The organism is Gilvimarinus sp. 1_MG-2023, assembly GCF_030548285.1.
Genome location: NZ_JAUOSC010000016.1, coordinates 1 through 53,044, shown reverse-complemented (window position 1 = coordinate 53,044; position 53,044 = coordinate 1). Strand labels below are relative to the sequence as shown.

The following is a 53,044-nucleotide window of genomic DNA, read 5'->3' as shown; positions in this document are numbered from 1 at the left end:
CGGAATGCGGAATGCGGAATGCGGAATGCGGAATGCGGAATGCGGAATGCGGAATGCGGAATGCGGAACAATATTGTGCTGTGCTAGCCCGTAGCGAAGTCAACCACTATTCACTGTTTTAGCACCTTACAATACGCATTCTGCGTTCTACGTTTTGCCTTTTGCGTTCTGCGTTCCGCCTTCTACGTTCCGCCCCTTCAATTTATGCTAAGCTCGCTGCACTCTAAATATGACGATTGAAGCGCGACTATGCACATTCATATTCTCGGTATTTGCGGCACCTTTATGGGTAGCCTGGCGAGCCTTGCCAAAGAGCTGGGCCACCGGGTAACCGGTTCCGACCAAAACGTTTACCCGCCCATGAGCACGCAACTGGAGCAGCTCGGCATTGAGCTGATCAGCGGTTACGACCCGGCCCAACTCGACCCGGCCCCCGATTTAGTTATCATCGGCAATGCGCTCAGTCGCGGCAACCCGGCGGTTGAGGTAGTGTTAGAGCGCGGCCTGCCCTACACCTCGGGCCCCGAGTGGTTGCGCCAGCATGTATTGCCCGGCAAATGGGTACTGGCCGTGTCCGGCACTCACGGCAAAACCACCACCGCCAGCTTGCTGGCCTGGATGTTGGAATACGCCCACATGGCCCCGGGCTTTTTAATTGGCGGGGTTACGCAAAACTTCCCCGTTTCGGCCCGTCTGGGCGACACGCCTTTTTTTGTGATTGAGGCCGACGAGTACGACAGCGCCTTTTTCGACAAGCGCTCCAAATTTGTTCACTACCAACCGCGCACGCTGATCATCAACAATATGGAGTTTGATCACGCCGATATTTTCGACTCTTTAGCCGATATCCAGCGCCAGTTTCACCACCTGATTCGCACGGTACCCGGCAGCGGGCAAATTATTCACCCGACTGGAATTGACGCCATTGATGAAACTCTAAACAAAGGCTGCTGGAGCAATACTCTTAGCACAGGTGCCAACGGCCAGTGGCACTGCCGCTTGTTACAAGACGATGGCAGCCACTTTCAGGTATTGGAAGGCGCTCAGGTACAGGCTGAAGTGCGCTGGGACTTAACCGGCCAGCACAATGTGGACAACGCTTTGGCCGCCCTGCTGGCGGCGCGCCATGTGGGCGTAACACCGGAGGTGGCCGCCGCCGCGCTGGCCGAGTTTAAAGGGGTCAAACGCCGCATGGAGTGCATCGCCGATCTACACTCGATCAAGGTCTACGACGACTTTGCCCACCACCCCACCGCCATTAAAACCACGCTGGCCGGGCTGCGGGCCAAAGTGGGCCGCGACAAAATCATCGCCGTGATTGAACCGCGCTCCAACACCATGCGTATGGGGGTTCACAAAGACAACTTGGCAAACGCCTGCAGCGATGCCGACGAGGTACTCTGGTACCAGCCCCCGGCATCCGACTGGGATCTGGCCGATGTGATTAACCACTCGCCGGTGCCCGCCAAACTCTACCGCGAGCTGGACGGATTAATTCACGACGCCCTGGCGCTGGCCGAGGCCAACTGCCATATTGTGATTATGAGCAATGGCGGCTTTGGCGGTTTGCACGGTCGTTTAGTGTCGCAACTGAATAAACACGCCCTATGACGGAGGCCGCCATGAACGAACAACGCACCGTAACCCTCGCCATGACCGGCGCCTCGGGCGCACAGTACGGGCTGCGTTTGCTGCAGTGTTTGCTGGCAGCCGACTGCCGGGTGTATCTGTTATTGTCTTCCGCCGCCGAGGTCGTGATTCGCACCGAAACCGAGTTGGATTTACCGACCGATTTAGACGAACAGCAAATCTTTTTAAGTCAGCGCTACGGCGCGGCGGACGATCAACTGATACTGTTCGGGCGCGACGATTGGTTCTCACCGGTGGCCTCAGGCTCCAGCTCACCGGCATCTATGGTAATTTGCCCGGCCAGCGGCGGTACTTTATCCAGCATCGCCACCGGGGCCAGCAACAACCTAATTGAACGCGCCGCCGATGTCGCCCTAAAAGAGCGCCGCCAACTGATTGTCGTGCCGCGCGAGACGCCCTACTCCGCTGTGCACTTAGAAAACATGCTCAAGCTCACTCAGCTCGGCGCGGTGGTGCTACCGGCCAGCCCCGGCTTTTACCTGCAGCCCGATAGCGTCGAAGCCCTGGTGGACTTTGTGGTGGCCCGCATTCTCGACCAACTGAATATCGAACAAGATCTGATGCCGCGCTGGGGCGAAGAGTAGTGCTGCCCAGCAAGGTTACCTTAGTAGAGGTAGGCCCGCGCGACGGCCTGCAAAACGAGCCGGGCACCATCGCCTGCGCCGATAAAATCGCCTTAATCCACGCCCTGGCCGAGGCCGGTCTTACCCGCATTGAGGCCGGCGCCTTTGTAAACCCCAAGTGGGTGCCACAAATGGCCGACAGCGAAGCCGTGTTCGCCGGTATTGAGCGCCGCTCGGGGGTAAGCTACAGCGCCCTCACCCCCAACCTGAAAGGTTTTGAGCGGGCCCGGGCGGCGCGGGCATCCGAGGTCGCCATTTTTGCCGCCGCCTCCGAAGCCTTTAGCCGAAAAAACCTTAACTGCAGCATTGATGACAGCCTGGCCCGCTTTAGCGACGTCACCCGCGCCGCCCGCGCAGCCAATATTCCCGTGCGCGGCTATATTTCTTGCGTGCTGGGTTGCCCTTACAGCGGCGCGGTGGACCCGGCGCTGTGCGTCGAAATTGCTCAGGCACTACTCGCTATGGGCTGTTTTGAAGTCTCGCTGGGCGACACCATCGGCGTCGGTACCGTCGCCAGCACCCGCGCATTGCTGGAGCCCATGCTCAAGGCGATTGGGCCCGAGCAGCTCGCGGTGCATATGCACGACACCTACGGTCAGGCACTGGCCAATGTTTACCAATCACTGCAAATGGGTATTTCGGTGGTGGATGCTTCGGTCGCAGGTTTAGGTGGCTGCCCCTACGCCCAAGGTGCCTCGGGCAACCTGGCCACCGAAGACGTGCTATACCTATTAAACGGGCTAGGCATTGAACACGGCGTAGCGCTGGATAAAATCGTACAGGCCGGCGACCAAATTTGCCGCACACTGGGCATTGCCAACCACAGCCGCGTCGCTCAGGCACTGCTCGCTAACTTTAAAAAATAAAACAACTATGACAGAAGACAACGAACTACTTAAAGCCAAAGCCAACCTGGAAACCGCGCAAATCCCCTGGCGCGAACTGCAACGATTTTTTGCCTCGGGCAAAGCCATCTTCGTCGCCCCCGAGCTCGACCTGACTCAGGTCGCCGCCGAAATGGCCTGCGACAATGCCGCGCAAATACAGCACTGGATGCAAGCCGAACAAGTCGGCCCCGTCAGCGACGAAAGCGCACAACAGTGGTTTGAAAATGACACCCTACTCTGGGCCGTGGTGGTCAAACCCTGGGTGTTGGTTCAGCAGAAAAGTCTGAGGTCTGAGGTCTGAGGTCTGAGGTCTGAGGTCTGAGGTCTGAGGTCTGGATTTTTTGTGCAAGCCACTCAACTGTCAAACCCGTGCTGATCTTTAGCGTTTAGCATCAGACGTCCGACGTCAGACATCGAGCCTTCCCCTACCCCAACACCCCTCGCACCAGTGCCGCTACACCGGTAAAGGCTGCGATGGTGAGAATAATCGGGCGCAGGGCGGCAAAGGGTAAGCGGTTGACTAAAAAGCCAGACAGCCAAAAACCCAATACCACACCGGGGCAGGTCAGTAGCAGCGCCTTGAGTTCGGCAACGCCAATATAACCCGAGGCGGTTAGGGCGATAACACCGGTAATGCACGAAAACAAAAAGAAGGCCGATAAATTCGCTCGCACCAGGGGCCCGGTCTCATTTTGGTAGACCAGCGCAATCGGCGGGCCGCCCACGGCGGTAATCGTCCCCATATAGCCCGAGGCGGCACCGGCCAATAAATTATTGCGCGCATTCAATCGGGGCTTTATACCCACCACACTGAGCAGTACGGCCAGCAATATTAAACCACCAAAGGCAAACTCAAAGCCTTTAACCGACAGTGCCATCAGCGTCAGCGCACCCAGGCCGGTGCCTACCACGTTGCCGCCGATGGCGTAACGCACCGGTCGAAACTGGATTCCACCATGGTTACGCACCATCATCAGTACGGTCAGCACTAACGCATTGAGCATAGCCACACCGGGCACAAGGGCCGGATTGACCAAAAACAACAAAGGCACCGACAAAGTACCAATACCGTAACCGGCCACGCCCTGAAGGCATGCGCCCGCCAATAAAGCCAAATTGGCTAATATCAGCTGTAAAACAGACAGATCAGTTAGCAAGGGAATCTCAACACGTTGGATAAAACATAGGGATTGCGGCAACCGCCGCTAAGCTTTTTAAGCCGGCAGCATCATAGCCCCGCGCGCACAGTTTTACGAGCCCATTTGCAATTCTTTGACCTGCAAGGCTGCGGCGCTTTTCATTAACATTCCATTACCGAAGGTGTTGCGTATCGGATTTGGTTTCTACTCTCACCTCGCTTAATATTGTCAGCATTCATTGCCATCACGCAATACACAGAATAGGAAAAAAGCATGCAATACAGCCCTCTCGGCCACAGCGGCCTGCAGGTATCCCGCGTCTGTCTCGGCACCATGACTTGGGGCAAGCAAAACACTCAAAACGACGCCAACGCCCAAATTGAGTACGCCCTGGCCCAGGGGGTGAATTTTATCGACACCGCCGAAATGTACGCCGTGCCGCCCACGGCCGACACCTACGGCACCACCGAGACTATTATTGGCAACTGGCTGGCCGACAACCCCGCCCGGCGTGAAGAATTTATTCTCGCCAGTAAAATTGCCGGCAACGGGCTCAAGTACATTCGCGGCGGTGGCGACATCACCGGCGAAAGCGTGATCAGCGCCGTTAATGACTCCCTCGCCCGCCTGCAAACCGACTATATCGACCTCTACCAGCTGCACTGGCCCAACCGCACCTCGCCACACTTTGGTAAACACGCCCCCGGCCGTATCAGTTTTAGCGATGTGGATGCCCAGGCACACTCGGCGCAAATGCTGGAAATTCTGCAAGCGCTAGATGAATGCGTAAAAAGCGGCAAAATTCGCCACTTTGGCCTGTCTAACGATACGCCTTGGGGCATCAACGAGTACGTGCGCCTCAGTGAAAAACACAACCTCACTCGGGTTACCGCCATACAAAACGAATTCAGCCTGCTGCAAACCCGCGACTGGCCGTTTTTAATTGAAAACTGCGTACATCAGCAAGTGGCTTACCTGCCCTGGTCACCTCTGGCCACCGGTGCACTGACCGGTAAATACATCGGCGGTGCACGCCCCGAAGGCGCGCGCTGGAACTTGGTACAACGCAATGGCCTGTTCCGCGATACCGAGCAAAGCAGCGCCGCCGTGGCCGCTTATAGCGAGCTTGCCCAAAAACATCAGCTGACCCCGGCACAACTGGCCTTAGCCTGGTGCAACCAGGTAGACGGCGTAACCTCCACCATCATCGGCGCAACCAGTTTGGAGCAGCTCAACGAAAATATCAGCGCCTTTGAGCTCACCCTCAGCGATCAGGTGCTCAGTGATATTGCCGATATACACCGGCAGTACCCGGTGCCGTTTTAGAGTTTGGATGTCGGATGTCGGATGTCGGATGTTAAAAGTCGCGCTTAATGGCCAAGATACAAAAGCTCCACCCCTTGCCAGGCTGGATTTGAGGAGCGATACCGATTATCGTACGCGTCTCAATGAACCCCATAGAAAGAGAGACAATTATGCCTCAAGCAGCAGCACGTCACATTCTGGTCGACAACGAAGCCACCTGTAACGAACTCAAAGCCAAAATCGAAGCCGGTGAAGACTTCGCCAAGCTGGCGCAAGATCACTCCAGCTGCCCTTCAGGCCGCAACGGCGGCGACCTGGGCACCTTTGGCCCCGGCCAAATGGTTGCCGAGTTCGACAAAGTGGTATTCAGCGCGCCTGTTAACGAAGTACAGGGGCCGGTGAAAACCCAGTTTGGTTACCACCTGCTGGAAGTCACTGAGCGTCAGGACTAACTGATGTTTAGCCCCGCGTCCGACTTAGATTCGAATCGGTCGTGGGGCATCGAGCTCAGTCACCCGTTTCCCATAAAATAGCCACCCAAACACTGGGGCTAGGCTAGACTGACACTCCCTCCAACCCAGCTGTGGGCTCAGCCGGCTCGCTTGGCTTCGGGCAGATTAAAACTAAAACTGGCGCCTTCACCTTCTGTGGATACCACAGATATACGGCATTGATGCAAATCTAAAATACGCTTCACAATAGCCAGGCCCAGTCCGGTACCCTTTTCAGAGCCCACTAAGGTATGGCGACTGCGAAAGTAGCGGTCAAATATTCTGGGAATATCACAAGAGGGCAGACCCACGCCATTGTCGGCCACCTCAACTTTCACACCATCGGGGCTATCGCCTATTGCAATATCGACTCGCCCCCCTGATGGGGTATAGTTTAAAGCGTTGTCGATTAGATTTTCTAACACACGCTCGATCAACCCAATGTCTGCATTGACCACATTGGCTTGGTTGGGAAGTTGGGCGCGCAAACTGATTTGTTTTTTTTCGGCTTTAAGTTCGTACTTTTGAATAATATCCTGCAACAATTCGGTCAGTGAAAAATCCTCTTTCACAATCTCAGTTTTTCCTGCATCCAACTTCCCGAGTTCAAACAAATCTTGCACTAAACGGGTTAACCGTTTGCTATGGCTAAAGGCTACCTTTAGGTATTTCTCACGATCTTGCTCAGACAATGTATTCTTGCGCACAATCAAGGTTTCCAGATAACCCTGCATAGAAGCCAAAGGAGTGCGTAAATCATGTGACACATTCGACACCAGTTCACGACGGAGGTTATCGGTTTTAGACAAGGCTTCTATTTGCTCGATAATGCGCTGCTGCATTTGAGAAAAAGACTGTTGAATTACCCAAATTTCGTTTCCAGACTGAGAGCCCTTATCGATATCATCTTGCAGGATTTCGCGCTGAAATTTTTTCATGTCGCGGGCTAATCGTCTTAATGGTTTGGTCATAAAAGAGAAGAATATTATCGCTGTTATCAAAGCAAATAGACTTATCGCCAACAGCCCTGCCGCACTCAACCGGTAGACATAACTATCTCCCAGAGAATCCCGCATTTTTTGATATTTTTCTCCACCTAAAACCACATATAAATAACCTGCTTTCTGGCCGTTATCGTCGACGGGCCACGCGGAGAACACCACATCCCGCTTTCCGCTTCTCGGGTTTGTACCAAACACGGCGGCGGGATTATTCGTGTTTAACCACGCATCTATAGGCGCCACATCGACAATTTTATGGTTTACTTCAGACTCTTCCACCGCGTGCGAGATAATCTGCCCATCCCGATCCAGCAAGTACACTTCAACAATAGGATTCACCACCATAACTAAATCAGCAAGCTCGTTCATGGCTTTACGATTGACGGCTCCATCGACAATAAGCGGGCTTCTCCCGGCAATATACATTCCCAAGCTTTTGTTGAGATTTTGTGTGACTTCTTGGTAGTAGCGGTTTGTGCTCCAATTGACTAGGGCCAGATAACCGACACAAATCACCAAAAACAAAAGTAGAAGAACAAACGATAGGCGAGCATTGAGCGATGTAAATGTTATCTTCACGATAGATTGTCCAGTTCGTCGGCCGAGCAAAATTTGTAACCCACACCCCACACTGTTTTAATAAACACGTAATCCGGATCTACTTTTTCCAGTTTGCTGCGCAACCGGTTTATATGACTGTTCACAGTATGCTCGTAACCTTCGTGACCGTACCCCCATACATGATCCAGCAATTCAGTGCGCCGGAAAACACGGCCTGGATTTTCAGCAAAGTACCAAAGCAAATCAAACTCTTTAGCCGTAAGGTCAAGCGCCTTACCGCCAATCGATACTTCGCGGGAGATTTTGTCGAGCGTTAAATTGCGTATTTCTAAATATTGACCTGCGCCATCGTCTACAACCAACTCTGAGCGGCGCAGCAATGCTTTAACTCTTGCCATCAATTCCAGCGTACTGAACGGCTTGGTTAGGTAGTCATCAGCCCCTAACTCTAAACCGAGAACTCGATCCAATTCCGTCGAACGAGAGGTAAGCATAAGCACGGGGACATTGTTACCATCGGCTCGGATCGAGCGACAAATATCTAACCCATCCACACCAGGCAGCATTAAATCCAGAACCACAACATCCCAGGTTTGACCTGCAATCAACGTCAGTGCTTCATCGCCACGACCACAAATTTCGACTTCAGCATCAAGCTCTTTTAAATGCAGTCGAATTAACTCGGCTAAATCCTGCTCATCTTCCACGACCAAAAAGCGTCTTTTTTTGCGGTGTTTTGGGAGGGCGTGGTTCACGTGGGCCAAATGAATGCGATTTGACATTAAAACTCCGGGTGTCGGCCCGGCACACAGTGCCGAGCCTATAAGTTATATCAGTGTTACTCAATACGAGACACTTTAACGAGCATAACCGGATTATCCCAGCGGTGCTCTGCCTGTAACACTGACGTTTCCAACCCGTCAGCGGCAGTAATCACACCACTGTGCATCAGAACCTGATTTACAAAGTCGTCGCGCACTTCGCTGAAGCCCTCTTGCATTCCTCCGGCCGCAGCGGGACCAGGGATATGATCGGCGTGCTCCGTATTAGCCTCCGTCCCTGCATCATAGCTCAAACCTGTGAATGTTACGCTCTCGCCCACGTTTAAGCTCGCAATAGACTGACCATTGATCGCGGTGACAGCATCGTTGGTATTAACTAGCATGCTCACTACAGACACTTGCATGTCGAGTTCATCATCGCTGTCTGGACGCTCAAACTCCAGCGTAACACTCTCAGTGGTACCCGGGGTGAGAACACCTTCACCGCTCATAGTCGCAAGGGTCGTCTGATGCGCTGCAGCCATAGCCAACAGTTGAGAATTGTCTCCACCTTCGGCAAGAACCTCAAGCTCGGTCGAGGCAGTACTACCCACCATCAGCAGCTCAAGCTCCGGGCCGTGAGACATCACCGCAACCGGCGATAGTGGTTGTGCCGCCGTCATATTGGTGACATCCACTTGAAAAGTATAGTGAGTCAGTGTCGCTTCGGGCTGCGAATCATCATCGCTACCACAGGCCGATAACAAAACCGCCACGGCCATAAGTTGTGCTTTAAATATAAAGGATTTCATGACGCCCCCTACTGAACCGTAATGGTGAGGTGAGCAACAGGGTTTAACCAGCGATGCACACCAGCGTCAAGATCACTTGATCCGCCTTCGGCATTTGTATCCCCTAATACCCCACGGTGGATGTGAACGAACCCCTCTGCATTAGCCTCCACACCGGTTGCGTTATGACCAACCATTTCTTCCAATGGCGGTGGTACCGGCAAGCCCGGCTCCCCTGGCGCACCACTGCCACGCAATTCATCATTCGCCTCGGTGCCCGCGTCATACGCGTTGAGCGTATAATGATAAACGCCTGTTTCAGTCGGCAACATTAGTGAATTCAAACCAACAAAACCGTCGTTAGACGGTACAATCATCCCCGCTAATGACAAATAAGTATTAGCGGTAGAGTCGGTATTCAGCACCACCTCCACACTATCACCCGCCATTAAAAGCCCTTCAGCCGGATTGTTAGAAATAGTCGCGCCCACCGACTCTAATGAAGTCACCAAACCACTAATGTCTCCACCTTCGGCCATAGCCTGCACAGCGGTAGAGGCCGACTCCCCGACCATAAACAAAGAGTCACTACCAGAATGAGCAGCCACCACCAAAGGTGCGAAAACTGAACCGCGGGTAAGGTTTTGAATGTCGATAGTATATTCGGCTGCCTGAGCACCGCTAGCGCTCAACAAAGCACCTGTAATAATTGAAGTTAACACTTTCATTAGGACTCTCCCTTAGCATCGTTAGATAAACGACTGAATCAACGAGTCACCATTGTGTCCTGTAGCCATTGGGGGATTCCTCACGAAAGTATCACAAGAAGTTCATTTTTTAAGTCAAATTGAAATTGGGGAATTGGTGTCGGGAAATTGGGGTCAGATGAGAATGGCACTTACTTAAGCTTTTTGGGGTGGCCATTCTTCCTGACCCCATTTAATTGCAATAAAACGGGCCCGCAACCACGGCGGGCCCTGCAAGTCTAAGGAGTCATGAAAACTGGCGCACCCATAACAGTGCCATGATGGTTGCCCAGAGCGTCGCGGCCATCTTCATTGAGTGGCCAAACGGCTATAAGCCCTTCTTGAGGTTCGGTTATGGCAAGATCCCAGGCGGCGGCTATCTGCACCTCTGAACGGACCAGCCCCCACAAACGAATCTCAGATAACGCAATAAACCCAACGTTACCCCCAAAATCTACATCGCTGCCAATCCGCAACGCAAGGTCATTGGCTATCAAGTCCCCCGGGGCTTCAACTTCATCCATCAGCGCACCATTGAGATAGAAACGTACAATACTATTGTCCGACGTTACCGCCCAGTGAGTCCACTTATCCAGCTCAAAACCAAACGAGGCATCAACGTTGATTGCATCGCCAGGATAAAAGCGAAATTTGGTACAAACACCTAGCCAGTAGCTCGAGGTCCATTGTTTTCCGATAATGTTGGCGCAACTTACGTCAAAGGAATCTACCCTGATCCAACCTTCGATCGTAATGCCTTCGGTGGGGTTCAGATCGGCATGATGAGGGATCTCAATGTAATCATCGTTAACGCCCTCCAGCAGCATAAAGCCATCAGCTACAGGGGCGGGAACAGTTTCTGCAGAACTTGAACTTGAACTTGAACTTGAACTTGAACTTGAACTTGAACTTGAACTTGAACTTGAACTTGAACTTGAACTGGAACTAACGCTAGACTCAGAAGATGCTTCGCTGCTAGAGCTAGAATCTGATGAGGTTACACTGGACGACGAAGCTGACGAATTTGATCCGCCACCACAGCCGCTTATTAATACACTAAACAACAGCACAAACATGAGTAAGGTGGTATTTTTCATGGCCTATTCTCCCTAATATATTTCCCAAAATATTCCGATTCCAGATAACACCCTAATACAGTGCAAACCGGGGACAGTAGGCGAAAACTATGAAACCACCCAGCTTTATGTTATTCGCAATCCCCGTTAAACGCTAGTTTTTATCCAACATAGCATTTAGGCGCCAAACACAAGCGACCTGTTGTGATTGAACTCTATTTTTCGGCTTGGCAAGGAGCGACTCCAGTGTATTGTACGTGAGCAATTTTGAGCGCGTATGTGGAAGTGTTATTTAGAGCCACAATTAATTTGTCATCATCTAGATTCCGAGCTGACCGATAAAATCCGACACTCAGTGAATAAAGGATTGATACTAGGCAATGATCGCTTTAAAGACGAAATCGAACAACTGACAGGCCGAAGAGCGCGCCCTGCAAAACAGGGGCGACCGGCGATAGAATCATGATCCCTGCGCCAAAAGTTTCATCTGACCCCATTTAATTCTTAGCTGCCTGTGCGGCAGTGAAGCGGTAACCGATAAGTCAGCGGCGGTGTGGCAATGCTAAATGCATCGCCTGACGCTGCATGGGAGTTATTTCAACCTATCACTCCAGTCCCCCGTGCCTATACAGAACTACGGAATCTCTCTCGCATAAAGGTGGCCATGCCCATTTGGACAACCAAGCGGTCCGGAAAAATCATGGAGCCACTCTGCATGACACCTGACACACTGGTATCGCTGTAACTCTATAGGCCTGTCCGCATCTACCAAGCGACCTGACACACCGGGTGAGTCTTCCGCTATGCCACTGATCTCCCGTCTAGGAGTAACAGGACTGGAGCAAGTATGAATCCTTCGAGCCTCTTCCAGAATAGGATCAACCCTTGGGTGGAACCGCCAAAATTTTGTGCCTTCGCGCAGCACAAAATCCAAAACAGCGTCTGAGAAGCGACGATTTCGGTCTCTTTTCAAAGAGGAAACCGAAAAACTGCCACAATCCAAAACTAGTAGCGCTGTCTTTCTCTCTCGGAGTCTATCCTCATCAGCTAGGACGGGCACACGACCTTGGTAGCGCAACTCCACCAAAAACTCATACCCTCCCACTTTCAGCGATAAATCAACGTGATGGTCTGCAACTTTTACGTCAGACTTGACGCCCTCAATGGCATTGGACGCTCCTTGCGTGATTCGAACATTTTCTGACTGACCGCAACACGAGTAGCGCACCGTCTCTGTAAGTGCTGGTGTTTCCAGAGTACAGCCAACCAGCTTTACCCCCAGCTCCCGCACCATCATCGCAACGGCTAGCGCGGAGTCAAAAGGACACTCGGTTTCCGGCTTGGCGCCCGCTAGGCGCGAATCGTGGGCGAAGTGATACCGATTGACTTTGGGGTGCCGAGACAACAATGGGGCTTTACAACCAGGGCATAGACAGTTACAGGCGCGCCCGCTGGGCGCGTCTTCAGGCTCTATAATTTCTCCCGTCTCCAAGTGAATCCCAAAAGGGATCAAAAGCTCGTTCATGGAACACTCCCTTTGCTCCAATTTAGATCACGACTGACGCCAACTTCTGCACGTAGGCTTCGTCTTCCTCCCGAAAAAGAATATTCCAGCTTTCCATCAGCGCCTTTGTGACAGGCTGCCCTGAATCATCTTTCCATTGGCTAACAAGCTGGGATGAGTGCGTTTCGGAGATAAGAAAGGCATGAAGCTCCACTGAACTGTTGGCCGAATACTGCTTGATAAGGTCAGCCTCAATGTCTTTAATCGTACGATGGAACCTAACTTTTGGGTCGTCTGGCTTATGGTGACGCAAGCCTTTGGGATCCACGAAGATAACTTTCTGCTTGTCACCCTTGACCAACCATAAGATAAAATCCGGGTAAAAGCCGCCGTCTATAAATACACCTACCGAGCCCTGACCTGTTTGGTTGCGTAGCAAATATACTTCATAGCCCTCAAACACATCCGCCTTTACCGCTTTGTGAATGTCCCGTACAAACTGGGCCTCGCCTGTATTGAGCGAAGTGGGGGTTACCTGGTAATCAAGTCCCTGGGTAGCGGCCAGCAGGGGCTGGTAGAAATGCCGCTCGCACCAGATGAACTCAAGCCCCTCTTTGATTTGACCATCCCAGGCTTCTACATCGTTGGAAGCGACTTTTTCTCGCAGCCCTTCCAGTTGCTTAATCAGCGACTTGTGGCGCTCCCGATCCAACGTAATCAGGTAGCTACCCTCTGGCGTGCTTTCACTCACCCCCGGCAGATGCTGTTTTTTCTCTGTCACAGCGCGGTATTCAAGCTTATCGCCCTCCCACTGTTTGCGGCGCAGACCGTAAAACAGCTCGCAGTACTTGCGCAGCAAGGCGATGGCCATATCGTGCCAGAGGCTAAGGCGCTCCAACTGGCCGGGTTTCATGGCGTCGTCCGGCGCGTAGAGGCGGTACCAACCCGTGTCTTGCAGCAGCTCATCCACCACATCCTGAGTGATGGTCAAGTTGGACCAGCGCCTGTCGCGCTTAAAGGCGAGCAGCTCAAAGTAGAGCTTGCGGCTATCCAGCAGGACCAACTGGGTACTTTTAAGCCATTGCTGCTGTGCACCCACAGCTCGGGAACCTTGCCGGTCGGTGGAGAAGGCACCCACTTGGGGGTAGAAGTCTAGGTTGACACGAGGTGGACTGCAAAAGTAGTCCACCTCGGATGAGGTTAGTGCTTTGGGTGCCTTCAGGACCACCTGCTCGGCCAATTCCATAAAGGCACTGCCGGAGCCACCGATGGCCTTGTTGGCCACGCTGTCTTTTACCCGGAGCACGTTCAGGTTGTCCGGCAGGTGGTTCATGGGGTTAAGCGGCAGAACAAACTCTTCCAGCCCTTCGTTGACGGGAATATCTTCGTCTTCCAGCTCTTTTTTGAACTGGGCAATGTAATCGGCCTTGACGCCGAATATATTCAGTGTTTCCAGTAGGCCGATATGGCGCGGTCGCTCAATGCCGGCGGTTTTCAGTTGGGTGGTCAACTCGGCGGAGCGTTTAAGCGTGGTGTTCCAGCCCTGCAGGCGCACGCCGCGACCAAATAGCTGAATAATCTGGGCACCCTCGTTTTTGCCCACATTCAGCAGTGTCATATTGGACACCCGCCAGCTGCTCCAGCCTTCGGTGAATTTTTTGGCGCCCAAGAGCAGGTTAACGTTCGAGTCCTCGCGGTTGATGCCGCGAAACAGGGATTCGCTAAACCGGGCGTCCTGCACGAGCAAATCGTGTTTGTCGCAGAGCTTCACCAGCTTGGTGTCGTCACCCACATTGATCACGCCAAAGGGCGTATCCGAGGTGCCGCCACGCAGGGCAACTTCACCGGCGACTCCGGTGATGTTTTCAATATGCAGGCGGCCACCCCCGCAATGGAATACCCGCTCCAGCAGGTCGAGGTAAAGCTGTTCGGCGCTTTCCCCCAGCTCTTTGAGGTAATTAAAGCGGCCATGTAAACGGTCTACGCCGCCTTTGCCCACCATGCCCTGGTTAAGCAGCGTATCAATGGCGGCGACACTATCGGCCTTCTTACTCAGCACGACATCCAAGAACTGAAGCACCTGAACCATATCGTTGGCTTCTTTGGTATTAAAGCCTTGGGTAACTTTGGAGGTAACAAAAACCCACAACGGCATTTGCAGGTTAAAAGGCGCAAACGCTTTACGGTTCTCGGAGAACAGCCGCAACTGTTGGTAAAAACTCAGCAACGAGGCCATCTGGTAACGGAACTGGTCGTCTTTGGTAGCCGCCTCGATATTGAGAATCTGTGACTGCTTGCCGTAGCCATCGCCGTAAAAGTGGCGGTAGGAGTAGTCGAACAGTATGGCCTTGGTGTAGGTCTGCCGGAGGTTGTCGTGTTTAATGCTGGATTGAGCAAAAGTCGCCGAATACTCAAAGGAGAAACCCAGGGAACACAGCTTTTGGCGGTACTCGTACCAGCTGCCGCCGCCGCTAGCGGTGCCCCGGTGGCCTTCGTCCACCAACAGCAGGTTGCGCGATCCAAAGGAGTCCACCGCCACGGTTTTTTGTTTTTCGCTGTCGCGCAGTTTGTTGATGTCGATCACAATGACATCCTGCGCGAACAAGTCTCCGCCCTTGGCGGAGAATTCGCTGGCGCGAATACCGGATTTTTCCAAATCCACCAGATGCTGGTGGGTCAGCCCTTCATTGGGCGTGAGCAGAATAATCTTGTTGATGTCCCCCGCTTTGCCGTAACGCTGCAGGTAGTAGCGGTACTGCAAAATGTTGGCATGCATAATCAAGGTTTTACCGGAACCGGTGGCACTCCAATAGGCCACCATATTCAGCTGCGGCCAGAGATCGTCTTCCGGGTTGAGAGCCTTCAACTTGTTGTGATTAAAATCCTGCTCTGCCACCCAGTGGTTGTTCCAGCGTTCTATCTGCTGGTTTAAACCCTCCAACAATTCTTCGGGTTTGGTAAACAGGTAATCCAGGTAGATTTCGGTGAACAGCAGCATCAGGTACTGAAAGTACTTCCACTCGATGGGTGCCTCGTTGGCCGTTAAGCGGGCGCTGTTGATGGTGTCGGTCAACGCCTTAATGCGCCGGTCGTACTCCAGCAGCTGCTCGTCGCTCAGCAGCGCGTCGTCGGTCAGGTTTTCACGGATGCGCTGTACCAACAAGTGTTCGCCCTCGGCATTGCGGCCGCTGGTTTCGCCAATTAACTGAAAACGGTCGCGAAAGGCCTCCAGTGTCGGCGCTTCGCGCTTACCCACGTCGTAGTTGCCGTTTAGGGAGTCAAAACCAAACAGGGAGAACAGCCACTGGTTGAGCACCAGGTGGTGGCGAAACTGCAGGGTCTTTTTGGCTTTTGGGGTCGCTTTTCTTGCTGCCATAGCCGCCTATACCCCCTGCTCGGTATCGGCAAACATCAACCGGTGAAAGGCCTCTTCAATTAGCTGTATACGCGCCTGCTCCATGGGCTCGCCTTTGCGGTTGCGGGGGATGGCGATGTTGTGGTCGCCGTTGACATAAAGCACGTCCACTTCGTCATCCCGGCTTTCGGTCAGGCGAATGGCCAGTTTTTCAATCAACACCGCGTCCAGCACAGCGTTATCCAGCTTGATGCCTTCTTCGGTGCCGTCAATCACGCTGGGCAGGTTGCGCCACACCACCAGCACCTGCTGGCCGGCGCGGTTGGTGCCGTAGACGGTACGGAACCACCATTTGCCAGACTCGCTACGCTTGACCTTGGCCTGCCATCGGCCGTATTCGCCCTGGCTTAACTCAGCGTCAAAATGGATTGGCGCGGCAATGTGCTCCACCGTCAGCCCCAACAGGTAGTTAAAGGTTTCCAACAGATCCACATTGACCGGGCGGGTTTCATCGCCGCTGGCGGAACGTACATTGAGTTTGTATTGAGTAGGATCGATAAATTGGCGGGTATTTAACAGCGACTGGGAGTCGCGGGTTTCGACTTCCAGCATGTAGTTCATGATGTAGGCTTGGCGCGCGCTATCGAATGGCGAACCTTTTCTCTCCTGTAGCAACTGCTCCTGTTTTGCAATCCGACTTAACAAGAGGTTATTAATAGAGTCCTCGTAACTTTCAAGTCTCAGATAGCGAAACATCTGGCTAACGCCAGCGTAATCGCTCTCTCCTGTCGAAACCGGCTCGCCTTCTGCCCACTGGTCAGCGTAGACGGCTTTCGTGAGACGCGATTTGAGTGCCTTATCGAAATAATCACCCATTTCCACCAAACAATATTTACAGTCTCCTATGCCGTCCCTTCTCATATTGATGACAGCATTGCCTGTCGTTCCCGAACCGGCAAAAAAGTCCGCCACTAAATCTCCTGCTACCGTAGTCTGGTTTACGAACCTTTCAATCAGCTTTGGCGGCTTTGGGTTGGGAACAACCCCCTTTTCACCCAGCATACTCGCTAGCCGAGGCTCGCCATCGGCGTATTGCCTTACCACTGAAGTCGGCACTGAGCTTTCCACTTCACGAAGAAAGTACTTTTGCTGAGGCGTCACATCTGCCCCACCGAACCAAATCCTTTTATCACTAACATACTTATCAAATGATGGCCTTGAACCTATGGTTCGGTATGGAAAAGACCAACCACGCTTCGGCGGCCTATAGGTTATTCCGTCAACCGTAGGTTTGTAGTAGCGGTAGTTTTCCGATTTCGGATCCTTCGTCGAAGGGGATTGCTTTCCCGAAGGCATGGATGGCTCAACTTTTCTCCACACCCAAGGCTTGGCCTGTCTATCTTTCGCCTCTGAGAAGTCGACATACCCTCCTGAGTCATCACGGTATTCAACGAACGCGTAAGGATACAAACCTTTCCAAGGGTCTGTTTTGACAGCCTCGGACTTATCTATACCCCTATCCACCTCTCCGGAAATATGTTGCGACTTGTGATCTTTATATAGGTTTTTGATCTCTCTTTCGATTACATCGATAGGCGCGAACTGGCGGCCAAGCTCAGCAACCAACTCGCTCACTTCTAGATATCCCGCACGAACCTCCTTGAACATTCCCTCAGTGCTCTCAGCAGCTGCGCGATCCTTCGCAAAGACTTCAACATATTCATGATTTGTTGAGTAGGCGGGCGAATTGTTGCTAACCGTATCTTGAACCCAAATAATTTCTTCTACTCGATTCTGTTCACCAAACACGTCACCACAAAGAGCGGAAAGCTCATCCCTCTGTATCTCGTTGATGCTTGAAAAAAGAACCCCGTTCGTCGCCATCATCTCTCTCGCTAGCGACAGACGATCGTTCATCATCGACATCCACGTGGAGCTTTTATAGGCATCTCGATATACAAAGCCATCATTTCCGGTATTGTATGGAGGATCGATATATACACATTTCACTTGGTTTCTGTATCGTGCTTGAAGGAAACTTAATGCTTGAAAATTTTCAGAATGCACCAGCAAGCCATCGCACAGCTGGTCAAGATTATCAATCTCGGCTAAAACTCGCTCTTTATAGGCACCCTCAAAATTACCTGTATCCACCATCATGTAGCGATACTTGGGCTTAGCCAGCAGCTCCGCCCAACTCAGCGTCTTCCTATGTTTTGCCAACTGTTCGAGATCAATCTTGTAAAGCCACTCCCAATCTTTGAGCTGCTTCTCATTATCAAAGGCCTCGGCCAACAGCTCGGGGGTATTTTCCAGTCGGTCAAGCGTAATACAGTAGTTGGTCTCGGTAACAAATTTCTTTTTTAACCACAGCTTTTTCTGGAAATTTTCCAGCTGCGCCAGAAAGGCGATGATCTTTTCGCCCAGAGAGCGAATCACTTCGATTTTGCTGAGCAACGGGCCCAAGCGAACCGGGTCATTTTTCAGGGAGGCAATATCCGCCCAGTCGAGCAGTTCGTTTTTGATATAGAAATCCAGCTCGCGGGTTAAAAAGCCGCCCAGATCTTTGTGAATAAAATAATCGAACGTGTTCTTTTTGGTGTAGTTGTTGAGCTGCCCGGCCAGCATAGAGTAGTCCGCCAGTTCGCCGTCGGCTTTGCGGTAGGCTTGGGCAAGTGCGGTTTTCCAGGGCTCCGGCAGGGCGGCCTCGTCGCCCAGCAGGCGCTCTTCGGCGATGGTGCGCAGGGCATCCTGGGCGGGTGGTTTTTTACTGGCTGCGTCGGTGGCTTTGGCTTTGGCTTTTTCCGTCCAATCGGCCTCGGTGGCGGGGCGGAAGTAAAAGCGGCATTGTAGCTCTTTATAAATTTCACCCTTTTCCAGCGGTTCGCCGTCAATCAGCTCAAACGGCTGTTCGGCGTCCAGCACAAAAACGCGTTTATTATCGGCGGCTTCCTTGTTGTTGTCCTTGGCGCCGGCGTCGGCATCCACCAGTTTGAAGTGCACACGCATGGGGTCTTCGCCCGGCCCAGCATTGGGGTTTAGGCGGAAGCTGTAGTCGCGCAGGGTTTCGCTGCTTTTGATGTAATACTGGTCTTTGTTGGCCCAGTGCAGTACCACCTCTTCGCCTTGGTAGGGAATGGCGTAGGTGCCGTCTTTGTAGACGCGGCGAGAGAGAAAGTCCCCTTCGCTGTAGTAGCGGTTAAAAAAGGTGACCAGGGCATCGTAGACTTCGCCCTCTTCCCGGGCCAGATCGAAGCCGTCTTTGAGGTGCGCTTGCAGCTCTTTGACTTTAGGGGAGTCTTCCGCGCTAAAACCGGCATCCTCGGCGGCCTTGCGAGCTTTATCTAGCTCGGCCTCCAGTTGGGTTTTGTCCTGGCTGGCAAACTGGCTAAACGCCTTTTGGGTAATATTGGGCAAGTCTTTTTCGATAAAGCGGTTAATGTCGTCCTTGCGGGCGTGCATGATGCGGTAGAGGCCGAAATCCAGCTCCGGCTGGTTGAGCTGGAACATTTCGCGCAGAAGCTCGGCAAACTTTTCCCGGCGCTGTTTAGCTTTGAGCTGTTGAGTGGCGTTACTCATGGTGATTCCTGTTGTGACTGATTCGCTTGTTCCGAATAGGGGGTAAAAGTGTTGGTTTCCTGGGTCAGCAACCGCAGCAACTTGGGGTGGACAAAGAGCTTGTCTCGCCCCATTTGTTGCTCGCGCAATACGCCAATGGCGTGAAGTTCCTTTAGGTACACCGAGGCGGTCTGCCGCTTGGCAATACCCGCGTCCACCAGGTTGGCAATGCGGCAGTAGGGCTGGGTAAAGGTCAGCTCTACCAGTTCGCGACTGTAAATAGTGGGCAAGTTGTCTCGTACATAATCAATGGTGTGTTCCTGTAGCTGGCGGATGGCCATGATTTTGTCCCGCGTCCAGTGAGCGGTGCTGCGCACGGCCTCCAGCATGTAGAGCACCCAGGGCTCCCAGGCCTGGGCTTCGGTGACCTCGCGCAGCAAGCGGTAGTAGTCGGCTTTGTGCTGAATAATGTGGTGACTCAGGTAGAGCACCGGAATGCTCAGCAGCTGTTGCTCGAGCAAATAAAGCAGGTTGATAATGCGCCCGGTGCGGCCATTGCCGTCGGTAAAGGGGTGGATGGCCTCGAACTGGTAGTGGGCCACGGCCATGCGGATCAGGGGGTCAATATCCTCAGCGCGGTGCAAGAACTTCTCCCAGTTAGCCAGCTTGTCTCGCAGGAGGTCTTCTCCCTCGGGGGGTGTATAGATGGTTTCGCCCGTTGCGGGGTTGCTTAGCGTGGTGCCCGGCACCCGGCGGATATCCATGGCGGCGCCCTTCATGGTGGCACAGATAGTCACGGCGGTACTGGTGCTTAAGGGGCGTTCACTGAGGGATTGAAACCCCTGCCAGAGGGCGGTGCGGTAGCGCAGGGCCTCTTTGGTGGCGGGGTCGGCCCGGCTTTCGTCGGCCTGGGCGTATTCGAACAGCTTGTCGGTGGTGGTGACAATATTCTCGATTTCCGAGCTGTCTTTGGCCTCCAGCAGCGGGATGGTGTTGATCAGCATAGCCTGGTTGGGAATCAGCTCCCCTGCCTGCTTAAGCTCGGCCAGGGCGGTGCGCGCTTCGATGCAGGCCTTGAGGCAGGCTTTGGTCTCCAGCTCGGTCGCAGGTGGTAGCGGCGGTAAGTCGTTATAAGGCCTGTTGGCGTCAAATGGCGTCATTGTGAGCTCTTCGGGATATTCAAGGCCACCCCTGCTGGCACTATTTTGATTAGTCTGCGGGCGCTTGGAGTGGCAATAAAAGCATTTAAAGGGGCCATCGTCGCATGCATATGTCGATTAAATCAAGATAAATCGACATATTATCGAGACATGTCGACACAATCGACACGGCCGAAAAACCTGTCGATAATTTGCAAATTAATCGACAGGTTATACAAGTTTCCAGCGCACCCTGAATAGGTGGTGGGTGCTACTACGCTGATGCATTTGCTTTTCCAGCGCCTCAATTAGATCATCCCGCTTGCGCTCTATTTCGTCTTCCACATCGAAAATGTTTTGACGATTGTGGCGCTGGGTACGCTCCAACTTTTTAATGTCTTCTTGGGCCTGTTTTTGATCTTGGGGCGTTTGCGCGGTCCGGGACAGGCGCTTGGCCTCTTTGAGCTTGGCGCGAGTATCTTCCAGCTTTTGCTCGGCGCTTTTTACGTTGTCTTCGGCCCAGGCCTCAAGTTTATTGCGCTCTCGCTCAAAAAACTGATTATTTTCATCCAGCGCTTCGCTTAAACGGGCATCCAGCTGGCGTGCCACGGTGGCCTGCAGCTTTTCCGCGAGCGCGGCCGGTACGGGCTCTGCCGGTGCAAGTTTAGCTGCCAGGCGGAACATTAGCTCGGCGCGTTCTTTATCTAGCAGTTCACCCTCAGCGGTTAGCGCGGTAAACACCAAGTGCTCTTCTTTTTGAAAGCTGTCTAGTTCTAGCTGGTTTAGCTCTAACCAGCCGGATTGACCCACCAGAGGCTCTAGCGCGGAGTATTTGACGGGGTGATTGGTAAGCTCAAAATTAAGCTGAGCCGCAGGCGTGTCCAACCGGCGGGCGGTGTCGAGTACCCACTCACCCAAGGGGTGGCTTAATCGATACAGGTGAGTGTGGGCAGGTGGGTTATGGCCTTTGCGAATTAAGGCGTAATCGCCGGCTGGAACGGTAGAGACCGGCGACTCCATGAGCCCGAAGCCGAGCTCAACATCGTTAAAGTCGGCTTGGCCCTTCAGCTGGTGTTTGGTGAGCTGCCAAAATAAGCGACTGATTAAATCTAACTGCTGCTCCGCCGCGCGGTATTGGTTTTTAAGAAGGTCGTGAATTTGCGCATCAAAATGCTCCAGGAGCTTTTCCTGGGTTTCCTGCATTTTTTCGTTGATGCTTTCTTCTAAGTCTTTTTGCAGCTTGTTAAACGCAGTTTCTATTTCATCGGTGGTGCGGCAGGTGTTGTAGATGTCGGCAATGCGCTTTTCAAAATCGAGGCCAGACTCTATGCGGCCTAATACTTCATCGGAGGCACCAAATAAACCATCGAACAATTGAAATTTGTCGCGCAATAGCTCTAGCACACGGCGGTCAGCGTCGTTTTTCCGGTTGAGGAAATTTATCACGACCACATCAAACTTTTGACCGTAGCGATGACAACGGCCTATGCGCTGTTCAACACGCTGCGGATTCCAGGGTAAATCGTAGTTAATGACGAGGCTGCAAAACTGTAAATTTACACCTTCGGCGGCAGCCTCTGTGGCGATTAAAATTTCGGCGCTATTGCGAAAGTGGTCGATCAACGCAGTGCGCCGATCGACGGCGGCACTGCCTGTGATTTGATCCGAACCCTGGTTGTCAGCCAACCAGCGCTGGTAAATGGCTTGTGTGGTCGCAGAGTTATTAGTACCGCTAAAGGTTGCGATTTTACCGGCAAAGCCGTGGCGCTCTAGAAACTGCAATAAATAGTCTTGCGTGCGGCGGCTCTCGGTGAATATAACGGCTTTGCGCTCGGCGTTCATGCTGGCCATGTTCTCAAAGCCTTGCTGTAAAGCCGATAGCAGCGCCTCCGATTTAGCGTCTTGCTGAATTCGGTTGGCTAAATCGAGGTATTGTTCCAGTTCGGCAATTTCACCGCGCAATTGGCTTAGGTTGACGGCATCGTCATCACCGATGGGCTGTACATTAAACTCCGATGGAGCTTCGGTAACTTCTAGCAGCTCATCTTCTAGCTCATCAGAGTCAATTAAGTTTTCTAGCCAGTTGTCGTCATCTTGCTGTGTTTGTTCGAGCTTTTTTAAGCGTCGAATCATACTGTGCAATGTATTTACAATGGCCGATGTGGACGAGGCCAAGAGCTTGCGCACCACCAAAGTCACTAAGTGACGCTGGCGATGCGGTACTCCGTAGGTATTTTCACGCTGTAAGTAAGCAGACACTAAATGGTACAAGCGCTGCTCATCCTCAGATGGCACAAAGGGAATGGTTATGGGTTTGCGTTCAGTGTAGCGAATATATTCGAGCACCTGCTTGCGCAGGGTACGCTTGGCAAACTCTGCCAAGCGCTCTCGCAGGCCTTCTAAATCCTCGCCGCCACGCAGATATTGCCGGCGAAAACTGGTGGCATCGCCAAACAGGTGTTCGTCAATAACGGTAGATAAGCCGTAGAGCTCAATTAGCGAGTTTTGCAAGGGCGTCGCGGTTAGCAGAAGCTTTTTACAACCAATAAAAGCCTCCTTAATTGCCTGCCCGGTGCGATGACTCTCGCGGTGAGCGTTGCGAAGTCTGTGCGCCTCATCAAAAATCGCTAAATCCCACGGTATACGCTTTAGCTCTTTAACCATTCGCGCCGCAAAATTATAGGAGATAACGGTTACTGAAGCCTGATTAAACGGCTCGGAGACTCCTTGGGCGCGTTGCTGTTTGTAAGTTTTGGCATCTAAAACCTGAGACGGCAAATGAAACTTTTGCGCCAACTCATTGGCCCACTGCTTACGAAGCGCAGCAGGGCAAATAACGATAAGCCGACGCCGGTGTTCTGCCCAGTACTGCGCCAACACTAAAGCCGCTTCAATGGTTTTGCCTAGGCCCACCTCGTCTGCCAGCACAACACCCTTGACCAAAGGGTTTTGTAGCGCAAACAAAGCGGCGTCGATTTGGTGGGGGTTTAAGTCAACCGAGGCGTCGAATAGTGACTGAGTAATCCGGTCTACCTGACTGCCACGGCGACGGCGAGTGAGCTCGTAGGCGTAGTATTTGGCGTGGTAGTCGGTAATTTCCATAATCATCCCGATATTGGCTGCCACATTAATTTTGGCATTTTATTCAACCCTCAATATGCCATATTTAGCTTAGCGATGTAAAACCGGCCGTTAAGTGATTGAGAATCCAGTGGCTGGACGAACAGTCTTCTCAAGGTCAGCTAAATATAACACCCATTGCGAATAGAGGCTTTGTAAGCAAGAATTTAGTATCCGCTAAAGATTCAACCGCCAGCCTCCTATAGTCAATAGGGATATTCCGGCGCGCCCATTTGTTTAGCGGTTAGTTGGCTAACACCTGCATGCCCGTTCCAGTTTTTTCAAGCTCAAAGTTCACATGTGGTATCTGCTCTTCAGAACAGGCGTTAATGATCTTGTTATAGAATGTCGGACTTACTTTGCCAATATCATGTGTAGCTGCCGCAAATGCCGCGCCCTCCGGAAACAAATCTGACACTGGCGAGCGCCGTATCACCTCCTTGGCGACCTCACCGACAATTTGACAATGGCTCTCAACAGACCTGCCAACTATTATATTTCCGTTATTGTTAAAGGATTTTGCCGGACAATCTCTATAACTTATTGTCTTTAAAATGGCTTTAGCTTTCTTTTTCGGCCTAATCATCACCCGTCTCCTTACAGCCCACCTAGCGAGCCTACATCACCTTATAAAAACTCAAAAAGAAACACTCACCTGCATTACACTCCCTGTAGCCTGCGCCTGTACCTACCGGAAATGCCAAGCCCGTTATAGTGCTCCCATCGTCGGTAGTAGTGCCCCAAAATTGGTAGCCTCGGGTATTATCCGGTGTAGAAAACTGGTTTAAAATGTACGGGGCCGCCGCTGAATGACTCACCGACAAATCAAACCCACTGCTTGTCATCACGCGTATGACATTGTCATCTCGTGGCACGCAGACACCTTCTAAACAATCCATTACCACTTTTTCCGACCGCACTAAGGCCTGCTTATCAAGCGTTTTACTGGTGTCTACATCGTAACGGTAGCCTTCGTAAACACCTTCAATAACTGGAATAAAAGCATCACCCCCGTCATCGCAAGCATCAATTTTCTGACCTGCTATCGCTTTAAAACTGCCCGTAAAAAGCACATCTGTCGTTACAACGCCCGAGTAGTCTCCTGTGGGTGTTACCGCGCGAAACTCTCGCCCAAACGCAGTGGTTGTAAGCATTGCATCACCGGTAACGTAAGTGCAGGTTGAATAATCGTTAAAACATGCTCCGTGCTGGCTGATGTCACTGGCATCATTTTGCAGCCCAGCGATGGATATTGGGCTTTCTGTGCGGCACTCGGATGCTATATCTCTCTCGCTATTCGCCCCCGATATTGTCAGGCTATTTACCTTGTAGTTACCTTCCATACTGTTGTGAAGATTTACAATTTTGTCTAGCCCGCGGGGCTCATCCGGGCGACCATCAGAACCCGGGCCAAGATCGTCACCACCATCGCTACTGCCACCCCCACAGGCAGATAAAATTGTTGATATCAGCAAAACTGTCAGAATACGGAACATACAAATCACCTATGGAAAGTCGTCAACTACGGTTGATCCAATGTGGATCGCGTTTTGTTGACACCACTGTAACGATTCGAACCTTGTCCGCAATACTGTAAATTTAACCCGCAATAACATCTGACAACCCTCTTTAACGACACCCAGTTTCATCAGAACAACCACTGTTTTATGTCATTTAAATTGACAAGGATGATTTGCTGGGCCTCAGGCACGGCGTCTAGCACTTTGGTGTTAACTCGCATTTCTTGCAGTAGGTATTGAACAAGGCAGGCGCGGGTTTTTATGCGCAGTTGGCCATTGTGCATTTGGTAGTCGTGCTCTATAACGCTGCGTTTATCGAGGGTTAAGCGCAAATCGGGCTCGAAGATGAGCTCTACTTCGGTGTTCCAGGCGGTATCTTGCCCGGCGCTGTGGGTGGCGGGACCGGATAAGGTGACATCGCCGCGAAAGCGGCTGAGCACAAAGTCGCGGAATTGTTTTTTATGCTCACACCAGGCGCGCAGGTGCCAGCGCAGGCCGGTTTGCACCAGCGAGTGCGGGGCGATTACCCGCCCTCGGCGGTTGGGGTTGGTGAGGGAGACGTAATCAACCTCTAGCCGTTGGTGGTGGCGAATCGCCTGTGCAATCGCGCGCATCAGTGCAGGCTCCAGGCCGCGACTGGGCAGGCTTAGCGAGTGAATGGGCAGTGTTTGCAGGGGTAAAGGTTGCGACAGCCAAGCGAGGTACTGCTCTGCCTCACCGGTAATAAACAATGGTTTAAAATTTGAGCTGGGCTGGTGGCACTTGCGGCTATTGCAGTAGTTAAGGTTGCCGGGCATGAGGGCGGTGTAGCGCTTTATGTCTTGGCTGGCCTGCTGGCGCGACAAACCAAAGTGCTTAACCAGAAGGCTGCTATTGGCCGCTCCCTCCCAGTAAACAACTAGCTCGAAGATGTGTAACCGCGCTTTCTGCGCATCGCTGATGTCCATTGCAGCGTGTCCTTGTTGTAGTGTGGCATTAATTCAACTGCTTATAGTGCCACACTAACTCCGAGCATGTAATACCCGCCATCTTGTCATTGGCGTTATCGCTTACGCAAGCCTTGCAAGAGGTGAAGAATCGCCGGCAGCATTAGCGCTACACCCACTACGATAAAAACCAGGCCGTCTTTTTCAAAGCGCAGCGATTCGGGCAGTAGATCAATATTGGCAAAGTGCATGGCCATGCCCAAGCCAATGAGTATGCAGCCGATAAAATCCAGCACGAGTAGGTGTATGGGTAACTTCATAATTTTTCCTTTTGTTATTTGCGGCGGGAATGTTTTTCCCAGTTTTCCTGACGTTTTTGTTCGCTTTTTTTCAATAGTACGTAGGTGGCGCCGCTGGCGCCGTGGTGTTTTTGCGCTGAGTGGAAGGCGAGTACGTCGTCGAACATGGGCAGCCAATTGGCTACGCAGCTTTTGAGCAGTGCCGGCTGTTTGCGACCCTCGCCCTTGCCGTGGGTGATCAGCGCGCAGCGGATATCGTGCGCCATGCAGTCGCGCACAAATTGGTAGAGTGCGCGGCGGGCTTCGTCTACAGTCATGCGGTGCAGGTCGAGCCGGGCGTCGATACTGTATTTGCCCAAGCGCAGATTTTTATACACACCGTGCTGCACGCCGTCGCGTTTGAACTCGAGAATATCCAGCGGTTGCACCGGGTCGATGTGCTCGCCGCTTAAAAAGTTAGTGTCTTTGACTGTGGTGGCGGTGGCCGCCGCCCGGCGCTCGGCCAGCAGTTGCTCACTGGGTTTGTCTTTTTCCAGCACGACCTTTTTTTCCGCTTTTATGCGGCGAACGTCGCTCATCTCACGGGTAAAGAGATCGTCATCTTGATCTGTCATAAGAGGAATCCTAAGCCGTTACATCTTGGGCTTTCAACGCCACTGATGGCCTATTATGCCCAAATTCGGGCACAACAACCACGGCCGTGCGCCCTGCTCTGCTATAGACTAAGCTCAGAAGGGGTAAGCTCAAGCAAGGAATGTGTGGCTATGTCGCAGCAAGATTTAAACAACAGCACTCTGGCTATGTTCTCGATACTGGTTATGTTGGCGCTGGCTTTTACTTGGTCGGGGCTAGGCATGATGACCGGGGTGATTGAGCCTGTGGCCAATATTGTTTGGGCTGAGCTGATCAGCGATATTCTCGCGACCCTCGCTACCTTCGCACTTTTGGCTATTTCGGCTTTTTTGCCTATCCGCCGTCATTTGGCGGTTGCGATGGTGTGCGCCAGCAGCCTACTGTTTTTAGGCGCCTGGCACGGGCTGACCCTGTCGCTGGTGAGCCACTTGCCCAGGGCCATGACGATTATCGGGGCGCTGACCTACCCGGCGGGAATGATTATTTTGGCCGCCAGTGTGTTTCATTTTGGCCGGGCCTACCGTCTGAGTCGGTTACTGTTGGGCAGCTATCGCAAAATTGAATACAGTTTGGCCACGCAAGATCAGCTAACCCAGCTGTTTAACCGCCGTTACTTTTACACCAGCGGGCCCGAGTTATTGCAGTCTTGCCAAAAGCACCAGCAACCTTGCGTGCTGATTATAATGACGATTCAGAACCTACCCGATATTAATCAAGCCCACGGGGTTAGTGCCGGGGATGCGGTGCTCAGCGAAATGGGTAACCTGTTGTACCAAAGCACGCGCCGCGTGGATTTGGCGGCGCGCTTAAGCGGGCGGCGCATTGCTATTTTTTTACCCGATACTCCACAGGCGAATGCCGACGACATTGCCGGGCGCGTACTTGGCTTGTGCCAAAAGCTCACCATCACCAAGGGCAATGGTGAGCGTATTGAGGTGGCGTTAACAATAGACCAGTGCGTCGTGCTGGCCGGCGATCATGAAGCCTGGGAGGATTTGGTCGAGCGCTGTTTAAGCTAGGGCACCTCTGGACAAGAGTGAAGTACCTCTGGCTTACAGCGCAACTCGCAATCTAGGCGCTACTTAGAAGGAATGTCTAGACCTTCCGAACAATAGCAACGACGAGTGCGGATTGCGCTTGAGGTCTCGCAGAGGCATTCCTCTTATTCAGAGGTGCCATAGGGCCACCTCAGAGCGGCCCTAGCCTTGCGCTAACGGTTGACGCGGCCGTCGATAAGTTCATCCACCACCGACGGGTCAGCCAGAGTGGAGGTGTCGCCCAGGGTATCGATCTCGTTGGCGGCAATCTTACGCAGAATACGGCGCATAATCTTACCTGAACGGGTTTTCGGCAAACTGGGTGCCCACTGGATAATATCCGGTTTGGCGATGGCACCAATCTCTTGCACGCACAGTTGAATAAGTGCTTTTTTCAGTTCGTCATCGGGCTCCACACCATCCATCGGGGTAACGTAGGCGTAAATACCCTGGCCTTTAATATCGTGCGGGTAACCGACAACCGCCGCTTCGGCAATATTGTCGTGCAACACCAGTGCGCTCTCAACTTCGGCGGTGCCCATGCGGTGGCCAGACACGTTGAGTACATCATCGACCCGGCCGGTAATCCAGAAGTAGCCGTCTTCGTCGCGGCGGGCTCCATCGCCGGTAAAGTAGTAGCCGGGGTAAGTGGAGTAGTAGGTGTCGATACAACGCTGGTGATCGCCATACACGCTGCGAATCTGGCTGGGCCAGCTGGCTTTAATGGCCAGGCTACCTTCGCCGGCACCTTCAACTTCGTTGCCCTCGGCATCGAGCAGTACCGGCTGTACGCCAAAGAATGGTTTGGTGCAGGAGCCGGGCTTAAGATCGGTAGCGCCGGGCAGCGGCGTCATCATGTGGGCGCCGGTTTCGGTCTGCCACCAGGTGTCCATAATCGGGCAGCGCTCGTCACCTACAACTTTGTGATACCACTCCCAGGCTTCCGGGTTAATGGGCTCGCCCACACTGCCCAAAATGCGTAAAGACTTGCGCGATGTTTTGGTTACATACTCATCGCCCGCGCCCATCAGTGCGCGTATGGCGGTGGGGGCAGTATAGAAACTGTTTACGCCGTGTTTGTCCACCACCTGCCAGCAGCGCGAGGCATCGGGATAGGTAGGCACACCTTCAAACATTAGAGTCGTCGCGCCGTTGGTGAGCGGGCCGTACACAATGTAGCTGTGGCCGGTTACCCAGCCCACATCGGCCGTGCACCAGTAGACGTCGCCTTCGCGCTGATCGAATACGTACTTGTGCGTCATGGCCGCTTGCAGCAGATAGCCGCCGGTGGTGTGCAATACGCCTTTGGGTTTACCGGTGGAGCCCGAGGTATAAAGAATAAACAGCGGGTCTTCGGCGTCCATCCACTCGGGCTCACACTCGGCGGAGACTTTTTCTACTGCGTCGCGATACCAAATATCGCGCGAGTCGTCCCAGGCGATATCGCCGGCGGTGCGCTTGACCACCAGGCAAGTGTGCACGCCGGGGCAGTTGGCCAGGGCTTTATCGGCATTGGCTTTGAGGGGCACAGTGCGGCCACCGCGCAGACCTTCATCGGCGGTAATAACCACCTGGCAGTCGGCGTCGAGGATTCGATCTTTCAACGCGTCCGGAGAGAAGCCGCCAAACACCACCGAGTGCACAGCACCAATACGGGCACAGGCGAGCATGGCGTAACTGGCCTCGGGAATCATCGGCATGTATAAGCAAACACGGTCGCCTTTTTTTACGCCGCGCTCGCGCAGCACGTTGGCCAGGCGGCTCACTTCTTCGTGCAATTCGCGGTAGGTAATCAGTTGATCTTCGGCGGGGTCGTCGCCCTCCCAGATGATGGCGACCTGATCGCCTCGGGTTGCCAGATGACGATCAATACAGTTAACGCTGACATTCAGCTTACCGCCTAAGAACCAGGCGACTTCGCCTTTTTTAAGGTCGGTTTTATTTACGGTGTGCCATTTTTCTTGCCAGTCGAGAAAGGATTCGGCTTGCTCGGCCCAAAATTGGTCGGGCTGCTCCACCGACTGGCGGTACATTTGTTCGTAGCGATCCGCGTCGATCGCTGCGGCCTTCTTAATCGCTTCGGGCACCGGATACACATGCTGCTCGGTCATATACATCATCTCCGCATTTATTGCTGTTATGGGGGGCCGCCCGGCACACGTTGGTTGCACCGAACTTTTATCTGTTTATATCCCAGTGCAGAAATCTTAACAGCGTTGGCGGGGTTTCGCCACAGACAACGTTGTCTATTGGGCAAAATATTGTCAGTAATTATTAAGGAGAAAAGAGAGGTGATTGACGGGACAAACCGGCTGGCTTATCCCGCGTGTGGCTTACCTTGATTACACCAATTGCATGGGGATGGTGTTAGTGGTGCGCTCAACCTTGTTGTGTTCATCCAGATACACCAAACGAGGCTGGTAGGCTTCCAGCTCTTGCGTGCTGTACTGGGCATAGGCACCGATAATAACCCGGTCCCCCACCTGCACCTTGCGGGCGGCAGCACCGTTCATGGAAATAGTGCCCGAGCCGCGCTCGGCGAGAATGACGTAGGTAGTGAAACGCTCGCCGTTGTTGACATTGTAGATGTCAATTTGCTCAAACTCGCGCAGGCCGGCAAGTTCGACCAGGTCGGCGTCTATCGCGCAGGAGCCGTCATACCACAGCTCGGCCTGAGTGACCGCCGCCATATGAAGTTTGCCTTTGAGCATGGTAGAGAGCATAAGCTCCTCCTTCGTTGTTTCTGGCTGTAGTGTGAATTACAGCATCGCCCGCAGTTTAGACTACTGTCAGGGATATATTATCTATCAAACGGGCCCCGTCGGTATACATGGCGCCCAAAATGGTAATCTCGGTGTCATCCACCGCGGCTGGTTTAAGGCTGCGGCTGTTGCAAATTTCCAGGTAATCCAGTGCGAAGCCCGCCCGTTCAATGCGGTGTGCGCCTTCTTCCTGCAGCACCAGAAAGTCTCGACGACCGCCTTTAATGGCATCGCCAATCCAGTTAAGGGTGCGGTTAAGCTCGGCCACACGGGGGCGTTCGTCATCGGTAATAAAACCGTTGCGCGAACTCAGGGCCAGGCCATCGCTCTCGCGGTAAATTTCGCTGGCGGTAATTTCAACCGGCATACATAAGTCTTCCACCATACGGCGAATAACAGCCAGCTGCTGATAGTCCTTAATGCCGAACACCGCTTCGTCCGGCTGAACAATGTTAAACAGTTTAGTGACCACGGTGGTCACACCCTCAAAGTGGCCGGGGCGGCTAGCGCCACAGAGCACATCCGTCATGGTGGGAACGATCACCCGAGTTTGCTCATCCATGCCGTTGGGGTACATCTCGCGCTCTTCCGGGCAGAACAGATAATCACAGCCAATGGCTTCTAGCTTGGCAGTGTCATCCGGCAGGGTGCGCGGGTATTTGTCCCAATCCTCGTTCAGGCCAAATTGCAGGCGATTGACAAAGATACTCGCCACCACAATATCGCAGGTTTGCTGAGCCTGCTTTACCAGGGCCAGATGCGCGTCGTGCAAATTCCCCATGGTGGGGACAAAGCCGATACGCTTACCTTCGCGCCCGGCGCGGGCCAGCTCTGCGCGCAGTGAAGCAATATGATGAAAAACGTGCATACCGCCCTCTTGGCTCGCGGATTTCTGGGGGCGGAATAATACACTTTTGCCGATAAATTGTACATTTTTACCGAAGCTTTAACCGCATTCAGGGCCGACACAGTCCAGTGCGCGAGCCATATAAAAACCGAGCCCACAAAAAGGAGGGCGGCACACCGCAGTGTGCCGCCCCAGGCTGCCGTGCAGCCAGTCACAATAACGCCTTAAAAAGGTAAGGTCGTTACTGCCCTCTTATTGCCAGCTGTTGCTCTGGCCACCACCTGCCTTGCGGTATTCTGACGCTGACAATTTGCCATCGCCATTTTCGTCGAGCGTATCAAAACGATCACCGCTCACGCCACTTGCTTGCGCTTCGCGCTCATCAATAGAACCATCGCGGTTTTTATCTGCCATGGTAAACGCTGAGCTAGTGGTTGCCCCCTGGCGCTCGGTTTCATCGGCAACAGCCGACATAACACCTAAAGACATCAGCAAAGAAACGGTTAATACAGATAAAGTTTTCATAGATATCACCTCATTAAAAATGATTGATTTCAAAAAAGTAGCAAAGCTACATAGGCAATGTTCCTATCGCGAAGAGCATGCCAAATCCGCAGAACCAATTTATTTCAATTCAGTGAGGAACTTCAAATAACCACAGTGATTACAATCACAAAGGCCGCGCATTAAAAATGAAAAAGTTCTAAAGCCTAGCGCTTATATTTATAACGTCTGTAAATTTTTCATAGCCTAATTTTTTACCATAACGAACAACCGCACCGTGTTAGTGCTTTAATGACACCCCATTCAACCTTAACTCGCTTTTATACTCTGAAAGCTTAATAAGTTTTCGTGTAATTATTTTTACTTTGAATTTTTTACAGAGCCCCGAACGAATTTAAATTTCTACGAGTAAATAATGGAAAATACACAGGCCAACAATATTGCCGCTCTTCTATTGTGCCAAGCTCGTCACAGAATAGAGGCTGGGGAATGGGAATAAAAAATACAGAAAGAAAAAAACGACGTGGTTACTGTGGTAATTTTTATTAATTTATAATCAATATGTAAGCAACGGTTAAATTCACATTACAAAAAACACTTATTCTTGCGGCAATCGCTCGATGGAATCGCCCACTGTTATTACCCCGCCTTCGACAATTTTGGCACACAACCCACCAAAACCATACATGGCAGCGGCACCGCCGGGGCCCAACACTTCATTCATGCGCGAACATGGGTGGCATAACGCGGCGGGCTCTAGAATCGCGCCACCGACTCTTACTCGCTGATGGCGCAACAGATTTAAATTGATGCCCGATACTAAAAGATTGCGACGCAGCCAAGCTGGTGAAATACTATCGCGGCCGGCAAAGCGACATATCATCTCGATAAACTCGACACTAATAATCGTTACCTGTCGACCAGAACCCGGCGTTTTAGTGCTGCGGTGGTCGCCCTCAAGTCCTAATTCGGCAAGAGCTACGACAGACCCAACCGAGCGCACATCACCACGGCGCTCGGTGCGCAAGCCAATCCACTCCAGACGCCCAGGCTTAAGATCTTGCGCCAGTCTATCGAGCAGTCGCGCTTGAGAGGGCCGACTTCCGCTTGGTTTGACGCTTCGGACTCGGTCTGACAATGTTGAATGGGTCATAGGTTTACCGTGCAAATAACACAAGCACAGCGCGGCGGATACATGGCCCAAGACACAATAAGATTTATTGAGGCTTAACTTCCAGCGGCTCTGCGCTGTTATCAAGAGACTGAACCGGCATCGCTGACTCGTGTATGTTCGCCTTTTTCATTAAAGGTTGATTACGTACGCACATTAACGCCTCCTGCATAAGCTGGCAACTACCAATATACAAGCTATCTGCGTGTTCATACTGACAACTATCATGGCGCTGATGGTCCTCACAGGCCTCTACCGAGGCTCGATGAGTATGGCCTTGATGCGCCAACGCCGGAGCGGTCAATACTATTGCCACCAGCAACACATTCAATTGACGTAGGGATGTAGAAAATATTTTAGTCATTATTACAACCTCGTTTCGACAATGTCACCTTGAGCACCGTGGTAACAACCAATAAACATATTTTCCCCGGGGCTGGCCGCATGGTAGTGATAACCACGCTCGGTATCGCTATGGCCTCGGCACTCGTCCAAACCCTCGGGCTCGAGGCCCAAGTCATCGGTCATGGCATAAATACCGTAGCCGTCGAGGGCGACACCAATCATGGCGGCGTGACCATCGCTTTCAGGCTCCGATTGCGCACAACCAATGGCAGCATGATAGTGATAACCTTCGGCTGGATTAATATGACCGCCACAATCATCAAATGCCGCAATGGTGTAGTTCGATAAAATTGCATCCACCGGTGCCGGACCTGCAAATACAACACCGTTAAGGCCAAGCCCAATATCAAACCCTAAACGTTCAGGGCTATTTAGCGCCACAGGCTGAGTAGGAATTAAAAAGGTTTGTTGCACTGGCCCACCGGTGTATTCAAGTTTGCACTCAACGCAATAGTTTTGATACGCGGGGTCGACGTTTGGCCTTGCTGCCGATTCGCAGGCAAGCTGAGTGTCGGTAATATTAATCAGCCCTGTCACCGAGTCGTATAGCATCCACTCACTGCCATAGAGTGTATCGAGGTTCATGATAAAGGCGCCGTCCAGCTCGTAAACTTCGCCACTACCATCAAACCAAATGCCGCCTTCACTGGCATCTGAGGTAATTGACGGCGGGCAGAAAGGGCCAATGTCGGCGTTGCTCGGCGCACCGTTAATGGTGACCTGATAGCAAGTACTGGCTGTGCCGTCGGACAGGGTGCAGTCGACCGTGCTGATGTCTTCGGCCAGGGCTCCATCGAGAAAGCGCTCCGGATCGATACCCTTTGAAATGGCCGCGGCGATAGAACTACTGCTGGCACTGCTCTGGCTGGACGAGCTATTAACGCTATCCGCACTGTCTGAGCCGCTACCGCAAGCGGTAGCGAGCAAGGTGACACAAACGAGCATAACAATCTGTATTAAATGCATTGGATAATTCCCGGTTGATAATCGTATTCAGTCATTTACCGAAAGGTAGCGGCTATAGGCTGAGAACTGTATTGGTGCAATATAAGGTTGTCGGCCTCAGGATTAAAAAAGACGGAACCGACAATGGTTTTAGCGCTATGTGTCCAATTTTCATGTTGATGACTGTTTAACGATACCGCTATTTGATTGACCCCAGGCTTGAGCCAATGCGCAGGAATATGAACATCTGTCGCGTATAGCCGTTGCTGTTTAACGCCATTAATAAAAAGGTGAGCATGTCCACTTAACCACTGATTATTCTGTGCACCGGCATTAGAAGGTGAGCCCATATTGTAATTTTGCAATTCAACATGAAGGTTCACGCCATCCATTGCGTCCCGTGCAAGAGCGATTTCAATTTTGGGGATTGGCATATTTTCTATATCGCGACTTTTATGGTCATGCACCTCAAGCTCTGCTGCTTGGGTGAATGATGCCAATAGCAATAACGCAATGCCTTTTAGCCAACTCATGATAAACCTCCGATTGTGATTGACTGTGTTCATCGAGGTGGTGCGCCTTCCGGTGGTGGCCCCATTACACCGGTACTGCACTGCGCCAATGAGTTATCGGCCAAGTCTCCGGCAAAACGATCACCCACTATGTAGGGAAATGCGGGAGTTAAAGTGCCCTCTTCATCGGTAACGGTAATGTGGTAGTGGTAGCCTCGCTCGGCATCATAGTGGCCGTTGTATTGATCGAGATACACACCACCTTGCGCCGTCAGAGTCTGATCCCAATAGAAGTCTTCTCTGTAATATCCCGCAGTCGCCACTAAAGAGTTGCCCGATAAAGTCGTGACAACAGTGTCAAAGTCAGGCCCGGCACTGACTATTTCTGTTCCCTGGCTAACATCGTATTGGTCAATTAACTGACAGCTGCGCGCCTCGTCTGCGCAACCTGTATCGGAATCGGCGGAGTAACCCCGCACAACCCACGCACTGACCGCCAGAGTATTGTCCGCCTGCCAGGGGCCGTAAATGGGATAACCGTCGGCGGCAAAACCGTAAAGCGGTGAGTGGCCATCAGCAGTGTCGCCTACCATATCGGCCAAACAAGAAGAATAGAAATGATGATGGTAATCACCCGATGCGGCATGCCCGCCGCAAATATCGACATCGTACTGTTCGGCCACCGGCGCCAAGGTATACCAGTCGCCCGTCTGGTTATAACTCATGCCATCGCCCCAGTTATAAATGGACGAGCCATTAACCCACAGCCCCACTTTGCCTAAGCCCGTTTCACACACCTCGGATGATGAGGTTGGCTCGATAGGCAAGTAGCCTTCACGCGTGTCTTGGGTGGGGCAATCGGGCCCTGGCGGCCAATACCCGTAGCCGGCGTTATTACCGCAGTTGGGGTTGCTGTTGTAGCCAATGTCCTGACCAAACTCGACCACATCGCCCACCTCGATGAAGGGCTCGCCTGCGGCAAAGTCGTTATCCAGTCGCGGCCTTTGTTGCAGTTGATTCAGTATTTCTTGACTGACAACTACACTGTAAGCCGGAATACCGTCAGAGGTGACCTTGGTGAAGCTGTCGCCGTTAACGTCAACCGTTTCCACAGCCTGCACATTCACCAACACCCCAAGACCCGTGTCGTCTTCCAGTATGTGCTTGGCTCGAACATTGTCGCTGTTGATAATCCAAACCGAAGAGTCGGCCTGATCTGTTGTGCCCGAATCTGACAGGGGATTAACGCTAACGCTGATGGTGGCCGTCGCACTGTCAGAGCCGTCACTGGCCGTTAAAGTAAAGGCGAACTCGGTCACTTCATCCACCGAAGGAGCGGTAAAACTTAAATCGGTGAGATCGATTTGCGCCAGCTCAATGCTCGCTCCGCCGGTTTGGCTCCACGCCAGAGTTAGCTCGTCGCCATCGGCATCACTCACACTGGCCGAGAGAGTAACACCAGCACCAGCGTTAGCCGTGGCTTGTTCGGCCAGAGTGATGACAGGCGAGCTGTTAACACTGCCTGTGGCATCTAATTCCGAGTCGGTATCGACTGCATCGGTACTGGAACCACCGCACGCAGACAGACAAACGGCCATTGTAAATGCGCTCAGGAAAAGGCGAAGGTGTTGAGAAAGCATGATAGAGCCCCAAGGTGTATTCGAGGCTTACCATGGTACGAGGCAATTGTGCAGATACTACGCAGAAACAATGAGTATTTGGTGCAGTGTACTACTCAAGTTTATAGCCGACCCCGTAAACGGAGTGCAGAAGGTTATTCTCGGCCTGTGCTTGATTGAGTTTAGTGCGAACGTTTTTCATATGACTGTCGATGGTTCTATCGCTGACAATCCGAGAGTCATCGTAGGCATTTTTCATTAATGACTCGCGCGACAAAACAACACCCGGCCGCCGCACCAGAGCCGTTAATAACCGAAACTCCACCGGCGTAAGGTCCAGAGGGGCCTCCCCAAGCTTGCAGACGAACCGGTTGGTATCAATCTGAAGATTTTTATAACTCAAGACATCGACTTGTTGCTGTGTTGTTTTTTGCATGCGGCGCAAAATAACTTTTACCCGGGTAACGACTTCGCGTGGTGAAAAAGGTTTGCAAATATAGTCATCGGCGCCAATGTTTAAGCCCGTTAAACGATCAATTTCATCCACCCGTGCGGTCAGCATTAAAATAGGCACATCTGAAAAGGCCCGGACTTCTTCGCAAATCGTCAGCCCGCTTTTATGCGGCAGCATCAGATCGAGTATCACCGCCTGAGGCCTACTCGCTTTAATAGCTTCACTGGCATGAAGGCCGTCACTAACGATTTGTGTTTTAAAGCCTTCGAGCTGAAAAAAATCCACCAATATTTGGGCAATTTTTGGCTCGTCTTCAACAATAACAACTAAGGGTTCAGTGTTCATCTCGCCCCACTCTGCGTTTGTTTAGCCTTATGCTGACCTTTAACCCGCCCAGCTCAGACGCTGCGGCACTGATCTCGCCCCGGTGAGCATCGACAATAGAGCGGCAAATACTAAGCCCCAAGCCCGCCCCCGTCGCGTGTCTTTGGCGGGAGTAGTCCTGGCGGTGCAAAGGGGCAAAAAGCTGCTCAAAGTTATCTAACTCTGCCCCGGGGGCGGAGTCCTCAAGCACTAAATAAACCTCGGACTGGTCTTGCCGCACAGTCAGCCTGACGGTGCCCGGCGCATCGGTATATAGACAGGAGTTAGCCGTTAAATTCAGTAACAATTGCTTAAACCTAAGCGGGTCAACTTCGGCCCAGAGGTTTGGCTCACCACGATATTCAAACTTCAGCTGGTCGTTTGCCGCGCGCTCGGTAAACGATGGCACCAACGATTCTATCAACTCACTGAGATTTAGATGCTCGAACTGGTAGCGCAAAGCGCCTATGTCGGTCAGGGATATTTGGTATAAATCATCCACCAAATGGTTGAGCAAATCTATTTCGTGCGCAAAAGACTTCAACTGCTGTTGATCAAAGGGGCGTATGCCCGCCTGCAATGTTTCTATTTCGCCCTTTAAAATGGTCAGGGGCGTGCGTAATTCGTGAGAAATGTTGGCAAACCAACGCTGATTGGCGGTACGGTCTGCCCGTAAAATACGCCCTAACTCGCTGATATTAAGCATTAGCTCACCCAACTCATCTCTGCGCGTATCGGGCAGAGATGTTTCGTAGTCACCCTTAGAAAGCTCACCGACGGCATGCAAAACAGACTTAACCGGCTTCAATAGACGCCGGGCAACAAACCACGAAATTATACCCGCCAAGGCCAGACTCAGCAGTGCGATAAACAAACTGGCCATTAGCTGCTTACGGGAAAACTCACTGGCGGATGAGAAAGCGCCTGGCGCTTCTGGCCAACTGCGCAGCTCGCCAACCTTAGCCTCGTTATAAAAGACGGGCACCACCACACTGCCGGCATTCGCTTGCTCTGGCACATGCCCCATTAACCAGTTGCCATCGGCGTCGTATAGCGCTGTCGGCGGTGTTGTTTCATGCGCGGGCTTGCGCCCGGCCAGTGGCGGCGGATGCCGCTCGCCCCGAACACCGCGGCGCGGGTGAATGGGCAGAGTCGCTCGCCCACTCAAGCGGTTAAACGTCAACCCCTCCCAGCTTGCATCGTTGCGGTCATACTCGCGCTCCAGATCCTGCCCCAACACGGTCAGGCGCTCCCGCTCTAACTCATTGATAAAGTCGAGAAAGCCCTGCTGAAAGCTCCATCTAGCCAGCGCAACGTTGGCTAAAATAACGCAGCTGATTACGGCTAAGAAAGTGAGGAAAAGTTTGGCGGTAATTTTCATGGGTTAAGTATAACGAAACGCCACGACAAGACGAGCGTTATCCGTAAACTGACCTACTTGTCTGTATTTTTTGCGCAGAATCTGCACATTTTGCCGTTATTGTTACTGGGTGCTTGCCAATCAGAACACCGAGTGGCGTTATGAATTTGTATTTTATGAGATTAAAACTATGTTGAAAAAAATCGCTGTATGTTTAGGAACTCTTGCCCTACTAGCCACCACAGTTGCCAGCGCAGCCCCTGGCCAAGGCCGGGGTAAACCACCACAAGAAGCCTTCGATGCCTGTATAGATAAAGTTGAGGGCGATAGCGTACAAATCGAGACGCCACACGGTGATACCCTGGAAGCAATTTGCAAAGAGATGGAAGATGGACTGGTTGGCGTGCCCGCCGACAGACCTGAGCGCCGATAGTAAGCGCCAAGACTTGTTAATACGAGGCTTGCCAGTGCAGCGCCTAATCACCTACCGTTAACCATGACAGCCCTTCAAATATTCGCCCATAAAAAGGCTTTCTTCGGAAAGCCTTTTTTCAACCAGGCAACAACACGCGCTGTTACTGCGAGAATCAAACCTGCCCGAGCGCATAAGGCCCTGGCTGAAGCGCCAAGTAAACGATAGGGAGTGTCAAACTGGCCTGAGGATGGACAGCATTGCCCCTACAACATCCATAGCCCATGCTGAGCGACCAAGACTTTATTAGTAAACGGGCAATATTTTTTACCAATACCACACGATTAGCGTTCACCCATTCGTCTATACTGTAAACCTCAACTCAACCAACGTGAGGATTTTTACATGGCGTATATAGATGGAATGGTCGCTGCTGTACCGGACGAAAACCGAGAGATATTCATAGAGCACGCCAAGGATATGGCCGCCGTTTTTAAGGAAAATGGCGCCATAGAAGTTGTCGATGCCTGGGGTGATGAAGTGCCCGACGGAAGTGTCACGTCTTTCCCCATGGCTGTTGATAAAAAACCGGGCGAGACCGTGGTTTTTTCCTGGATTATGTGGCCCTCAAAAGAAGTGCGCGATGCCGGCTGGCAATCCTCGATGGAGGACCCACGCATGCACCCGGACAGCAACCCCATGCCCTTCGATGGCAAGCGGCTAATCTACGGCGGCTTCACCCTTGTGGCAAAGACATAGACTAAAAGAGTTTTTTGAAATGGAAGATTCAAAACAGAAAATTGCGTTATTTATTGATGCAGACAATGCCCCTGCGGCCAAATTTGAAGATGTACTGAGTGAAGTTGCCAAGTACGGCGTAGTGACTATACGCAAAGCTTACGGCAACTGGAAAAAGTCGTCTCTCAAGGCATGGGAGGAACTTCTTCACGAATACGCTATTCAGCCCATTCAACAATACGACCTATCGAAAGGAAAAAATGCCTCTGATATTGCACTGGTCATAGATGCCATGGACGTCATGTACACCAAAGATATTGACGTTATGTGTTTCGTCTCATCCGATAGCGACTTTACCCCGATGGTGACCCGCGCTCTTGCCGAAGGTAAGGTTGTACTGGGTTTTGGTGAGCGAAAAACTCCAACGCCTTTTGTTAACGCATGCTCCAAATTTTTATTCTTAGACAGAGACCCAAGCCCTCACGAAAAATCGCAAGATCAACCCAAGAATATTAAATCTGATACAAAGCTTATCAACTTACTGCGCCAGGCCATAGAAGCGACCGAAGAGGACAATGGCTGGGCGGCCCTCGGCCCCCTCGGATCGCACATCTCCAACAAAACATCATTCGACACCCGCAACTACGGCTATAAGAACCTCAGCAGTTTAATTAAGGCCATTGACCTATTTGAGCTAAAACGTGGGTCTGGTAATTTATACTTGGTAAGAGATGTTAGAAAGAAAAAGAGTTGAAGGGGCGCAAGTAGTTAAACTTTCAGAAACTTAATAAAAAAGGCCTTCGTTTGAAGGCCTTTTTTACATCTGAATAATTCAGCTTAGTGATTATTCAGTGATATTGTGCTTAGCCGCCACTTCGCGGAATGATTTCTGGAAAATCTCTAAGCCTTCTTTCAGAATGTCATCTTCAATGGTAAGCGCCACAAAGATTTTGTTTACCTGACCGGTCGCACCGCAGGTTTCTGAAATCAGTTTATTTTCAAACGCTTGAGCGGAGACTTCACTGGCAAAATCGGGGTGATCGGTTTCAATACCCAACACCAAACCGCGGCCACGTACATCTTTCACTAATTTAGGGAACTCTTTTTGCAACGCGTAGAGCGCCTCAAAAATAATCTCAGACTTGCGTTTCACTTCATGCGTTAACTTATCGTCTGACCAGTATTTATCAATCAGCTCTTTCGCCGCCACAAACGCCAGCGAGTTACCGCGAAACGTACCGGTGTGCTCGCCCGGCGACCAAGCATCCACCTCGGGCTTAATCAACAGAACGGCCATGGGGTTACCACCACCGATGGACTTTGACAAACACACCATGTCGGGCTCAATGCACGCCTCTTCAAAGCTGAAGAATTTACCGGTGCGGCCGTTACCGACCTGAATATCATCGATGATTAGCAACATATCAAACTCTTTACAAAGAGCCGCTAAACGCTGCAACCAATCTTTGGAGGCGACATTCAAGCCACCTTCACCCTGTACGGTTTCGATCATCACGGCGGCGGGCAATTCCAGGCCGGAGCCGCTGTCTTCCAGGAAGCGACGAAACACATGCAGTGTGTCGATATCGTCACCCAAGAAGCCGTCGAACGGCATAAACGAAATCGCACCGCGAGCGCCGTAAGAGTCGTCGCGATAGGCTTCGTTACCAGTGGCGGAAAGAGCGCCCATGGTGTGGCCATGGTAAGCGTTGGTGAAGGCAACAAGGTTAGGGCGGCCTTTAACCTGGCGCGCCAGCTTCATGGCCGCCTCGGTACAGTTGGTGCCCGTAGGGCCGGTAAACTGCATTTTATAGTTGTAATTGCGCGGCTCTAGAATTTTCTCGACAAACGAAGTCATAAATTCTTGTTTTGCCACAGTGGCTTTATCTAAGCCGTGAGCGATACGACGATCCTGCAAATACTGGATTTGCGCATCCACCGCCACATCAGGGTTGTGCCCATAGTTAAGCGTGCCAGCACCGGCGAAAAAGTCGATGTAGCGCTGCCCTTCGTTATCAAAAATCTCAGAGCCTACGGCTTTATCAAAGACCTTCGGAAAAGAGCGAATATAACCGCGTACTTCTGACTCGTGATCGTTAAAAATATCCATTATATACCTTTTGGGTTAAATGAGATGGGTGAGGCGTGCATCGCGCAGCTCGTAAATTAGAAGAGTAGGAAGCAAAAGCTGATAAGACCAGAGTACTGGGTAGGGTCGTACTTACAGGCAGGGTCACTGAGCTGCCCCACATTCGAAGCGGCCCCAAAACAATACATATGCCTATCAATTTACCTGAAAGCCAGGTCACTGCTATTGCCCCATTATGCAATCGTGAGAATATTTAAGCTGGCAAATACCTTGCCAGGCGCCGTATACGGCGACAAAGCGCTGCTGTTACAGTACTAAAGCAGGCCAATTTAGAAGATATATCATACCTTTACCGGCCCCAGCGCACAAGGATCGCCATGGCGCCCACTCCTCATGAGTGGGCGAAATAATTATTATAAGCTAGAGTATAAGCCGCAGTGTTTAATATGGATTTTTCACCTTACTTCTCTAAAAGTAAGGTATATGAGCGAATTAAGCCAAGAACTGAAGAGATTGGATTGATTGAAATAACCGTCCACCCATCATTATTCAGTTATGCAATTTTAGAATTTAACTCACTGATACTTGGCTGACTGCTCCAAAATGACATTTTTTTAAAAATGTACCACCTTTTGCATAAAAATTTCCTTTCGTTACACAAGCCTAACCCACAACGTTAACGGTTGAATGAGATTCACAACAACTCCGAAATCGACCGCTGCTCCTTAAAGCATTATCTTAATTCAGGTTTGATGATATCAGAATTCATAACTCAAGATCTGACCACATTTCTCCCTTCGGGGCGAACCATATAGGACCCCACCTCCCTTGCTCCCGTTATTGAAGATAACCGCACCTGATACAACATCCATGGTAAAAAACGAAAGCTGTTTAAGCCTGCTCGCAGGTGTGATCCGGCCGTGGTATTAGATCGATATATCCAACGGTTGATCTCGGTTTATACTTGAGCACCAGTATTTTCGTCCATGTCTACCCCTAACCTTAGGGGTTAAGTTGTTGGAGCTCACAATTTATATTGTTTGCGATCCTTGCCTTTCTCGTGATTATGCGAGCCAACCAATTTTAATACCGGAGAATAGACATGATAACTTTTACTGCCGCCAGAGATGAAAACCTTATCCGACGATTCGGGGGGCCTGCAATGCTAGCCTCAGTTATTTTATTAAGCGCATGTGGAGGCGGCTCTGGGGGGAGTGATGGTCCGAGTGGTGCGGCGAGTTCGTCATCCACTCCTTCGGTGGATGGTTCAGGCACCAGCTCAAGTGTCAGCGACGATACACCCATTCTTGTTAACTCTCCTGAGGCACTATCAAAAGCTATTGATTTTGAAGGAGCCGCCCGTATGGGTTACTCAATTCCAGCGCCCAGTGGAGCCAGTGGCGGTGTGCTTGATGTAAGCCAAGAGCTTTCAGTGACTGCTGGCGGAACCAGTCAGCTATCAATTAGACCCTCTCTGGAAGAAGGCTATTATGTCCATGCGTATATGATTCAGCTGGACGGTGTAGAAGAGACTTTTATAATACCAGCTGACTCTCAGGGTAAACCCGTGTTTTCGTCATCAACTCTTTTGGCGGCATCAGATTTGCCAGGAAAAGTTGAGAGCCACACTCAGAAAAGCAATACAACTCAAGAAGCCGCTGTTGCCGATGGTCTAACTCGTCGGCTCGATGATGTACAACTAAATTGCTCTGGTCGTACTTCTATTAACTTTGAATTGTCGGATTATTCTGCATCAGCCCAAGTCCAAGCTTACGTACAGCCAGAGCCTTCGGCCTGGACAATGGATTTCGAAACTTTTAAGGAGGGGATGTCGGTACCGCTAGATTACTTCAATATGGATTATTCCAGCTGGACACAGCCAGCTGAGGTTGAGATTAAAGCCGTTGATGTTGGTACGGGTGAGTTACAGGTGACTCTGGCTTGGGACACCAGCGCCGATGTGGATTTACACTTAGAGGAGCCAGGTGGGCATACTATTCATTACCTAAGTCCCAACTCTAACAATGGCGATGGTTATCTGGATATAGATGATGTTGATGGCTATGGGCCGGAAAATATTTTCTATGATATCAATATTCCAAGTGGCGATTATACCATTAAGGTACATTTATTCTCTGGTCCCGTCTACGGCGAGTCAATCACTTCGTACACCGTGACCCTAAAACAAAATGGCACTGTGAACACCTATACCGGCACCCTCAACTCGTGGGGCGAAGTGGATATTATTACCAGTTTTACTGTCAATGGGACCGGCGCGACCAGCGGCCAAAGTTCGGGTGGCGGTGCAACAGGTAGCAGTAATACCGATACTGCCGGAAGCGGCTCTGATTATTACAACTCTGGCAATAACACTTCAGGCCAAAATGGCGGAAATAATAACGGCCCCAATACGGATTATGAGTTGGGCGCTTGCGGTGTTAAGCAGTACGGCTTTCTCGACATTTGCTATACCAACTACCCAGCCGTTGCGTGTGAATTGCTGGCAGATGAAATGGCTGGCCTGGCTGACGTGATCACATATCAGCAAGCAAGCTGTGGTTCTGGCTACAATTGCGATGTTAACATCCTTACTTTTGACGGCGAAAACTTGCCCAGTGCTTGTTTGGAATAATCACAACTTCAAGTATCGCCACGATAGTGAGAACTGTCGTGGCGAATTCATATTAAGCTGCTCCTGACTAGCCCTACGAATCAATGAGAAAACATTGGGACCAGACCTTACATTTTACACCTTGACGTGAAATGTAGGGCCTGACCCTCATCTACTTCAATTAATCCAATTCTAATTTTCTGGCGACAACCAAGTCATTTATTAATTTTTTGTCAATATTCCAATCATTAGGAACTTGAAACAAATTCTTTTTAACAACATACCCTTGGCTTTCGAGCTCTTCCTTAAAATTTTCGATCACCTCAGCACTCCATGGAGCAAGAGCAAGATGGTTTTTTAGTGCCGACACCCCGAACACATAATCATCACCCTTATAAACCTGAGGCACATTCCAAGCCAGCTTGCAATTTAAATCAGGAAAGCTTTCGATAATAAAGTTAATAACCTCTCTAAGAGTTTTCCCTTGTTTAGCATCTAGTGAACTTAAATAATCTTCAACTGAACTAAACTTCTTTGAAATCATACTATCACCTTCTTACAAAGAGTTTCCCAGCGCCACGGATCACACGCGGCTTTGCAACAATCAGAATATTGGAAAGTCGATTAAAGATCTCGGCATTTAAATGCAACATATATCATCTGATCACAAAACTTGCGCTGGTTGAAAAATATTTTTCATTCAGGGTGTTTCATGCACTGAAACCACACCCCCTGTTTTAGGGTTTTTGACCAACACTCTAACTGGCCGAAATCCTTTTTCATTCCTTAAACATGAAATATACATTCTGTTCACATCTTCAATTTTCTTGATTGATTCTGGCAGTGATTTCGAATTTGCATACTCATCAAGATGACTCACATATTCACTGAAAGACTCCCGAGCCTGATTATTTTTTATGTTGGCAGTAGTGCTTGCACCACTTGCAGGCTCATTTATATCCCGCTTCTCCTCCATTCGTTTTTTAATATATTCAAACCTATGCTTTGACCATATAGACAACAACTCATCTCGATCTGTCAATAGATCACCATTAACTAAAATGCCACGGCCAAACGTTTCTGACTCGCACTCCCTGCTTGCCTTCACGTACGCCGGATGGTTACTACTTACATCACCATACTCTTCACTAAACTGAATCACTTCTATACTATTTTTTACCGGCGAAGATGGCTGTATATTTGACGAACACCCATAAACACAGATGGGAATAAATAAAATCATTACTTTTTTCAACATCATCACCCCGACCTCAGTCTTAGTAATTCACTCGTCGCGATAGACACCTTCTTAGAAAAAGTGGCCGCTGATCAATGATTATGAATTTAGACGATAAGCGAATCTCATCTGACCCCACTTTCTATTTTTTCTAGAAATTATACGAATTCAACGCCCGCAACACCGGGTAATTTGGAGCGCAGCGGAAAATTTCTCCGAGTGCTTGCGCTTGTTATATCACTTCAAAGACTGCCATACTTGATTAAGATTTTTCTGCTTTAGCTTCTAGGCTGTTTGAGGAACAAGGGGGGCTTGCGAACGTGAAAATTGATACTCTACCCACAACGCATAAGCTTTCATTATATCTTGACAGTCATGAACCAAATAATCGCGACACTTATTTTCAATCTTTTCGCTATCAACTTGAAAAATATGGTAGCCATGCCAAAGTTTAATAAAGTCCATAGAAAAAATCATGAAGATAAAAGAGACAATAACCTTTGCTGCTGTTTGCATATCTTTCGTGTCGTTTAAATATTGAATGCTATAGAAAACTGCTATTAATGAAATCGTGCCTATACAAATAGCTATAGCCATGTAAATCCTTGACGATACTTGTGAAAGATGTTTGGACCACCAGGATGATTCAAGCGTGTTTTTTATTGATTGTTCAACGCCAACCTCAGTATTAGCAAAGTACGTACCTGAATATGCATTTCCGTTTTCAACAAGCTCTCTTTCCTTGTTCGACAGAAGTGGCAAAACATCAATGTATTTTGTTATTGGGAGGCCTAACGATTCATTAAGCTCTAGTTCTCCTTGAAATGATTCCCATATTTGTCGAGCCTTATTATAGCTCCAAGATGTAATTTCCATTACAACATAAAGAACGATTAGAATTGGCGCCGAGTAATTACCTAGCAATTCAGAAAATATGGCAAGAATCCCAAATACAAAGAAGAGAAATTTTAAAATCATGATTCCTAAAAATCTATTCTGTGATTTAGACCTATATAGCCAGTCAAGGTTTCTCATTTTTAGCGAGTCAGGATTTGTAATTTTTTATTGCCATGAATTTTATGATATTTTCAATTCTGTTAAATTTTTCAGCAGTAGTGTGGCCGTCCCATGCTTGCTCAACTATTGGCCACTCCGTCTGTAGCTCGTTAGACGGTATGTGCCAAGAAAGTTGCCCAAAGTCTGTGTTTATATATAATATCTTCCAGTCAATACTCTCATCTACCACCTCTACTTTCCAGCCTTTTTCTTCACCCAGAACAGCTAGAAGTTGAACAACCAAGTTTCTTTCTTTGTATAATTTACTAGTCAATATCAATCTCTTTAATGGGTGAAAAATCTTTTGGATTAATACCTAAAGAGATTAATCCTTTATATATAAATTGGTAAATCAATTTATCTGGGATGCAACTACTACTAAAAGGTAGCTGAATATAGTTTAAGATATGTAACACATCATCCCTATGTTTCTTATGAAAGGTTTGATTCTTTATTTGGTCTAATGCGGCCTCAACTTTGGTTGCAACAAACAACACGGAATTCATTACTATTACATGGCTTGATAATTGAATATATGGCTTAATGTCAAATGCCAGCTTGAACCAATTATTTTTGTAGCCCAATATCTCTGCATTACTTGGAATAATGTCGACCTTTACGCCTCGGAAATCAACACAGACTAATTGATTGCTATAAGTAGTACTAGGGAATACCTCATCGATATCAAGAATTAGGCTGACGATTTTTTATATGAGCTGAGTGTTTCTGATCTAACTATGAGATCAATATCTGTGCTCCTTAATGCTGAGCACGAAACCTCATCATAGAAAAGCATTGCTCCGCTGCCAGCAATACACATATCACCGATTCCAGCCACTTGAAATTTTTCTGCCAAGCCCGCAATTATTACTTTATTCATGAATGCTATCTACATGGATTAGATATAACAGCTTATTAATGTGCGAGTTGAAAAATGCGCCTGGCAACCTATCTCTCCTAGAATAGCTTTAGAAATCATTTACAACTCTTTATTTAGCCTAGAATTTTTATTAAGTTGGCGCATTATTCCGAGTTTAAAGGTGAGCCGGCTTTCTTTACAATTATCAAAGACAATTTAAAAGCGTTCTATAACTGAATTGAGATACTGGCTAGATAGTTATTCATGTATGCCAGATAAACGCAGAAAAACAGAAGGGACAAGTGCCCGCACACCACTCCCGATGCACTTATTTACCTCACCTTCCAACTGGCTAGCCTACTGATTTGTGGTGATCTGTCAGAACATCATCAAACCTGTAAAACACTTGAGGAAAATAGTGCCATGGGATTGTCAGTTTGGCAACAGGCATGGCTGAAGTCGGAGGTCGGACGTCTGACGCAAAAACAAAACCCGCTACGAAGTCCCCTCCCCCCATACCACTGAGCCGAATGGAGGTTGATTTTAGTGGGTAAGCAAACAGGAGGTTTGCGCAAGTATCGCTAGGGCAAGGACAAGGTGAATTGCGAAGCAAGAGAGGGCGGCCTGAGCCGAGGCCTGTCGATACGGCCCACTAAAATCAACCGGAATGAGGGCACCCGGATAGCTACATGGATGTAGTGTATTAGAGCAACGCAGGGGCGGTTGCCGAGGGCCAGTTGCCGGGGTGAGTTTCTTGGCTACTTCTTTGCTCACCAAAGAAGTAGCTCGCCCGCCGGGCGAAATCCGGCACATACTCAGTAGCGACCGTTACTTTTTGCAGAAAATTTTACTCAATTATCAGGCCGAAATATTAAACCTAGATGCCCTCTGTCGCCGGGCAGGCGAATTCCTTCTTGTGACGCGACAAGAAGGAATCAAGAAACGCGCCCCGATGATTGGGCCCTGCGGGCTACCTTCGCTACAGCCAATGCTAGCGGTCGGCCTAAATCGCCCGCCCGGCGAAAGAGGGCAAAATAGAAAAGAAAGGCTGATGTCTGACGTCAGAAAAAACACCAAGTTAAAAAATTCGCACAAGTTCGCGTCAGACCTCAGACATCCAGCGTCCAGCGTCCAGCGTCCAGCGTCCAGCGTATCAATAATCATCCTGCTGCGAAAAATACTCCGGCGCCAAATTATCAAACCGGGTGTATTTACCCACAAACGCGGCGCGTACGGTACCCACCTCACCATTACGCTGCTTGCCCACAATCAGTTCCGCCACGCCTTTTTCGGCGCTGTCTTCGTTGTAGTACTCGTCGCGATAGATGAACAAGATGATATCCGCATCCTGCTCGATGGCACCGGATTCACGCAAGTCGGAGTTCATGGGGCGTTTGTTGGGTCGCTGCTCCACACTCCGGTTGAGCTGCGACAGAGCGATAACGGGGCAGTCGAACTCTTTGGCCAAGGCTTTTAGTGCGCGGGAGATTTCGGAGATTTCCTGCGTGCGGCCCTCGTTGGAGCCTGCCACCTGCATCAATTGCAGGTAATCGACCATGATCATGCCGGGGTTGCCGTGCTCGCGGGCAATACGACGGGTGCGGGCGCGCATTTCTTGCGGCGTCAGGCCTGGGGTGTCATCGATAAACAGGGGTTTATCTTTTAATTTACTCACCGCCACCGACAGTTTAGGCCAATCTTCTTCGGTGAGCTTGCCGTTGCGCATATGACCTTGATCGATACGCCCTACCGAGGACATCATCCGCATCACCAACGCGGCCGAGGGCATTTCCATACTGAATACCAGCACCGGGCGCTCTTGGCTGAAGATGGCGGACTCGACAAAGTTCAGTGCCAGTGCGGTTTTCCCCATTGAGGGACGAGCGGCAAGAATAACCAGCTCCCCAGCCTGCCAGCCGGAGGTTTTACCGTCCAGATCGGCAAGGCCGGTGGGCACACCGGTAACATCATCGCCGGAGCGGAACAGTTCGTCGATCCGCTCAACGGTTTCTTTTAGTAGACCATTTACCTCGCGCAAGCCACCTTCTTTGGGGCGGTCTTCGGCGATTTGTGCCACGCGTTTTTCGGCCAGTTGCAGCAGGTCGTCCGAGTCGAGCCCGGCGGGGTTGTAGCTGGACTGGCTAATCTCTTGCGCGGCGACGATCAGTTGGCGCAGAGTGGAGCGTTCGCGCACGATGCGGGCGTAGGCGGTAATATTCTCGGCGCTCGGCGTGTTGGCGGCCAGCTCTACCAGGTAGCCCAAGCCGCCGGCACGCTCTAGCTCGCCGTGGCGCTCCAGCGCTTCGGACAGGGTGACGGCATCGAGCGGCTGGGCGTCTTCTTGCAGCTCGACCATCATGCGCAAGATCAGCTTGTGATCCTCGCGGTAGAAATCTATTTCAGAGGCAATTTCCAGCACGGCATCGAGCCGGCTGTTGTCCAGCATTAATCCGCCCAGTACAGCTTGCTCGGCCTCGACCGAGGAAGGTAACTTAGCGCCAGCGCTGCCGGATTCAGACTCCGGGTATTGGGACAAGGCCTCTGAAGACATATTCACTCTCTTTAAGTTTTCACCGGGCAAAAAAAAACGGGCACCCGACGCGCCGATAACTCGGCTGTCGATAGTGCCCGATTTTTACTGTTTTGTCAGCGGGTGTAAACGCTAATCCGGTGTCGCAGGTTTATAAGCCTGCGATGCGGCGCTATTTACTCGGCAACAACAGACAGTTTAACGGTCGCAATGATGTCGGCGTGAACCTGCACATCGATGTCGAACTCGCCTACTTCGCGAATCACACCTTCTGGCAGACGCACTTCAGACTTGCTCACTTCAACGCCAGCGGCGGTGATAACGTCAGCAATATCACGAGTACCGATAGAACCGAACAGCTTACCTTCGTCGCCAGCGTTGGCTTCGATTGTAACAGCCACTTCGGCCAGTTTGTCAGCGCGCACTTGTGCTTCGGCTTTTTTCGCTTCAGCGGCGGCTTCCAGGTCAGCGCGACGCGCTTCAAATTCAGCAACGTTTGCTTCAGTTGCTGGGATAGCTTTGCCGTGCGGTACCAGGAAGTTGCGGCCAAAACCGGACTTCACAGTCACTTTGTCGCCAATGGCGCCAAGCTTACCCACTTTCTCGAGCAGAATAACTTCCATCTCGTAAACCCTCTAGTTTCAATTTTGCCTGCGGTGGTTAGGGCTTGGCCTTAACTCGTCCGCGAAAATCCAACCACGTGTCGCTAAATGCGACGACGACCAACAGTATTTTTAACGGCTGCACCAATAACAATGCACAGTAAAACAACACCAACCAGTGCACGGCCAAAGATCGCTGCTTTGCCACCGAGTGCACCAGTGCAATACCGGCAAACAACAGTGGCTGGGCAAAAACCCAAACCCATACGCTCATGCTTCCCGCTTGCCAGTAGCAGTAGGCGACAGCCAAAAGGCATACCGTCGACGCTAATGGCGGCAGTCGCAACGCCCGAAACTCTTCACCGAAGCCTCCGGGGTTGTACAGCAAGGCCTGCCACCAACGCCCCAGCAATAAACTCAGTATGCAACTGAGTGTGCCTAAGGCGGCGAGCCAGCCCAACACTAAGGTTAGGTCCGACTCGGGCAGTGCCAGTGGCTGACTCGCTTGCTCGCGCACACTGTCGAGCAGTACTTTACCCAACTCCATCATGTCGCTGATAAAGTTAGGCGCCAACTTAACGAGCAGCAATACACCGAGCGTATTGCACGCCACCAAGCCCATTAATGCATGGGGCCAAGTGGCCTTGGTGCGCAGTAATATTGCGACCAGATAGACGCAAATAGCACCTATAAGGGCCAGTACTGCGCTTGTTTGTCCCACCACCATGTAGCCAATCGGTGGCAGCAGAGCCCAGAGCAGAATTAACAGGCCATCGGCCATTCCGCGTCTGAGCGTTACCAGGGCAACGGCTGCCGGGCTTACCAGAGGAATCCAGTGCCCAATCAGTGCTACCGCTGCAGCCTGTGTGCGGCCTCGCATAATAAATTCAGCCAGAGCACGCACAATAACTGTCTCTTAGTCGTGGCTGTCCGTGTATGGCAACAGAGCCAAGTAACGGGCGCGTTTAACAGCGGTAGACAACTGACGCTGATATTTAGCTTTTGTACCTGTGATGCGGCTAGGTACGATTTTGCCGGTTTCAGTAACGTAGGCTTTCAAGGTGTCCAGATCTTTGTAATCGATCTGCTTGGTGCCTTCAGCGGTGAAACGGCAGAACTTGCGGCGACGAAAAAAACGAGCCATGGATTATTCTCCCTCTTTCTCAGTGGTCTGCTCTTCTGCTTTTTCTTCTGAAGCTTCTTCAGATTTTTCAGCAGGCTTTTCAGACTCTTCACGACGCGGGGCACGTGGAGCCTTACGCTCACGGCTTTCTTTATCGGCTTTCGCAATTGGAGACTCTTCGGTAACAGCCTCGTCAGTACGGATAACCATGTTGCGCAGTACAGCGTCGTTGTAACGGAAGTTGGTCGTTAATTCTTCCAGGGCTTCTTCGCTACACTCAACGTTCAGCAGAACGTAGTGTGCTTTGTGAATCTTGTTGATGGGGTAAGCCAGTTGACGACGGCCCCAATCTTCCAGACGGTGCACCTGACCACCACCGTTGGTAACGGTTGCGGTGTAGCGCTCGATCATGCCTGGCACTTGTTCGCTCTGATCCGGGTGGACCATAAATACGATTTCGTAATGACGCATTAATAGCTCCTTACGGGTTAAAGTCTTCCGCCCTTGCGCGGTAAGACAAGGAGTGGCAAGCCCAAGGGGCAGCCGGTTTCACCTGCACCGACATAGGGTACAGGGGCGCGGTATTCTAGAGAGTTTAGGGGGGGAGTGCAAGGTTATTTTTTGGACAGTAAGTCAGACGCTGGATGCTGGATGCTGGATGCTGGATGCTGGATGCTGGATGCTGGATGCTGGATGCTGGATGCTGGATGCTGGATGCTGGAT

At 51.0% G+C, this 53,044-nt stretch carries 48 protein-coding genes; 11 read left to right on the top strand and 37 right to left on the bottom strand.

The genetic code is table 11. The features are described from left to right. The first annotated feature begins 249 nt into the window (after positions 1-249). Genes mpl through Q4563_RS14550 form a run of 4 tightly spaced genes read left to right on the top strand, consistent with a single transcriptional unit; the run spans position 250 to position 3,461 of the window. The gene (gene mpl / locus Q4563_RS14565) at positions 250-1,611 is read left to right on the top strand and encodes a UDP-N-acetylmuramate:L-alanyl-gamma-D-glutamyl-meso-diaminopimelate ligase (protein ID WP_303604966.1); all 1,362 of its coding nucleotides are present in this window, start codon (positions 250-252) and stop codon (positions 1,609-1,611) included. Between the two features lie 11 nt (positions 1,612-1,622). Continuing rightward, positions 1,623-2,234: a flavin prenyltransferase UbiX gene (locus Q4563_RS14560; protein WP_303604965.1), complete on the top strand. Its 612-nt coding sequence runs from the start codon at positions 1,623-1,625 to the stop codon at positions 2,232-2,234. Then, on the top strand, positions 2,234-3,139 hold the full coding sequence (locus tag Q4563_RS14555) for a hydroxymethylglutaryl-CoA lyase (RefSeq protein ID WP_303604964.1): 906 nt from the start codon (positions 2,234-2,236) through the stop codon (positions 3,137-3,139). Before Q4563_RS14560 ends, Q4563_RS14555 begins: the two co-directional genes overlap by 1 nt. 7 nt (positions 3,140-3,146) lie before the next feature. Continuing rightward, entirely contained in the window at positions 3,147-3,461 is a 315-nt protein-coding gene (locus Q4563_RS14550) for a DUF2288 domain-containing protein (RefSeq protein WP_303604963.1), read from the top strand. A gap of 124 nt (positions 3,462-3,585) precedes the next feature. Here the strand turns inward: Q4563_RS14550 and Q4563_RS14545 are convergent, their stop codons facing one another. Continuing rightward, complete coding sequence (locus tag Q4563_RS14545; protein ID WP_303604962.1) at positions 3,586-4,317, bottom strand: sulfite exporter TauE/SafE family protein; 732 nt, start codon at positions 4,315-4,317, stop codon at positions 3,586-3,588. A 255-nt stretch (positions 4,318-4,572) separates the two neighbouring features. On the opposite strand from Q4563_RS14545, the gene Q4563_RS14540 reads away from it, so the two are divergent. Next, positions 4,573-5,625 carry an aldo/keto reductase gene (locus Q4563_RS14540; RefSeq protein WP_303604961.1) on the top strand — a complete coding sequence of 351 codons (1,053 nt, stop codon included), beginning with the start codon at positions 4,573-4,575 and terminating at the stop codon, positions 5,623-5,625. A gap of 149 nt (positions 5,626-5,774) precedes the next feature. After that, complete coding sequence (locus Q4563_RS14535) at positions 5,775-6,056, top strand: peptidylprolyl isomerase (RefSeq protein ID WP_215975869.1); 282 nt, start codon at positions 5,775-5,777, stop codon at positions 6,054-6,056. A 137-nt stretch (positions 6,057-6,193) separates the two neighbouring features. Here the strand turns inward: Q4563_RS14535 and Q4563_RS14530 are convergent, their stop codons facing one another. From Q4563_RS14530 to smrA, 14 genes are all read right to left on the bottom strand, one after another. Then, positions 6,194-7,675 carry a sensor histidine kinase gene (locus tag Q4563_RS14530; RefSeq protein ID WP_303604960.1) on the bottom strand — a complete coding sequence of 494 codons (1,482 nt, stop codon included), beginning with the start codon at positions 7,673-7,675 and terminating at the stop codon, positions 6,194-6,196. Then, entirely contained in the window at positions 7,672-8,439 is a 768-nt protein-coding gene (locus Q4563_RS14525) for a response regulator transcription factor (protein ID WP_303604959.1), read from the bottom strand. The genes Q4563_RS14530 and Q4563_RS14525 overlap by 4 nt, the downstream gene beginning before the upstream one ends. 56 nt (positions 8,440-8,495) lie before the next feature. Beyond that, the gene (locus Q4563_RS14520) at positions 8,496-9,230 is read right to left on the bottom strand and encodes a spondin domain-containing protein (protein WP_303604958.1); all 735 of its coding nucleotides are present in this window, start codon (positions 9,228-9,230) and stop codon (positions 8,496-8,498) included. A gap of 8 nt (positions 9,231-9,238) precedes the next feature. Next, a complete protein-coding gene (locus Q4563_RS14515) occupies positions 9,239-9,937 on the bottom strand; it encodes a spondin domain-containing protein (protein ID WP_303604957.1) in 699 nt (232 codons plus the stop codon). A gap of 257 nt (positions 9,938-10,194) precedes the next feature. After that, the gene (locus Q4563_RS14510; RefSeq protein WP_303604956.1) at positions 10,195-11,052 is read right to left on the bottom strand and encodes a LamG domain-containing protein; all 858 of its coding nucleotides are present in this window, start codon (positions 11,050-11,052) and stop codon (positions 10,195-10,197) included. 1,526 nt (positions 11,053-12,578) lie between these two features. Beyond that, positions 12,579-15,911, bottom strand: coding sequence for a DEAD/DEAH box helicase family protein (locus tag Q4563_RS14505; protein WP_303604955.1), 3,333 nt, complete (start codon positions 15,909-15,911; stop codon positions 12,579-12,581). 6 nt (positions 15,912-15,917) lie between these two features. After that, positions 15,918-19,469 (bottom strand): site-specific DNA-methyltransferase, encoded by a 3,552-nt coding sequence (locus tag Q4563_RS14500; protein ID WP_303604954.1) that lies wholly within the window; start codon positions 19,467-19,469, stop codon positions 15,918-15,920. Next, positions 19,466-20,608, bottom strand: coding sequence for a protein adenylyltransferase Fic (gene fic, locus Q4563_RS14495; protein ID WP_303604953.1), 1,143 nt, complete (start codon positions 20,606-20,608; stop codon positions 19,466-19,468). Before fic ends, Q4563_RS14500 begins: the two co-directional genes overlap by 4 nt. Positions 20,609-20,818: 210 nt before the next feature. Next, positions 20,819-23,689 carry an SNF2-related protein gene (locus Q4563_RS14490; RefSeq protein ID WP_303604952.1) on the bottom strand — a complete coding sequence of 957 codons (2,871 nt, stop codon included), beginning with the start codon at positions 23,687-23,689 and terminating at the stop codon, positions 20,819-20,821. A gap of 262 nt (positions 23,690-23,951) precedes the next feature. Then, entirely contained in the window at positions 23,952-24,293 is a 342-nt protein-coding gene (locus Q4563_RS14485; protein ID WP_303604951.1) for a hypothetical protein, read from the bottom strand. A gap of 31 nt (positions 24,294-24,324) precedes the next feature. Further along, the gene (locus Q4563_RS14480; protein WP_303604950.1) at positions 24,325-25,203 is read right to left on the bottom strand and encodes a hypothetical protein; all 879 of its coding nucleotides are present in this window, start codon (positions 25,201-25,203) and stop codon (positions 24,325-24,327) included. A gap of 152 nt (positions 25,204-25,355) precedes the next feature. After that, positions 25,356-26,174, bottom strand: coding sequence for a helix-turn-helix transcriptional regulator (locus Q4563_RS14475; RefSeq protein WP_303604949.1), 819 nt, complete (start codon positions 26,172-26,174; stop codon positions 25,356-25,358). Between the two features lie 95 nt (positions 26,175-26,269). Next, entirely contained in the window at positions 26,270-26,473 is a 204-nt protein-coding gene (locus Q4563_RS14470; protein WP_215975891.1) for a DUF1418 family protein, read from the bottom strand. A gap of 14 nt (positions 26,474-26,487) precedes the next feature. Next, positions 26,488-27,066, bottom strand: coding sequence for a DNA endonuclease SmrA (gene smrA / locus Q4563_RS14465; protein WP_303604948.1), 579 nt, complete (start codon positions 27,064-27,066; stop codon positions 26,488-26,490). 150 nt (positions 27,067-27,216) lie between these two features. On the opposite strand from smrA, the gene Q4563_RS14460 reads away from it, so the two are divergent. Then, on the top strand, positions 27,217-28,104 hold the full coding sequence (locus tag Q4563_RS14460) for a diguanylate cyclase domain-containing protein (RefSeq protein WP_303604947.1): 888 nt from the start codon (positions 27,217-27,219) through the stop codon (positions 28,102-28,104). A 191-nt stretch (positions 28,105-28,295) separates the two neighbouring features. Here Q4563_RS14460 and acs read toward each other — a convergent pair whose 3' ends face one another. From acs to Q4563_RS14405, 11 genes are all read right to left on the bottom strand, one after another. Further along, on the bottom strand, positions 28,296-30,233 hold the full coding sequence (gene acs, locus Q4563_RS14455; protein ID WP_303604946.1) for an acetate--CoA ligase: 1,938 nt from the start codon (positions 30,231-30,233) through the stop codon (positions 28,296-28,298). A 231-nt stretch (positions 30,234-30,464) separates the two neighbouring features. Further along, positions 30,465-30,845: an aspartate 1-decarboxylase gene (gene panD, locus Q4563_RS14450; RefSeq protein ID WP_215975895.1), complete on the bottom strand. Its 381-nt coding sequence runs from the start codon at positions 30,843-30,845 to the stop codon at positions 30,465-30,467. Between the two features lie 55 nt (positions 30,846-30,900). Continuing rightward, entirely contained in the window at positions 30,901-31,752 is an 852-nt protein-coding gene (gene panC / locus Q4563_RS14445) for a pantoate--beta-alanine ligase (RefSeq protein WP_303604945.1), read from the bottom strand. A gap of 231 nt (positions 31,753-31,983) precedes the next feature. Beyond that, the gene (locus Q4563_RS14440; RefSeq protein WP_215975897.1) at positions 31,984-32,256 is read right to left on the bottom strand and encodes a hypothetical protein; all 273 of its coding nucleotides are present in this window, start codon (positions 32,254-32,256) and stop codon (positions 31,984-31,986) included. 577 nt (positions 32,257-32,833) lie between these two features. Continuing rightward, complete coding sequence (locus Q4563_RS14435; RefSeq protein WP_303604944.1) at positions 32,834-33,388, bottom strand: MOSC domain-containing protein; 555 nt, start codon at positions 33,386-33,388, stop codon at positions 32,834-32,836. A gap of 64 nt (positions 33,389-33,452) precedes the next feature. Further along, complete coding sequence (locus Q4563_RS14430; RefSeq protein ID WP_215975899.1) at positions 33,453-33,770, bottom strand: hypothetical protein; 318 nt, start codon at positions 33,768-33,770, stop codon at positions 33,453-33,455. A 2-nt stretch (positions 33,771-33,772) separates the two neighbouring features. Beyond that, a complete protein-coding gene (locus Q4563_RS14425) occupies positions 33,773-34,777 on the bottom strand; it encodes a YHYH protein (protein WP_303604943.1) in 1,005 nt (334 codons plus the stop codon). Between the two features lie 35 nt (positions 34,778-34,812). Further along, positions 34,813-35,322: a hypothetical protein gene (locus Q4563_RS14420; protein WP_303604942.1), complete on the bottom strand. Its 510-nt coding sequence runs from the start codon at positions 35,320-35,322 to the stop codon at positions 34,813-34,815. Next, the gene (locus Q4563_RS14415) at positions 35,319-36,866 is read right to left on the bottom strand and encodes a YHYH protein (protein ID WP_303604941.1); all 1,548 of its coding nucleotides are present in this window, start codon (positions 36,864-36,866) and stop codon (positions 35,319-35,321) included. The genes Q4563_RS14420 and Q4563_RS14415 overlap by 4 nt, the downstream gene beginning before the upstream one ends. 133 nt (positions 36,867-36,999) lie before the next feature. Continuing rightward, a complete protein-coding gene (locus tag Q4563_RS14410; protein WP_303604940.1) occupies positions 37,000-37,686 on the bottom strand; it encodes a response regulator in 687 nt (228 codons plus the stop codon). Next, positions 37,676-39,085, bottom strand: a complete 1,410-nt coding sequence (locus Q4563_RS14405; RefSeq protein WP_303604939.1) for an ATP-binding protein — start codon at positions 39,083-39,085, stop codon at positions 37,676-37,678. Before Q4563_RS14405 ends, Q4563_RS14410 begins: the two co-directional genes overlap by 11 nt. Before the next feature lie 169 nt (positions 39,086-39,254). Between Q4563_RS14405 and Q4563_RS14400 the strand changes: the two genes are divergently transcribed. The 3 genes from Q4563_RS14400 to Q4563_RS14390 all read left to right on the top strand — a co-directional run bounded on the left by Q4563_RS14400 (position 39,255) and on the right by Q4563_RS14390 (position 40,968). Further along, positions 39,255-39,497 carry a hypothetical protein gene (locus Q4563_RS14400; protein ID WP_215975905.1) on the top strand — a complete coding sequence of 81 codons (243 nt, stop codon included), beginning with the start codon at positions 39,255-39,257 and terminating at the stop codon, positions 39,495-39,497. 384 nt (positions 39,498-39,881) lie between these two features. Then, on the top strand, positions 39,882-40,235 hold the full coding sequence (locus Q4563_RS14395) for a DUF1428 domain-containing protein (RefSeq protein WP_215975906.1): 354 nt from the start codon (positions 39,882-39,884) through the stop codon (positions 40,233-40,235). 19 nt (positions 40,236-40,254) lie between these two features. Beyond that, positions 40,255-40,968 (top strand): NYN domain-containing protein, encoded by a 714-nt coding sequence (locus tag Q4563_RS14390; protein WP_303604938.1) that lies wholly within the window; start codon positions 40,255-40,257, stop codon positions 40,966-40,968. Between the two features lie 90 nt (positions 40,969-41,058). Here Q4563_RS14390 and ectB read toward each other — a convergent pair whose 3' ends face one another. Further along, positions 41,059-42,324 (bottom strand): diaminobutyrate--2-oxoglutarate transaminase, encoded by a 1,266-nt coding sequence (gene ectB, locus Q4563_RS14385; protein WP_303604937.1) that lies wholly within the window; start codon positions 42,322-42,324, stop codon positions 41,059-41,061. A gap of 1,081 nt (positions 42,325-43,405) precedes the next feature. On the opposite strand from ectB, the gene Q4563_RS14380 reads away from it, so the two are divergent. Continuing rightward, positions 43,406-44,935 (top strand): YfaP family protein, encoded by a 1,530-nt coding sequence (locus tag Q4563_RS14380; RefSeq protein WP_303604936.1) that lies wholly within the window; start codon positions 43,406-43,408, stop codon positions 44,933-44,935. A gap of 160 nt (positions 44,936-45,095) precedes the next feature. On the opposite strand, the gene Q4563_RS14375 is transcribed toward Q4563_RS14380, so the two are convergent. The 10 genes from Q4563_RS14375 to rpsF form a co-directional block, all read right to left on the bottom strand. Next, a complete protein-coding gene (locus Q4563_RS14375; RefSeq protein WP_303604935.1) occupies positions 45,096-45,458 on the bottom strand; it encodes an iron chaperone in 363 nt (120 codons plus the stop codon). 156 nt (positions 45,459-45,614) lie between these two features. Next, on the bottom strand, positions 45,615-46,175 hold the full coding sequence (locus Q4563_RS14370) for a hypothetical protein (RefSeq protein ID WP_303604934.1): 561 nt from the start codon (positions 46,173-46,175) through the stop codon (positions 45,615-45,617). Positions 46,176-46,436: 261 nt separating this feature from the next. Then, positions 46,437-47,129, bottom strand: a complete 693-nt coding sequence (locus tag Q4563_RS14365; RefSeq protein ID WP_303604933.1) for a hypothetical protein — start codon at positions 47,127-47,129, stop codon at positions 46,437-46,439. Between the two features lie 67 nt (positions 47,130-47,196). After that, positions 47,197-47,481 (bottom strand): hypothetical protein, encoded by a 285-nt coding sequence (locus Q4563_RS14360; protein WP_303604932.1) that lies wholly within the window; start codon positions 47,479-47,481, stop codon positions 47,197-47,199. Positions 47,482-47,898: 417 nt separating this feature from the next. Then, positions 47,899-48,087 carry a hypothetical protein gene (locus tag Q4563_RS14355; RefSeq protein ID WP_303604931.1) on the bottom strand — a complete coding sequence of 63 codons (189 nt, stop codon included), beginning with the start codon at positions 48,085-48,087 and terminating at the stop codon, positions 47,899-47,901. A gap of 1,132 nt (positions 48,088-49,219) precedes the next feature. Next, positions 49,220-50,617, bottom strand: a complete 1,398-nt coding sequence (gene dnaB / locus Q4563_RS14350) for a replicative DNA helicase (RefSeq protein ID WP_303604930.1) — start codon at positions 50,615-50,617, stop codon at positions 49,220-49,222. A gap of 155 nt (positions 50,618-50,772) precedes the next feature. Beyond that, a complete protein-coding gene (gene rplI / locus Q4563_RS14345) occupies positions 50,773-51,219 on the bottom strand; it encodes a 50S ribosomal protein L9 (protein ID WP_215976151.1) in 447 nt (148 codons plus the stop codon). Positions 51,220-51,256: 37 nt separating this feature from the next. Continuing rightward, positions 51,257-52,102: a hypothetical protein gene (locus tag Q4563_RS14340; protein WP_303604929.1), complete on the bottom strand. Its 846-nt coding sequence runs from the start codon at positions 52,100-52,102 to the stop codon at positions 51,257-51,259. A gap of 12 nt (positions 52,103-52,114) precedes the next feature. Continuing rightward, positions 52,115-52,342, bottom strand: a complete 228-nt coding sequence (gene rpsR / locus Q4563_RS14335; RefSeq protein ID WP_215976153.1) for a 30S ribosomal protein S18 — start codon at positions 52,340-52,342, stop codon at positions 52,115-52,117. A 3-nt stretch (positions 52,343-52,345) separates the two neighbouring features. Continuing rightward, positions 52,346-52,792 carry a 30S ribosomal protein S6 gene (gene rpsF / locus Q4563_RS14330; protein WP_215976154.1) on the bottom strand — a complete coding sequence of 149 codons (447 nt, stop codon included), beginning with the start codon at positions 52,790-52,792 and terminating at the stop codon, positions 52,346-52,348. Positions 52,793-53,044: the final 252 nt, after the last annotated feature.

Coding starts and splice junctions, on each gene's coding strand:
- rpsR (WP_215976153.1), bottom strand. CDS start 52,342: ATGGCTCGTTTTTTTCGTCGCCGCAAGTTCTGCCGTTTCACCGCTGAA.
- Q4563_RS14430 (WP_215975899.1), bottom strand. CDS start 33,770: ATGACTAAAATATTTTCTACATCCCTACGTCAATTGAATGTGTTGCTG.
- Q4563_RS14540 (WP_303604961.1), top strand. CDS start 4,573: ATGCAATACAGCCCTCTCGGCCACAGCGGCCTGCAGGTATCCCGCGTC.
- panC (WP_303604945.1), bottom strand. CDS start 31,752: ATGCACGTTTTTCATCATATTGCTTCACTGCGCGCAGAGCTGGCCCGC.
- dnaB (WP_303604930.1), bottom strand. CDS start 50,617: ATGTCTTCAGAGGCCTTGTCCCAATACCCGGAGTCTGAATCCGGCAGC.
- Q4563_RS14490 (WP_303604952.1), bottom strand. CDS start 23,689: ATGGAAATTACCGACTACCACGCCAAATACTACGCCTACGAGCTCACT.
- Q4563_RS14515 (WP_303604957.1), bottom strand. CDS start 9,937: ATGAAAGTGTTAACTTCAATTATTACAGGTGCTTTGTTGAGCGCTAGC.
- panD (WP_215975895.1), bottom strand. CDS start 30,845: ATGCTCTCTACCATGCTCAAAGGCAAACTTCATATGGCGGCGGTCACT.
- Q4563_RS14535 (WP_215975869.1), top strand. CDS start 5,775: ATGCCTCAAGCAGCAGCACGTCACATTCTGGTCGACAACGAAGCCACC.
- Q4563_RS14415 (WP_303604941.1), bottom strand. CDS start 36,866: ATGGCCGTTTGTCTGTCTGCGTGCGGTGGTTCCAGTACCGATGCAGTC.
- Q4563_RS14420 (WP_303604942.1), bottom strand. CDS start 35,322: ATGAACACAGTCAATCACAATCGGAGGTTTATCATGAGTTGGCTAAAA.
- fic (WP_303604953.1), bottom strand. CDS start 20,608: ATGACGCCATTTGACGCCAACAGGCCTTATAACGACTTACCGCCGCTA.
- Q4563_RS14470 (WP_215975891.1), bottom strand. CDS start 26,473: ATGAAGTTACCCATACACCTACTCGTGCTGGATTTTATCGGCTGCATA.
- ectB (WP_303604937.1), bottom strand. CDS start 42,324: ATGGATATTTTTAACGATCACGAGTCAGAAGTACGCGGTTATATTCGC.
- Q4563_RS14460 (WP_303604947.1), top strand. CDS start 27,217: ATGTCGCAGCAAGATTTAAACAACAGCACTCTGGCTATGTTCTCGATA.
- Q4563_RS14370 (WP_303604934.1), bottom strand. CDS start 46,175: ATGATGTTGAAAAAAGTAATGATTTTATTTATTCCCATCTGTGTTTAT.
- Q4563_RS14425 (WP_303604943.1), bottom strand. CDS start 34,777: ATGCATTTAATACAGATTGTTATGCTCGTTTGTGTCACCTTGCTCGCT.
- Q4563_RS14400 (WP_215975905.1), top strand. CDS start 39,255: ATGTTGAAAAAAATCGCTGTATGTTTAGGAACTCTTGCCCTACTAGCC.
- Q4563_RS14375 (WP_303604935.1), bottom strand. CDS start 45,458: ATGATTTCAAAGAAGTTTAGTTCAGTTGAAGATTATTTAAGTTCACTA.
- acs (WP_303604946.1), bottom strand. CDS start 30,233: ATGACCGAGCAGCATGTGTATCCGGTGCCCGAAGCGATTAAGAAGGCC.
- Q4563_RS14395 (WP_215975906.1), top strand. CDS start 39,882: ATGGCGTATATAGATGGAATGGTCGCTGCTGTACCGGACGAAAACCGA.
- Q4563_RS14440 (WP_215975897.1), bottom strand. CDS start 32,256: ATGAAAACTTTATCTGTATTAACCGTTTCTTTGCTGATGTCTTTAGGT.
- Q4563_RS14500 (WP_303604954.1), bottom strand. CDS start 19,469: ATGAGTAACGCCACTCAACAGCTCAAAGCTAAACAGCGCCGGGAAAAG.
- Q4563_RS14505 (WP_303604955.1), bottom strand. CDS start 15,911: ATGGCAGCAAGAAAAGCGACCCCAAAAGCCAAAAAGACCCTGCAGTTT.
- Q4563_RS14435 (WP_303604944.1), bottom strand. CDS start 33,388: ATGACCCATTCAACATTGTCAGACCGAGTCCGAAGCGTCAAACCAAGC.
- Q4563_RS14365 (WP_303604933.1), bottom strand. CDS start 47,129: ATGATTTTAAAATTTCTCTTCTTTGTATTTGGGATTCTTGCCATATTT.
- mpl (WP_303604966.1), top strand. CDS start 250: ATGCACATTCATATTCTCGGTATTTGCGGCACCTTTATGGGTAGCCTG.
- Q4563_RS14390 (WP_303604938.1), top strand. CDS start 40,255: ATGGAAGATTCAAAACAGAAAATTGCGTTATTTATTGATGCAGACAAT.
- Q4563_RS14355 (WP_303604931.1), bottom strand. CDS start 48,087: ATGAATAAAGTAATAATTGCGGGCTTGGCAGAAAAATTTCAAGTGGCT.
- Q4563_RS14405 (WP_303604939.1), bottom strand. CDS start 39,085: ATGAAAATTACCGCCAAACTTTTCCTCACTTTCTTAGCCGTAATCAGC.
- smrA (WP_303604948.1), bottom strand. CDS start 27,066: ATGACAGATCAAGATGACGATCTCTTTACCCGTGAGATGAGCGACGTT.
- Q4563_RS14520 (WP_303604958.1), bottom strand. CDS start 9,230: ATGAAATCCTTTATATTTAAAGCACAACTTATGGCCGTGGCGGTTTTG.
- Q4563_RS14560 (WP_303604965.1), top strand. CDS start 1,623: ATGAACGAACAACGCACCGTAACCCTCGCCATGACCGGCGCCTCGGGC.
- Q4563_RS14550 (WP_303604963.1), top strand. CDS start 3,147: ATGACAGAAGACAACGAACTACTTAAAGCCAAAGCCAACCTGGAAACC.
- Q4563_RS14475 (WP_303604949.1), bottom strand. CDS start 26,174: ATGGACATCAGCGATGCGCAGAAAGCGCGGTTACACATCTTCGAGCTA.
- Q4563_RS14410 (WP_303604940.1), bottom strand. CDS start 37,686: ATGAACACTGAACCCTTAGTTGTTATTGTTGAAGACGAGCCAAAAATT.
- Q4563_RS14480 (WP_303604950.1), bottom strand. CDS start 25,203: ATGTTCCGTATTCTGACAGTTTTGCTGATATCAACAATTTTATCTGCC.
- Q4563_RS14525 (WP_303604959.1), bottom strand. CDS start 8,439: ATGTCAAATCGCATTCATTTGGCCCACGTGAACCACGCCCTCCCAAAA.
- rplI (WP_215976151.1), bottom strand. CDS start 51,219: ATGGAAGTTATTCTGCTCGAGAAAGTGGGTAAGCTTGGCGCCATTGGC.
- Q4563_RS14510 (WP_303604956.1), bottom strand. CDS start 11,052: ATGAAAAATACCACCTTACTCATGTTTGTGCTGTTGTTTAGTGTATTA.
- Q4563_RS14485 (WP_303604951.1), bottom strand. CDS start 24,293: ATGATTAGGCCGAAAAAGAAAGCTAAAGCCATTTTAAAGACAATAAGT.
- rpsF (WP_215976154.1), bottom strand. CDS start 52,792: ATGCGTCATTACGAAATCGTATTTATGGTCCACCCGGATCAGAGCGAA.
- Q4563_RS14380 (WP_303604936.1), top strand. CDS start 43,406: ATGATAACTTTTACTGCCGCCAGAGATGAAAACCTTATCCGACGATTC.